General features: G+C 74.9%; 47 protein-coding genes, 1 tRNA gene and 1 pseudogene. 40 read left to right on the top strand and 9 right to left on the bottom strand.

Annotated elements, in window-relative coordinates; translation table 11 throughout:
* Positions 1-71: 71 nt before the first annotated feature.
* On the bottom strand, positions 72-623 hold the full coding sequence (locus tag QOZ88_RS15590) for a histidine phosphatase family protein (RefSeq protein ID WP_306000654.1): 552 nt from the start codon (positions 621-623) through the stop codon (positions 72-74).
* Positions 624-688: 65 nt separating this feature from the next.
* On the opposite strand from QOZ88_RS15590, the gene QOZ88_RS15585 reads away from it, so the two are divergent.
* Positions 689-1,474 (top strand): Fic family protein, encoded by a 786-nt coding sequence (locus QOZ88_RS15585; RefSeq protein ID WP_306000653.1) that lies wholly within the window; start codon positions 689-691, stop codon positions 1,472-1,474.
* 10 nt (positions 1,475-1,484) lie between these two features.
* Positions 1,485-2,453, top strand: a complete 969-nt coding sequence (locus tag QOZ88_RS15580) for an aldo/keto reductase (RefSeq protein WP_306000652.1) — start codon at positions 1,485-1,487, stop codon at positions 2,451-2,453.
* A gap of 3 nt (positions 2,454-2,456) precedes the next feature.
* Here QOZ88_RS15580 and QOZ88_RS15575 read toward each other — a convergent pair whose 3' ends face one another.
* Positions 2,457-3,299 carry an HAD family hydrolase gene (locus tag QOZ88_RS15575; RefSeq protein WP_306000651.1) on the bottom strand — a complete coding sequence of 281 codons (843 nt, stop codon included), beginning with the start codon at positions 3,297-3,299 and terminating at the stop codon, positions 2,457-2,459.
* Between the two features lie 156 nt (positions 3,300-3,455).
* Between QOZ88_RS15575 and ssd the strand changes: the two genes are divergently transcribed.
* From ssd to QOZ88_RS23220, 7 genes and pseudogenes are all read left to right on the top strand, one after another.
* A complete protein-coding gene (gene ssd, locus QOZ88_RS15570; protein ID WP_306000650.1) occupies positions 3,456-4,499 on the top strand; it encodes a septum site-determining protein Ssd in 1,044 nt (347 codons plus the stop codon).
* Positions 4,496-5,635: a TadA family conjugal transfer-associated ATPase gene (locus QOZ88_RS15565; protein ID WP_306000649.1), complete on the top strand. Its 1,140-nt coding sequence runs from the start codon at positions 4,496-4,498 to the stop codon at positions 5,633-5,635. The genes ssd and QOZ88_RS15565 overlap by 4 nt, the downstream gene beginning before the upstream one ends.
* A complete protein-coding gene (locus tag QOZ88_RS15560) occupies positions 5,632-6,420 on the top strand; it encodes a type II secretion system F family protein (RefSeq protein ID WP_306000648.1) in 789 nt (262 codons plus the stop codon). Before QOZ88_RS15565 ends, QOZ88_RS15560 begins: the two co-directional genes overlap by 4 nt.
* Positions 6,417-7,142, top strand: a complete 726-nt coding sequence (locus tag QOZ88_RS15555) for a type II secretion system F family protein (protein WP_306000647.1) — start codon at positions 6,417-6,419, stop codon at positions 7,140-7,142. Before QOZ88_RS15560 ends, QOZ88_RS15555 begins: the two co-directional genes overlap by 4 nt.
* 113 nt (positions 7,143-7,255) lie before the next feature.
* Entirely contained in the window at positions 7,256-7,501 is a 246-nt protein-coding gene (locus tag QOZ88_RS15550) for a DUF4244 domain-containing protein (protein WP_306000646.1), read from the top strand.
* 3 nt (positions 7,502-7,504) lie between these two features.
* Positions 7,505-7,879, top strand: coding sequence for a TadE family type IV pilus minor pilin (locus QOZ88_RS15545; RefSeq protein WP_306000645.1), 375 nt, complete (start codon positions 7,505-7,507; stop codon positions 7,877-7,879).
* A pseudogene (locus tag QOZ88_RS23220) lies at positions 7,876-8,202 on the top strand (Rv3654c family TadE-like protein); the annotation flags it as partial. The gene QOZ88_RS15545 and the pseudogene QOZ88_RS23220, both read left to right, overlap by 4 nt.
* Positions 8,203-8,226: 24 nt before the next feature.
* On the opposite strand, the gene QOZ88_RS15540 reads toward QOZ88_RS23220, so the two are convergent.
* A complete protein-coding gene (locus tag QOZ88_RS15540; RefSeq protein WP_306000644.1) occupies positions 8,227-10,746 on the bottom strand; it encodes a DEAD/DEAH box helicase in 2,520 nt (839 codons plus the stop codon).
* 511 nt (positions 10,747-11,257) lie between these two features.
* Here QOZ88_RS15540 and QOZ88_RS15535 point away from each other — a divergent pair.
* The 3 genes from QOZ88_RS15535 to QOZ88_RS15525 all read left to right on the top strand — a co-directional run bounded on the left by QOZ88_RS15535 (position 11,258) and on the right by QOZ88_RS15525 (position 17,411).
* On the top strand, positions 11,258-13,522 hold the full coding sequence (locus QOZ88_RS15535; protein ID WP_306000643.1) for a sodium-translocating pyrophosphatase: 2,265 nt from the start codon (positions 11,258-11,260) through the stop codon (positions 13,520-13,522).
* 261 nt (positions 13,523-13,783) lie between these two features.
* Positions 13,784-16,645, top strand: coding sequence for a type I DNA topoisomerase (gene topA, locus QOZ88_RS15530; RefSeq protein WP_306000642.1), 2,862 nt, complete (start codon positions 13,784-13,786; stop codon positions 16,643-16,645).
* Between the two features lie 4 nt (positions 16,646-16,649).
* A complete protein-coding gene (locus tag QOZ88_RS15525) occupies positions 16,650-17,411 on the top strand; it encodes a class I SAM-dependent methyltransferase (protein WP_306000641.1) in 762 nt (253 codons plus the stop codon).
* A 76-nt stretch (positions 17,412-17,487) separates the two neighbouring features.
* Here QOZ88_RS15525 and QOZ88_RS15520 read toward each other — a convergent pair whose 3' ends face one another.
* Positions 17,488-17,739 carry a hypothetical protein gene (locus QOZ88_RS15520; RefSeq protein WP_306000640.1) on the bottom strand — a complete coding sequence of 84 codons (252 nt, stop codon included), beginning with the start codon at positions 17,737-17,739 and terminating at the stop codon, positions 17,488-17,490.
* Between the two features lie 252 nt (positions 17,740-17,991).
* Between QOZ88_RS15520 and tmk the strand changes: the two genes are divergently transcribed.
* The 6 genes from tmk (at position 17,992) to QOZ88_RS15490 (ending at position 27,675) form a co-directional block, all read left to right on the top strand.
* Positions 17,992-20,220: a dTMP kinase gene (gene tmk / locus QOZ88_RS15515; RefSeq protein WP_306000639.1), complete on the top strand. Its 2,229-nt coding sequence runs from the start codon at positions 17,992-17,994 to the stop codon at positions 20,218-20,220.
* Positions 20,217-21,401, top strand: coding sequence for a DNA polymerase III subunit delta' (locus tag QOZ88_RS15510; RefSeq protein WP_306000638.1), 1,185 nt, complete (start codon positions 20,217-20,219; stop codon positions 21,399-21,401). The genes tmk and QOZ88_RS15510 overlap by 4 nt, the downstream gene beginning before the upstream one ends.
* A 93-nt stretch (positions 21,402-21,494) precedes the next feature.
* Positions 21,495-21,567 (top strand) — tRNA-Thr (locus tag QOZ88_RS15505).
* Between the two features lie 133 nt (positions 21,568-21,700).
* Entirely contained in the window at positions 21,701-25,012 is a 3,312-nt protein-coding gene (locus tag QOZ88_RS15500) for a CHAT domain-containing protein (RefSeq protein WP_306000637.1), read from the top strand.
* 33 nt (positions 25,013-25,045) lie between these two features.
* Positions 25,046-26,794 carry a caspase family protein gene (locus tag QOZ88_RS15495; protein WP_306000636.1) on the top strand — a complete coding sequence of 583 codons (1,749 nt, stop codon included), beginning with the start codon at positions 25,046-25,048 and terminating at the stop codon, positions 26,792-26,794.
* Entirely contained in the window at positions 26,791-27,675 is an 885-nt protein-coding gene (locus QOZ88_RS15490; RefSeq protein WP_306000635.1) for a hypothetical protein, read from the top strand. The genes QOZ88_RS15495 and QOZ88_RS15490 overlap by 4 nt, the downstream gene beginning before the upstream one ends.
* Before the next feature lie 416 nt (positions 27,676-28,091).
* Here QOZ88_RS15490 and QOZ88_RS15485 read toward each other — a convergent pair whose 3' ends face one another.
* On the bottom strand, positions 28,092-28,586 hold the full coding sequence (locus QOZ88_RS15485) for an inorganic diphosphatase (protein WP_091929329.1): 495 nt from the start codon (positions 28,584-28,586) through the stop codon (positions 28,092-28,094).
* 56 nt (positions 28,587-28,642) lie between these two features.
* Between QOZ88_RS15485 and dacB the strand changes: the two genes are divergently transcribed.
* From dacB to QOZ88_RS15425, 12 genes are all read left to right on the top strand, one after another.
* On the top strand, positions 28,643-30,067 hold the full coding sequence (dacB, locus tag QOZ88_RS15480; protein ID WP_306000634.1) for a D-alanyl-D-alanine carboxypeptidase/D-alanyl-D-alanine endopeptidase: 1,425 nt from the start codon (positions 28,643-28,645) through the stop codon (positions 30,065-30,067).
* Between the two features lie 291 nt (positions 30,068-30,358).
* On the top strand, positions 30,359-31,444 hold the full coding sequence (locus tag QOZ88_RS15475) for a zinc-dependent metalloprotease (RefSeq protein WP_306000633.1): 1,086 nt from the start codon (positions 30,359-30,361) through the stop codon (positions 31,442-31,444).
* A gap of 5 nt (positions 31,445-31,449) precedes the next feature.
* Positions 31,450-32,478, top strand: coding sequence for a tRNA lysidine(34) synthetase TilS (tilS, locus tag QOZ88_RS15470; protein ID WP_306000632.1), 1,029 nt, complete (start codon positions 31,450-31,452; stop codon positions 32,476-32,478).
* Positions 32,475-33,059 carry a hypoxanthine phosphoribosyltransferase gene (gene hpt / locus QOZ88_RS15465; protein ID WP_319946895.1) on the top strand — a complete coding sequence of 195 codons (585 nt, stop codon included), beginning with the start codon at positions 32,475-32,477 and terminating at the stop codon, positions 33,057-33,059. Before tilS ends, hpt begins: the two co-directional genes overlap by 4 nt.
* Positions 33,060-33,457: 398 nt before the next feature.
* Positions 33,458-35,428, top strand: coding sequence for an ATP-dependent zinc metalloprotease FtsH (ftsH, locus tag QOZ88_RS15460; protein WP_306000631.1), 1,971 nt, complete (start codon positions 33,458-33,460; stop codon positions 35,426-35,428).
* 13 nt (positions 35,429-35,441) lie between these two features.
* Positions 35,442-36,059, top strand: a complete 618-nt coding sequence (gene folE, locus QOZ88_RS15455) for a GTP cyclohydrolase I FolE (protein WP_306000630.1) — start codon at positions 35,442-35,444, stop codon at positions 36,057-36,059.
* Positions 36,060-36,072: 13 nt separating this feature from the next.
* Entirely contained in the window at positions 36,073-36,933 is an 861-nt protein-coding gene (gene folP, locus QOZ88_RS15450; protein ID WP_306000629.1) for a dihydropteroate synthase, read from the top strand.
* Positions 36,920-37,288 carry a dihydroneopterin aldolase gene (gene folB / locus QOZ88_RS15445; RefSeq protein WP_306000628.1) on the top strand — a complete coding sequence of 123 codons (369 nt, stop codon included), beginning with the start codon at positions 36,920-36,922 and terminating at the stop codon, positions 37,286-37,288. Before folP ends, folB begins: the two co-directional genes overlap by 14 nt.
* On the top strand, positions 37,285-37,791 hold the full coding sequence (gene folK, locus QOZ88_RS15440; protein ID WP_306000627.1) for a 2-amino-4-hydroxy-6-hydroxymethyldihydropteridine diphosphokinase: 507 nt from the start codon (positions 37,285-37,287) through the stop codon (positions 37,789-37,791). Before folB ends, folK begins: the two co-directional genes overlap by 4 nt.
* A gap of 7 nt (positions 37,792-37,798) precedes the next feature.
* Positions 37,799-38,314, top strand: a complete 516-nt coding sequence (locus QOZ88_RS15435; RefSeq protein WP_306000626.1) for a DUF3180 domain-containing protein — start codon at positions 37,799-37,801, stop codon at positions 38,312-38,314.
* Positions 38,315-38,378: 64 nt separating this feature from the next.
* Entirely contained in the window at positions 38,379-39,305 is a 927-nt protein-coding gene (locus tag QOZ88_RS15430; RefSeq protein WP_306000625.1) for a helix-turn-helix domain-containing protein, read from the top strand.
* Entirely contained in the window at positions 39,299-39,841 is a 543-nt protein-coding gene (locus tag QOZ88_RS15425; RefSeq protein WP_306000624.1) for a dihydrofolate reductase family protein, read from the top strand. Before QOZ88_RS15430 ends, QOZ88_RS15425 begins: the two co-directional genes overlap by 7 nt.
* Here the strand turns inward: QOZ88_RS15425 and QOZ88_RS15420 are convergent.
* The gene (locus QOZ88_RS15420; protein ID WP_306000623.1) at positions 39,838-40,977 is read right to left on the bottom strand and encodes an ABC transporter ATP-binding protein; all 1,140 of its coding nucleotides are present in this window, start codon (positions 40,975-40,977) and stop codon (positions 39,838-39,840) included. The two genes, QOZ88_RS15425 and QOZ88_RS15420, sit on opposite strands and share 4 nt — an antisense overlap.
* Before the next feature lie 77 nt (positions 40,978-41,054).
* On the opposite strand from QOZ88_RS15420, the gene QOZ88_RS15415 reads away from it, so the two are divergent.
* The 3 genes from QOZ88_RS15415 (at position 41,055) to QOZ88_RS15405 (ending at position 43,629) form a co-directional block, all read left to right on the top strand.
* Complete coding sequence (locus QOZ88_RS15415) at positions 41,055-41,756, top strand: ABC transporter permease (protein ID WP_306000622.1); 702 nt, start codon at positions 41,055-41,057, stop codon at positions 41,754-41,756.
* A complete protein-coding gene (locus tag QOZ88_RS15410) occupies positions 41,753-42,487 on the top strand; it encodes an ABC transporter permease (RefSeq protein WP_306000621.1) in 735 nt (244 codons plus the stop codon). The genes QOZ88_RS15415 and QOZ88_RS15410 overlap by 4 nt, the downstream gene beginning before the upstream one ends.
* A gap of 143 nt (positions 42,488-42,630) precedes the next feature.
* Positions 42,631-43,629, top strand: a complete 999-nt coding sequence (locus QOZ88_RS15405; RefSeq protein WP_091929342.1) for a glycine betaine ABC transporter substrate-binding protein — start codon at positions 42,631-42,633, stop codon at positions 43,627-43,629.
* Between the two features lie 90 nt (positions 43,630-43,719).
* Here QOZ88_RS15405 and QOZ88_RS15400 read toward each other — a convergent pair whose 3' ends face one another.
* Positions 43,720-44,325 carry a DUF1684 domain-containing protein gene (locus QOZ88_RS15400; RefSeq protein WP_306000620.1) on the bottom strand — a complete coding sequence of 202 codons (606 nt, stop codon included), beginning with the start codon at positions 44,323-44,325 and terminating at the stop codon, positions 43,720-43,722.
* Positions 44,326-44,408: 83 nt separating this feature from the next.
* On the opposite strand from QOZ88_RS15400, the gene QOZ88_RS15395 reads away from it, so the two are divergent.
* Positions 44,409-45,776, top strand: coding sequence for a DUF6779 domain-containing protein (locus QOZ88_RS15395; protein WP_306000619.1), 1,368 nt, complete (start codon positions 44,409-44,411; stop codon positions 45,774-45,776).
* Positions 45,777-45,779: 3 nt separating this feature from the next.
* Here QOZ88_RS15395 and QOZ88_RS15390 read toward each other — a convergent pair whose 3' ends face one another.
* Positions 45,780-46,532, bottom strand: coding sequence for an SDR family oxidoreductase (locus QOZ88_RS15390; protein WP_306000618.1), 753 nt, complete (start codon positions 46,530-46,532; stop codon positions 45,780-45,782).
* Between the two features lie 275 nt (positions 46,533-46,807).
* On the opposite strand from QOZ88_RS15390, the gene QOZ88_RS15385 reads away from it, so the two are divergent.
* The 6 genes from QOZ88_RS15385 to QOZ88_RS15360 all read left to right on the top strand — a co-directional run bounded on the left by QOZ88_RS15385 (position 46,808) and on the right by QOZ88_RS15360 (position 51,884).
* Positions 46,808-47,773 carry a Rossmann-like and DUF2520 domain-containing protein gene (locus tag QOZ88_RS15385; RefSeq protein WP_306000617.1) on the top strand — a complete coding sequence of 322 codons (966 nt, stop codon included), beginning with the start codon at positions 46,808-46,810 and terminating at the stop codon, positions 47,771-47,773.
* Positions 47,774-47,775: 2 nt separating this feature from the next.
* Positions 47,776-48,624 carry a pantoate--beta-alanine ligase gene (panC, locus tag QOZ88_RS15380; RefSeq protein ID WP_306000616.1) on the top strand — a complete coding sequence of 283 codons (849 nt, stop codon included), beginning with the start codon at positions 47,776-47,778 and terminating at the stop codon, positions 48,622-48,624.
* The gene (gene panD, locus QOZ88_RS15375) at positions 48,621-49,046 is read left to right on the top strand and encodes an aspartate 1-decarboxylase (protein ID WP_091929347.1); all 426 of its coding nucleotides are present in this window, start codon (positions 48,621-48,623) and stop codon (positions 49,044-49,046) included. Before panC ends, panD begins: the two co-directional genes overlap by 4 nt.
* A gap of 4 nt (positions 49,047-49,050) precedes the next feature.
* A complete protein-coding gene (locus QOZ88_RS15370) occupies positions 49,051-49,857 on the top strand; it encodes a type III pantothenate kinase (protein ID WP_306000615.1) in 807 nt (268 codons plus the stop codon).
* Between the two features lie 11 nt (positions 49,858-49,868).
* Entirely contained in the window at positions 49,869-51,389 is a 1,521-nt protein-coding gene (gene lysS, locus QOZ88_RS15365; RefSeq protein ID WP_406568230.1) for a lysine--tRNA ligase, read from the top strand.
* A gap of 144 nt (positions 51,390-51,533) precedes the next feature.
* Positions 51,534-51,884, top strand: coding sequence for a histone-like nucleoid-structuring protein Lsr2 (locus QOZ88_RS15360; RefSeq protein ID WP_091929349.1), 351 nt, complete (start codon positions 51,534-51,536; stop codon positions 51,882-51,884).
* A 213-nt stretch (positions 51,885-52,097) separates the two neighbouring features.
* On the opposite strand, the gene QOZ88_RS15355 is transcribed toward QOZ88_RS15360, so the two are convergent.
* Positions 52,098-53,384, bottom strand: a complete 1,287-nt coding sequence (locus QOZ88_RS15355) for an ISL3 family transposase (RefSeq protein WP_305997790.1) — start codon at positions 53,382-53,384, stop codon at positions 52,098-52,100.
* Between the last annotated feature and the right edge of the window lie 132 nt (positions 53,385-53,516).

The raw sequence follows: 53,516 nt of genomic DNA, 5'->3' as shown, positions 1-53,516 counted from the left end.
GGCCGCGGGGTGCTGGGCTTGTGGCGCCGGCGGTGTGGGGGGGGGGGCCCGGCCGCCCGGCCGGGCCCCCCTCACTCGCAGATCTCCAGCCGGGTCACCGTGCCGTTGTGCGGGGTGATCGCAGGCATCGCGTCGGCCCCCAGCCCCGCCGCCACGGCCTGCGCGGCGCGGATGGTGTCGCCGTGGGTCACCAGCGCCACCACGTCGGCCGGGGGCTCGGCGCAGAGCTGGGTGAGGTAGGCCGCCACCCGCGCGTGCAGCTCGGCCAGGCTCTCGCCGCCCTCGGCGGACCAGTGCGCGTCGGACCAGTCGACGACGTCCCACAGCTCCCGCGACGGCCGCCCCTCCAGCACCCCGTAGCCCTGCTCGCGCAGCGCCGGGGTGGTCGTGAAGGGCAGGCCCGTGGCGCGGGCGCAGTGCTCGGCGGTCTGCACCGCGCGCAGCAGGTCGCTGGAGAGCAGCACCCCCGGCCGCAGCCGCGCCAGCTCCGCGGCGGCCGCCTCGGCCTGCGTGTGGCCCAGCGGCGTGAGCGGCACGTGCGCCACCTGGCCCTGCATGCGACCTGCGGCATTCCACTCGCTCTGCCCGTGGCGCACGAGCAGCAGGGTCAGCGGTCGGGCCATGGCAAGGAGGCAGCGTAGGGCAGGGGTCCGCGAACCTCCGCGGCCCGCCTCGTACCGTCGTGGTCGTGAGCATCCCCGTCCGTCCCGGCGCGGCACGTCCCGCCGCGCCCGGCACCCCGGACCCGCTGGTCCCCCTGCTCGACCTGCCGGGCGTCCGGGACGCCGCCGACGCGGCCCGGGCGGGCGTCGACCGGCTGCTGGGCCACCGCGTGCTGCGCCGGGAGTCCGCCGGGGTGAGCACCGAGTCGGCGCTGCGCGGCGCACGCGCCTCCGCCGCGCTGGCCGGCGTCGACGTGCCGCTCGCCGAGCTGCGGGCCGGGTCGGTCGACGACCCGGTCGTGCAGGGCGCGCTGCGCGTCTCGGCGGGGCTGGGCTCGATGGTGGAGACGTGGCCGCGGGCGCCCGGGCAGGTGATCGCCCGCCTGCACGTGCTGGCCGCCGCCGACCTCGCCGACCGCGCCGACCTCGGCCGGCCGGCCGCACACGCCGGCCCCCGGCTGGCCGGGCTGTTCTCCCTGGCCACCGGCACCACCACCGTCCCCGCCGTCCTCGTCGCGGCGCTGGTGCACGGCGAGCTGGCGGCCCTGGCCCCGTTCGGTACCGCCGACGGCGTCGTCGCCCGGGGCGCGGCCCGGCTGACCGGGATCGCCCGCGGGCTGGACCCCAAGGCGGTCTCGGTGCCCGAGGTGGGCTTCGCCGAGCTGGGCCGGGACGCCTACGGCGAGGCGCTGGCCGGCTACGCGACCGGCACCCCCGAGGGCGTGGCCGCGTGGCTGGTGCACTGCTGCCGGGCCACCGAGCACGGGGCGCTGGAGGGCCTGGCCATCTGCGAGAGCCTGCTCCGCGGCTGAGACTGGGGGCATGCGCACCCTCGACGTCCCGGGGCTCGGCCCCGTCAGCCGCATCGGCCTGGGCACCTGGCAGTTCGGGTCCCGCGAGTGGGGGTACGGCGAGAGCTACGCCGACCGGGCCGCCCGCGACATCGTGCGCCGGGCCCGCGAGCTCGGCATCACGCTCTTCGACACCGCCGAGGTCTACGGCTTCGGGCGCAGCGAGCGGATCCTCGGCGAGGCGCTGGGGGAGGAGCGCGACCACGTCGTCGTCGCCAGCAAGATCTTCCCGGTCGCGCCCTTCCCGAAGGTGGTGCGGCAGCGCTGGGCCGGGAGCGCCCGCCGGCTGGGCGTGGACCGGATCCCGCTCAACCAGGTGCACCAGCCCAACCCGGTGGTGCCCGACTCCGTGACGATGCCCGGGCTGCGGGAGCTGCTCGACGAGGGGGCGATAGGCGGGGTCGGCGTCTCCAACTACTCCCTGGACCGCTGGCGGGCCGCCGACGCCGCGCTCGGTGCGCCGGTCATCGCGAACCAGGTGCAGTTCTCCCTGGCGCACGCCGGCCCGCTGGAGGACCTGGTGCCCTTCGCCGAGCGCGAGGGCCGGCTGGTCATCGCCTACAGCCCGCTCGCGCAGGGGCTGCTCGGCGGGAAGTACTCGGCCGACCACCGGCCCGGGGGCGTTCGCGCGGTCAACCCGCTGTTCGGCACGGAGAACCTGCGCCGGGTCGAGCCGCTGCTCGACGTCCTGCGCCAGGTGTCCGACGCGCACGACGCGACGCCGGCGCAGGTCGCGCTGGCCTGGCTCATCGCGCAGCCCCGGGTCGTGGTGATCCCCGGCGCCTCGAGCGTGGAGCAGCTCGAGTCCAACGCCGCGGCCGACGAGCTCGCGCTGGCCGACGACGAGGTGGCGGCGCTGACCGCGGTCGCGCGGGCGTTCTCCCCGGTGTCCGGCGTGCGGACCCTGGTCGACGGGCTGCGGGAGCGGTTCGGGCGCTGAGCGTCAGGCGCCGCGACGGCGGCGCCGGCCCGGCGCCGGGTCGTCGGTGGGCAGCAGCCCGGCGCGCACGGCCCGGTGCCGGGCGTACCAGGCCAGCCCGACGACGGCGGCGCCCACGCCCATCGCGGCACCGGTGACCACCGGCGCGGGGGGCACGGAGAAGCGGGAGCGCATGCTCACCGGCCGCTCGAAGCGCAGCACCGGCCAGCCGTGCTGCAGCGCGGCCTTGCGCAGCCCGCGGTCGGGGTTGACCGCGGTCGGGTGGCCGACGACGGAGAGCATCGGCAGGTCGGTGATCGAGTCGCTGTAGGCGTAGCAGTCGGCCAGGTCGTAGCCGCCCTCGGCGGCGAGCCGGCGGATCGCCTCGGCCTTGTGCTCGCCGTAGGCGTAGAACTCGATCTCGCCGGTGTAGCGGCCCTCCTCGGTGACCATCCGGGTGGCGACGACGCGGTCGACGCCGAGCATCTCGCCGATCGGATCCACCATCTCCGCACCGCTGCTGGAGACGATGACGATCTCCCGACCGGCGGCGCGGTGCTCCTCGATGAGGTCGGCGGCCTCGGCGTAGACCAGCGGGTCGACGATCTCGTGCAGCGTCTCGCGGACGATCTCGTGGACGGTGGCGGCGTCCCAGCCGGTCACCATCGCGGTGAGCTGGGCGCGCAGCCGCTCCATCTGCTGGGCGTCGGCGCCGGCGAGGGAGAAGACGAACTGGGCGTACGCCGTCTTCAGGACGGCGCGACGGTTGATCAGCCCGCCGTTGAAGAACGGGCGACCGAAGGCCAGCGTGCTGGACTTCGCGATGACCGTCTTGTCGAGGTCGAAGAACGCCGCGGAGCGGGACACGTCAGCCACGGTAGCTGGATCGGCAGGTAGCGGACCGGAGTGGACGATGTCCACACCCGTTGGGGTCATCCACAGTTCCGCTCCCGTTCTGGTCCCGTCCGCCCGGTGTCCGGTGGGCTCGCTCCCGTGCCCCTTCCGCCCCCCTCCCGTCCCCTCGTGGTCAGCACCGACGAGGACCTGCTCGACGAGCTGCTCCGGCTGGTCGCGGCCGCCGGCGCCGAGGCGGAGCTCGCCACCGGTGGCCCGGCGCTGCGGCGCGCCCACCGCGAGGCGGCGCTGGTGCTGGTCGGCGCGGAGGCGCTGGCCGCCGGGGTGCTGCGCGCGCTGCCCCGCCGCCCGGGAGTGGTCGTCGTCGCCACCGCCGAGCTGCCCGCGGAGGGGTGGGCGGCGGCGGTCGAGGTCGGTGCGGAGCGGGTCGCGGTGCTCCCCGCCGACGAGGGGTGGTTGCTCTCCCGCTGCGCCGCCGCCGTCCGGGCGCCGGCCGAGCGCGGCCGGCTCGTCGCCGTGGGCGGTGCCTGCGGCGGGGCGGGGGCGAGCACGGTGGCCGCCGCGGTCGCCCTCGCCGCACCCGGCGGGGCCGTGCTGGTGGACGCCGACGCCTGGGGCGGCGGGCTGGACCTGCTGCTCGGGGCCGAGCTCGCCGAGGGGCTGAGGTGGCCGGAGCTCGCCGGGCTGCGCGGGGAGGTGGCCGGCGATGCGCTGCTGGCCGCGCTGCCCGGGATCGGCGGCGTCCACCTGGTCTCCGCCGGCCGCGCGGGCGCGACGCCGATCCCCGACGCGGCGCTGACCGCGGTGGTGGGCGCGAGCCGCGGCACCGGGCTGCCGGTGGTCGTCGACCTGCCCCGCCCGGGGTGCGGGGGCCCGGGCCGCGGGGTGCAGGAGGTGCTGGCCGACGCCGACCTGGCCGTGCTCGTGGTGCCCGCCCGGCTGCGCGCCGCCACGGCCGCCCGGCAGCTGGTCGAGGCCGAGGGCTCGCCGTGGTCGGCGGCGCGCCTGGTGGTGCGCACGCTGCCCGGCGGGCTGCTGCCCGGTGACGTGGCCGAGGTGGTGGGCCGGCCGGTGGTGGCGGAGCTGCCGCACGACCGGGGAGCGGTCGCCCGGGCCGAGCGCGGGCAGCCGCCGGGTGCGCAGTCCCGGTCGCCGCTGGCCGCCGTCGCCCGGCGGTTGCTGGCGGAGCTGGCCGAGGGCGCCGGCCGGTGAGCGAGCCGTCGCTGCTGGACCGCGTGCGCGCGCGGCTCGCCGTCGCCGACGAGGTGCCCTCCCGGGCGGGGGTGGCGGCGCTGGTGCGTGCCGAGGCGGGCGGGCTGCTCGGCGACCGCGACGTCCTGCTCGCCGCGCGCGACGCCGTCGACGAGCTGGCCGGGGCCGGCCCGCTGGAGCCGCTGCTGCGGCTGCCCGGGGTCACCGACGTCCTGGTGAACGGGCCCGGCGAGGTGTGGCTGGACCGCGGGGCCGGGCTGGAGCGGGCAGCCGGTGTCCGCTTTCCCGACGACGACGCGGTGCGCCGGCTGGCGGTGCGGCTGGCCGCGTCGGCCGGCCGCCGCCTCGACGACGCCGCCCCGTGGGTCGACGTCGGCCTCCCCGGCGGCACCCGGCTGCACGCGGTGCTCCCGCCGGTCTCCGCCGGTGGCACCTGCCTCTCCCTGCGGGTGCTGCGCCGGTGCGCGCAGGCGCTGGCCGACCTGGAGGTGCTCGGGGCGCTGCCCGGCGAGAGCGGGGAGCTGGTGCGCGCGGTGGTGGCGCGACGGGTGGCGTTCCTCGTCACCGGCGGCACCGGCTCGGGCAAGACCACCCTGCTGTCGGCCCTGCTGGGCGAGGTCGCCCCGGCCGAGCGGCTGGTGCTCTGCGAGGACGCCGCGGAGCTGACCCCGCCGCACCCGCACGTGGTGCGGCTGCTCACGCGGCCGCCCAACGTCGAGGGCGCCGGTGCGGTCGGCCTGCGCGACCTGGTGCGGCAGGCGCTGCGGATGCGGCCCGACCGGCTGGTGGTGGGGGAGGTCCGCGGGCCGGAGGTGGTCGACCTGCTGGCCGCGCTGAACACCGGCCACGACGGCGGCTGCGGCACCCTGCACGCCAACCGGGCCACCGAGGTGCCGGCGCGGCTGGAGGCGCTCGGCGTCGCCGCCGGGCTCGGCCGCGCCGCGGTGCACAGCCAGACCGCGGCCGCGCTGGACGTGGTGCTGCACCTGCGGCGGACGCCCGCTGGCCGGCGGGTGGCCGAGATCGGGCTGCTTCGCCGGCAGGGGGAGCTCGTGGTGGTGGAACCCGGCTGGCGGGCCGACGGCGGGCCGTGCCCGGCCGGCGACGCGCTCCGGCGGCTGCTGACCGGGCCGTGACCGCGGTGCTGCTGGCCGCGGCCGGAGCGCTGCTGCTCTGGCCCGACGGGCGCGCGGTCGCCCGGCGCCGGCTGCTCCGCGCAGGTCCGGCCGGGGCCCGTGCTCCCGGGCGGGTGCCGCTGCCGCTCGTCGCCGCGGTGGTCGCGGGCGGCGCGGGTGCGCTGCTGGCCACACCCTTGGTTGCGGTGCTCGCCGCCGGCTGCGCCGCGCTCGCGGCGCGCGCCCGGGCGGCCGGCCGCCGGGCGGCCGACGACGTCACCCGGCAGGCGGTGCTGGCCGAGGCGCTGGGCGCCGTCGCGGCGGAGTTGCGCGCGGGCCGGACGCTGTCCGAGGCGGTGCGCACGGCCGCGGCCGACTGGCCCGACCCGGTGTGCGCCGCGGCGCTGGTGCGGGCCGCCCGCGCCCCGGTGACGGACGCGACCGGCGGGGGCGCCGACGACGACGGGACGCCGGCTGCGCTCGCCCGGCTGTCGGCCGCCGTCGCGCTCGGCACCCGCACCGGCTGCTCGCTGGCCGCGGTGGTCGCCGCGGTCGAGGACGACCTGCGGGCCCGGCTGCGGCGGCGCCGCGAGCTGCTGGTGGCCACCGCCGGGCCCCGGGCCAGCGCCCGGCTGCTGGCCGGCCTCCCGCTGCTGGGGCTGGCGATGGGCAGCGGCGTCGGCGCCGACCCGTGGCACGTGCTGACCCGCACCGGTGCCGGGCAGGGGCTGCTGGTCGCCGGGGTGCTCCTCGAGGTGGCCGGCATCGCCTGGACCGGCCGCCTGGTGCGCCGGATCGCGCGGTGACCGCCGCGTTGCTGCTGCTCGCCGTCGCCGTGGCGCTGTGGGTGCCCGGCTCGGCCGTGGCCGGCGAACGGGTGCGCCGGGTGACCGCGCCGGGCCCTCCGGCCACCGGTGCCGGGGAGGCCCCGGCCGCGGGTACCCGGCGTCGGTGGCTGCTGGCCGGGACGGCGGGCCTCGCGACGGGCCTGCTGCTCGGGGGTGGGGTGGGTGCGTGCGCCGCCGTCGTGGTCACCGGGGTGGGGGAGCGGCTGCTGCGCACCGCGACCCCCGACCGGGACGCCGAGGAGCGGGCGGTCCTCCTGCGGGAGCTGCCGGTGGCCTGCGAGCTGCTCGCGGCGTGCCTGGGCGCGGGGCTGCCCCTCGCGGGCGCACTCGCCGCCGTCGCCGGGGTGGTGCCCGGACCGCTGGGCCGGCGGCTGCACGGCGTCGCCGCGCTGCACCGCATGGGTGCCGCGCCGCGTCGGGCCTGGGCCGACCAGCCGGCCGAGCTCGGCGGGCTGGCCCGCGTGCTGGTGCGGTCGGGGGAGTCCGGCGCCGCCGCGGTGCCGGCGCTGCACGCGCTGGCGGGGGAGACCCGGTCGGCGGCGCGCACGCAGGCGCAGGCGGCGGTGCAGCGGGCCGGGGTGTGGGTGCTGGCCCCGCTCGGGCTGTGCTTCCTGCCCGCGTTCGTCTGCCTGGGCGTGGTCCCGCTGGTCCTCGGCATCGCCGGCGACGTCTTCGGCTGATGCGTCCACAGCCACCGGCCTCCTCCACAGATTGTCCGCACTTCCCGGACCGGCCCGCCCCGGCGGCCAGGCTCGGAGCACCGCCCCACCGGGGCCCGACCGAGAGGACCGCCATGACCGCCGACGCCACCACCGACACCGCCCCCGCTGACCCCGCCGCCTCCGGCACTGGACGTCACCCGGGCCGCCTGGCCCGACTGCGGAGCCGGGCGGAGGCCGGGATGAGCACCGCCGAGTACGCCGTCGGCACCGTGGCCGCCTGCGCCTTCGCCGCCGTGCTCTACCGGGTGGTCTCCGGCGACTCCGTCGTCACCGGCCTCACCGAGCTGGTCGAGGCCGCGCTGGCCACCCTCTCCTGACCGGTGGACCGTCGAGCGGACCGGCGGGGCGAGGTGGGGATGGTCACGGCCGAGACGGCGGTGGTGCTGCCGGTGCTGCTGCTCGTGCTCGTCGGCGCCGTCGCCGCCGTGACCGTGGTGGGCGCCCAGCTGCGCTGCGTGGACGCCGCCTGGGAGGGCGCGCGGGCGGCGGCGCGCGGGGAGGACGCCGCGGTCGTCGCGGAGTGGGCCGGCCGGGCGGCGCCGGCTGGTGCGCGCACCGGCCTCACCGGCAGCGGCGACGAGGTCCGGGTGACGGTGGCGGCCGAGGTGCAGCCGCTGGGGCCGCTGCCCTGGCGGGTCACGGTGGTCGCGGAGGCGGTCGCCTGGCGCGAGCCCGCCGCGGGGCTCCCGGGATGAGCGGGGAGCGCGGCTCGGCCACCGTGTGGGTGCTCGTGCTCTCCGCCGTCCTCGTCGCGGTCACCGCCGGTGCGGTGCTCGTCGGGCTGGCGACGGCCGCCCGCCACCGCGCGGGGTCGGCCGCCGACCTCGCCGCACTCGCCGCCGCCGGCCAGGCGGTGCTCGGGGACCCGGACCCGTGCACCGCGGCCGCCGAGGTCGCCGCCGCCAACGGCGCCGAGCTGGTCGGCTGCCGGGTCGGGCCGGGGGCGGTCGTGGCGGTCGAGGTCCGCGTCGCCCTCCGGCTGGGCCGGCTGGGAGTGCACGACACCCTCGGCCGGGCGCGGGCCGGCCCGGTGCCGGCCGGGTCAGAAGACGAGGTCCTCCTCGGCCGGTCCGGGCGGGACGTCGGCGGCCGGCGGTCCGACGGGGGCCGGCGCCGCCGCGCGGACCTCCTCCACGTCGGCGTCGTCGTCGGCAGCGGGGTCGGCCGCTCCGCGCTCGTCGGCTGCGGCCAGCTCGTCGAGCACGACGTCGAGCACCCGCACCGCGCCGGCCTTGTCCAGCGGGTCGTTGCCGTTGCCGCACTTGGGCGACTGCACGCACGACGGGCAGCCGGCCTCGCACTCGCAGCTGGCCACGGTCGCCCGTGTCGCCTGCAGCCACCGGCGCAGCGCCGCGTACCCGCGCTCGGCGAAGCCCGCACCGCCCGGGTGCCCGTCGTAGACGAAGACCGCCGCGGTGCCGGTGTCGGGGTGCACCGCCGTCGACAGCCCGCCGAGGTCCCACCGGTCGCAGGTCGCCAGCAGCGGCAGGATGCCGATCGCCGCGTGCTCGGCGGCGTGCAGCGAGCCGGGCAGCGCCGCGTCGTCGACGTCGGCCCGCTCCACGGCCCGGTGGTCCAGCGTGAGCCACACCGCCTTGGTGCGCAGCTGGCGGGGCGGCAGGTCCAGCGGGAACTCCGCCAGCACCTCGCCGGTGCCCAGCCGGCGCCGCTGGTAGGCCACCACCTGGTTGGTCACGTCGACCACGCCGGTGTGCGCGGTGACCGTGCCCAGCGGCCGCGTCCGCTCGATCGAGACGATCGACAGGTCGGTCACGTCGCGGGCCACGGTGGTCCAGTCGGGGCTCTCCGGGTGGACGACCGCGCAGGCGTCGTCCAGGTCGAACTCGTCGACGACGAAGGTGTCGCCCCGGTGCACGTAGAGCGCGCCCTCGTGCACCGTCGAGTGCGCCGCCCCGCCGTCGACGGTGCCCAGCAGCCGCCCGGTGCCCGCCTCGATGATCGCCACCGGCTCGTCGCCGCTGCCGCGGATGTCGACGTCGGGGCGGCCGCGCCCGGCCCAGTACCAGCCGGTGGGGCGCCGGCGCAGCTGCCCGGCGGCCACCAGCTCCTCGAGCTGGGCCTCGGCGACCGGGCCGCCGAAATCGGCGAGGTCGGCGGGCGCCAACGGCAGCTCGGCCGCGGCGCAGCACAGCTGCGGGCCGAGCACGTAGGGGTTGGCCGGGTCGGTGACGGTGGCCTCGACCGGCCGGCCGAACACCGCCCGCGGGTGGTGGGCCAGGTAGTGGTCCAGCGGGTCGTCGCGGGCGACGAAGACCACCAGCGACTCCCGCTGCGCCCGCCCGGCCCGGCCGGCCTGCTGCCAGAGGGACGCGAGCGTGCCCGGGTAGCCGGCCAGGACGACGGCATCCAGCCCGGCGATGTCGATGCCGAGCTCCAGGGCGTTGGTCGTCGCGACGCCGAGCAGGTCGCCGGCCGACAGTGCCCGCTCCAGCTCCCGGCGCTCCTCGGGCAGGTAGCCGCCGCGGTAGGAGTCCACCCGGGCCACCAGGTCGGGGCGGCCGCGGTCGTGCAGCAGCCGCCGGGCCTGCTCGGCCACCGACTCGGCGCTCCGGCGGGAACGGACGAACGCCAGCGTGCGGGCGCCGCGTTCGACCAGGTCGGCGAGCAGCCCGGCGGCGTCGGCGGCGGCCGAGCGGCGCAGGGGCGCCCCGTGCTCGCCGGTCCGCTCGGTCAGCGGCGGTTCCCACAGCGCGAAGGTGGCGCCGGGGCGCGGCGAGCCGTCGTCGGTGACGGCGAGCACCTCCGCGCCGACCAGCCGGGTGGCCGCGGCGGCCGGATCGGCGACGGTGGCCGAGGCCAGCACGAACACCGGCTCTGCGCCGTAGCGCCGGCAGATGCGCCGCAGCCGCCGCAGCACGTGGCCCACGTGGGAGCCGAAGACGCCGCGGTAGGCGTGGCACTCGTCGATGACCACGTAGGCGACCCGGCGCAGCGTGCTCGACCAGCGCTGGTGGGCCGGCAGGATCCCGCGGTGCAGCATGTCGGGGTTGGTGACGATCCAGCGGGAGTGCCGGCGGATCCAGTCCCGTTCCTCGGCCGGGGTGTCGCCGTCGTAGGCGGCCGGCCGCACCGAGGGATCGGCCAGCTCGGCCACCGAGGCCAGCTGGTCGCGGGCCAGCGCCTTGGTGGGTGCGAGGTAGAGCACGCAGGCGCGGGGGTCCTCGGCCAGCCGGGTGAGGGCGGGCAGCTGGTAGGCCAGCGACTTGCCCGACGCCGTGCCGGTGGCCACCACCACGTGCCGGCCGTCGCGGGCGGCCTGCGCCGCCGCCACCTGGTGCTGCCACGGGGCGCTGACCCCCCGGGCGACCAGGCGGTCGCGCAGCCCGGGCTCCACCCACCCCGGCCAGCCGGCGGTTCGGCTCTCGCGCACCGGCAGGTGGTGGACGTGGGTGACCGGCTGCTCGTCCTCCGCCGTGCCGGCGAGGAGGGCCGTCAGCAGCTCTCCGCCGTGCGGTACCTGCCCGGTCGGCGCCGCGCCGCCCCCGGACCGGTCGTCCGTGCCGGGAGGGGGAGCCGACCGGACCGGGTGGAGCGTGGTCACGGGCTCCACTGTCACACCCGCGCGCAACCCGCCGCGTTCCCGGAGGGCACCTGCGCGACAACACGTGGGCATTGATGTGGGACTTCCGCACCGGGCCGACGCTCGAACCAGCCTTCTGACCTGTGCGCCCCCTCGTGAGACGGGTGAGATCGGAACGGGCCGCCCGGCACGATCGAGCATCCGATGGTGTGCGCTTACCCCCCACTTCCAAGGGGGTCAGAAGCGGGCGCACTTCGTCGGCCGGTGACGGGCTCGCGCGACCCACCACACCCACGTTGTGAGGGAGGCCCGCGCGTCAGGGCCTCGACCCCAGTGGTGATGTCCCACAGGACCGCCCACGTGTTGCCGTTCCCGAAGAGCACGAGGAGCGAAGGGGGTCGCACAAAGTGTGATCTGCCTTACACTTCGCCGCGTTCGTGTCCCGGCGGGTCCGTCGGGGCGCGGACGCCGATCTCCGCCCGGGCCGGGGAGCACGGCGCCACCCGGGCGGCCGCCGACGCCTGGAGGACTCATGCCCGAGGGTTCGCTGTCCGGCGGGGAGACCGCGCTCGTCGCCGTCGTCCTCGTCATCTCCCTGGCCGCCCTGGTCTTCGCCGCCTACCTGGTCCGCGCGGTCCTCGCCGCCGATCAGGGCACGGTGAAGATGCAGGAGATCGCGCGGGCGGTGCAGGAGGGAGCGGCGGCGTACCTGCGCCGGCAGTTCCGCACGCTCGCGGTCTTCGCCGTCATCGTCTTCGCGGTGCTGCTGGTCCTCCCGGTGGCCGAGGGCGGTCTGGGCACGCGGCTGGGCCGGGCGGTGTTCTTCCTCGTCGGCGCGCTGTTCTCGGCGCTGGTGGGCTTCATCGGGATGACGCTGGCCACCCGCGGCAACGTCCGGATGGCCGCGGCGGCGCAGGGCGGCGGCTACCGCCCCGCCTTCCGCATCGCGTACCGCACCGGCGGCGTCTGCGGGATGATCACCATCGGGCTGGGCCTCTTCGGTGCCGCCCTGGTGCTGCTGCTCTTCGACGACACGGCGCCGGTGGTCCTCGAGGGCTTCGGCTTCGGCGGCGCCCTGCTGGCGATGTTCATGCGCGTCGGCGGCGGCATCTTCACCAAGGCCGCCGACGTCGGCGCCGACCTCGTCGGCAAGGTCGAGGCCGGCATCCCCGAGGACGACCCGCGCAACGCCGCCACCATCGCCGACAACGTGGGGGACAACGTCGGCGACTGCGCCGGCATGGCCGCCGACCTCTTCGAGTCCTACGCCGTCACCCTGGTCGCCGCGCTCATCCTCGGGCAGGTCTTCTTCGGCTCGATCGGCATGGTGTTCCCCCTGGTGGTCGCCGCCATCGGCGTCATCGCCTCGGTCGTGGGCGTCCTGGCCACCAACCCGGGGAAGAACGACCGCAACGGCCTGGCCCCCATCAACCGCGGCTTCTTCGTCTCCGCCGCGGTGTCGCTGCTGCTGGTCGCCGTCGCCTCGTTCACCCTCCTCCCCGGCACCGGCGGCGGCGCCGACCTGCCGGTCAGCCCGCAGGTGCTCGGCTTCGTCGCCGTGCTCGTCGGGGTCGTCCTGGCCGCCGCGATCCAGCAGCTCACCGGCTACTTCACCGAGACCAGCCGCAAGCCGGTCGGCGACGTCGGCCGCAGCTCCCTGACCGGGCCGGCCACCGTCATCCTGTCGGGCATCTCGCTCGGGCTGGAGTCGGCGGTCTACGCCGCGCTGCTCATCGGTGGCGCCGTCTACGGGGCGTTCCTCATCGGTGGCGGTGCCGCCCTCTACGCCGTCGCGCTCGCCGGCACCGGTTTGCTGACGACCGCCGGCGTAATCGTCTCGATGGACACCTTCGGGCCGGTCAGCGACAACGCCCAGGGCATCGCCGAGATGTCCGGCGACATCGACGACGAGGGCGCGCGCGTGCTCACCGACCTCGACGCCATCGGGAACACCACCAAGGCCATCACCAAGGGCATCGCCATCGCCACCGCCGTCCTCGCGGCCACGGCGCTCTTCGGCTCCTACAACGCCCAGGTCGCCGTCGCCCTGGACGAGGCCGGCACCACGCTCGGCGACGCGTTCAGCCTGGTGAACCCCAACAACGTGGTCGGCGCGGTGCTGGGGGCCGCGGTGGTCTTCCTCTTCTCCGGGCTGGCGATCAGCGCCGTGTCGCGCGCGGCCGGGCGGGTCGTGTTCGAGGTACGCGAGCAGTTCCGCACCCACCCCGGGATCATGACCTTCACCGAGCGCCCCGACTACGGCGCCGTCGTCGACATCTGCACCAAGGACTCGCTGCGTGAGCTGGCCACGCCCGGCTTGCTCGCCGTCCTCGCCCCGGTCGCCGTGGGCTTCGGGCTGGGCATCGGGCCGCTCGCCGCCTACCTGGTCGGCGCCATCGCGGCCGGCACCCTCATGGCGGTGTTCCTGGCCAACTCGGGCGGCGCGTGGGACAACGCCAAGAAGATGGTGGAGGACGGCGCCTACGGCGGAAAGGGCAGCGAGGCCCATGCGGCCACCGTCATCGGCGACACGGTGGGCGACCCGTTCAAGGACACCGCCGGCCCGGCGATCAACCCGCTGATCAAGGTGATGAACCTGGTCGCGCTGCTGATCGCGCCCGCCGTCGTCGGGCTGTCGGTGGGCGAGGACGCCAACACCGGCCTGCGGGTGGGGCTGGCGCTGGCCGCGGTCGCCGTCATCGTGGCGGCCGTGGTGGTGTCCAAGCGTCGCTCGGTGGTGGTCGGCGAGGTGACCAGCACGCCCACCGACGCGTCGCTCACCACCAGCGCCCCCTGAGCCTGACCCCTTGGCGGTACGCCGCCTTCCACCTGCGGGAACAGGGCCGCACCATCCACGTTGGTCGGGGTGGCGGCACGCCCACGAGAAGGTCGCGCCCGGCGCACCGTCGCCGGCGTGGCTTACCGTGGCCCGCCGAGGGGCGTTCCGCGGTGACGCCCGCCCGGTCCCGGCCCCGGGGCCGGTGCACCCGGGCCGCCCGGCCCGGCCCGGCAAGGCACGCCGCACCCGCACCACCTCAGCACCACCGACAGGAGTCCCGTGCCCACGAAGACCACGCAGCCCGGCACCGAGAACGAGCCCACGACGGACGACGCCGCGAAGACGCCGACCCGCCGTGGCTCGGCCGCGCCCGGCGGCCGGCCGCTGGTCATCGTCGAGTCGCCGACGAAGGCCAACAAGATCGCCGGCTACCTCGGCAACGGCTACGTCGTCGAGGCGAGCGTCGGGCACATCCGCGACCTGCCGCGCAACGCCGCCGACGTGCCGGCCGAGCACAAGGGCGCGGCCTGGGCCCGGCTCGGTGTCGACGTCGACAACTCCTTCGAGCCGCTCTACGTGGTCAGCCCCGACCGCAAGCAGCAGGTGACCCGGCTCAAGCAGCTGGTCAAGAATGCCAGCGAGATCTACCTCGCCACAGATGAGGACCGCGAGGGCGAGGCCATCGCCTGGCATCTGATCGACACCCTCAAGCCGCGGGTCCCGGTGCGCCGGATGGTCTTCCACGAGATCACCCCGGAGGCGATCGCGCGGGCCGTGGCCAACCCCCGCGAGCTGGACACCCACCTGGTCGACGCCCAGGAGACCCGCCGCATCCTCGACCGGCTCTACGGCTACGAGGTCTCCCCGGTGCTGTGGAAGAAGGTGCTCCCCAAGCTCTCGGCCGGCCGCGTCCAGTCGGTCGCGACCCGCATCGTGGTCGAGCGCGAGCGGGAGCGCATGGCGTTCACCGCGGCCGACTACTGGTCGCTGGAGGGCACCTTCGCCGTCGCCGGCCAGCGCGCCGGGGCCGACGCCGGCGAGCCCACCACCGTCCGCGCCAAGCTGGTCAGCGTCGACGACAGCCGGGTCGCCACCGGCCGGGACTTCGACGCCGCCACCGGCCGCGTCACCGGCGACGTCGTGCACCTCGACGAGGCCGGCGCCCGCGGCCTGGCCGCCCGGCTCGAGGGCCGCCAGGTCAGCGTCGGCCGGGTCGACGAGAAGCCCTACCGCCGTCGTCCGTACGCGCCGTTCACCACCTCGACGCTGCAGATGGAGGCCGGCCGCAAGCTCGGCTGGTCGTCGGCGCAGGTCATGCGGGTGGCCCAGCGGCTGTACGAGAACGGCCACATCACCTACATGCGGACCGACTCGACGAACCTCTCCAACGAGGCGATCAACGCCGCCCGCACCCAGGCCCGGGAGCTGTACGGCGACGCCTACGTCCCGGCCGAGGCGCGGCGCTACGCGAAGAAGGCCAAGGGTGCCCAGGAGGCGCACGAGGCGATCCGCCCCGCCGGGGACAACTTCCGCACGCCCGGGCAGCTGGCCGCCGGGCTCGCCCGGGACGAGTTCCGGCTCTACGAGCTGATCTGGCAGCGCACCATCGCCTCCCAGATGGCCGACGCCGTCGGCCAGACCGTCAGCATCCGGCTGGCCGGCCGCAGCGCCACCGACGAGGCGGTCGAGTTCACCGCCAGCGGCCGCACGATCACCTTCTCCGGCTTCCTCCGGGCCTACGTCGAGTCCCGCGACGAGGGCGCGCAGGGCTCCGGCGATGACGACCACGGCAGCGACGACGCCGAGCGCCGGCTGCCCCGGCTGGAGCGCGGCCAGCAGCTCGACACCCAGGCGCTGGACGCCAAGGGGCACAGCACCCAGCCGCCGTCCCGCTACACCGAGCCGAGCCTGACCGCCCGGCTCGAGGAGCTCGGCATCGGCCGGCCGTCGACCTACGTGTCGATCCTCCAGACGATCCAGGACCGCGGGTACGTCTGGAAGAAGGGCTCCGCGCTGGTGCCGTCCTTCGTGGCGTTCGCGGTGGTCAACCTGCTGGAGCAGCACTTCGCCCAGCTCGTCGACTACCAGTTCACCGCCTCCCTCGAGGAGGAGCTCGACGAGATCGCCGGCGGAACGCTGCAGCGCGTGACCTGGCTGACCGAGTTCTACTTCGGCGGCGAGGGGCGGCACGCCGGCGCGATCGCGCAGTCCGGCGGCCTCAAGCACGTGATCGGCCAGCGGCTGGAGGAGATCGACGCCCGCGGCGTCAACTCCATCCCGCTGCGCGCCACTGACGCCGACGGTCGTGCGGTCGTCGTGCGGGTCGGCCGCTACGGCCCCTACCTGCAGGCCGGCGGCGAGGACGGGGCCCGGGTCAGCATCCCCGAGGACATCGCGCCCGACGAGCTGACCACGGAGAAGGTCCGGGAGCTGCTGGAGGCGCCGTCGGGCGACCGCGAGCTGGGCACCGACCCCGAGTCCGGGCAGCCGGTCGTGGTGAAGGCCGGCCGCTACGGCCCCTACGTCACCACCGTCGTCCCCGAGGGCAGCAAGGAGTCGCCCCGCACGGCGAGCCTGTTCTCCTCGATGTCCCCGGAGACGGTGACGATCGACGACGCGCTCAAGCTGCTCACCCTGCCGCGCACCGTGGGCACCGCGCCCGACGGCGAGGAGATCCAGGCGCTCAACGGCCGCTACGGCCCGTACCTGAAGAAGGGCACCGACTCCCGCTCGCTGGAGGGGGAGGAGAAGCTCTTCACCACCACGCTGGAGGAGGCGCTGGCGATCTTCGCCCAGCCGAAGCAGCGCGGCCGGGCGGCGGCCAAGGCCCCGCTCAAGGAGCTCGGGCCCGACCCGGTCACCCAGGGCGTGGTCACCGTGCGCGAGGGCCGCTTCGGCCCGTACGTGACCGACGGCGAGACGAACGCCAGCCTGCGCAAGGGCGACGACGTCGAGTCGATCACCATCGAGCGCGCCGCCGAGCTCCTGGCCGACCGCCGCGCCCGCGGCCCGGCGACCAAGAAGAAGGCGGCCAAGAAGACCACCGCGAAGAAGACGGCGGCCAAGAAGACCACCGCCAAGAAGGCGACGGCGAAGAAGACGACGGGGAAGCAGGCCGTGGACCCGGTCTCGGCCGGCTGAACCCGTGACCACCCCCGAACCGGCCGCCCTGCAGGCCCGGGCGCGCTCGTTCGGGGGAGTCGCGGGGAGCTACGCGGCGCTGCGCCCGACCTACCCGGCGGACGCGGTGGAGTTCCTGCTCGGCCGTGGACGAGCACTGGACGTGCTCGACCTCGGCGCGGGCACCGGGCTGCTCACCGAGGTGGTCCTCGGTCTCGGCCACCGCGTCCGTGCGGTGGACCCGTCGCCGGAGATGCTGGCCGAGCTCGCCGCCCGCCTGCCCGCCGTCGCGACGGCGGTGGGCACCGCCGAGCAGATCCCCACGGAGGACGCCGCGGTCGACGCCGTCGTGGCGGGCCAGGCAGCGCACTGGTTCGACCCGGGAGCGGCGGCCCGCGAGCTCCGCCGGGTGCTCCGCCCGGGCGGGTTGCTCGGGCTGGTCTGGAACACCCGCGACGAACGGGTGCCCTGGGTCGGCGCGCTCGGGGAGGTCATCTCCGACGAGGCGCGCGGGCACGAAGCGGACCAGGCCGTCGTCGACCGGTTCGCCGCCGAGCTCGGGGCCGACGTCGAGGTCGTCGAGTCGGCGGTCGTGCAGCACGTGACCCCCGAGCACGTCGTCGCCGGGATCGCCACCCGCAGCTACGTCGCGGTCATGGACGACGCCCGGCGCGCAGAGTTCCTCTCCGGCATCCGGGAGCTGCTGGGCGAGCACCCCGGCACCCGGGGGCGGACGGAGCTCGAGCTGCCCTACCGGACGCACGCCTACCGGCTCACCCCACGCTGAGCGCGGGTCCGCCCCTCGACGGTGTGCGCGGATGCGTACTTCCGCCGCGCAGGACCTGCGCATCAGCGCCCATCGTCTACTCCCCCGACGGGCGGGTACCGACGGTGAAGACCCGCCGGAAGGACAGCAGCGTGGTGCCGTCGGGGCGCGGCGGGTGGGCGGCCCGCAGCGGGGCGGCGCAGGCGGCGGTGAACGCGGCCGCGACGTCGTCGTCCAGCCGGGCGAGCAGCTCGACGAAGGGCCGCGCGCGTTCCCCGGCGAAGCGGAGGTAGGCGCCGGGGTGCCATGCACCGGCCGGTCTGCCCGCTGGAACTCCGGCACCCGTCACCGCTCGCCACCCTGGTGCGCAGGGTGGACGGCGGTGGAACCGCAGGGATCCGATCAACCCTGCGGAGCGGCGAGGGGCCGGAAAGGTCATGGGCGACCGGTACCGTTGCCCCGCTGGGGCCCGCTCCGCCCCGGTGCCCTCCGACTTTGGGAGCCCGCGATTCCGGCCGAGCCGACGCCCCCGGTACCCCCGTCCGACGGGGCTGCCGGTGCTGCCCCGGGGGGCGACGGTCTGCCGCCCGCCGGTACACCGGTGCCGCCGTCCGCGGGCCCACCGCTGACCGAGGTGGCGGAGGACGGCGCGCCCTCGGGCACGTCCGCCCCGGGCGCGGCCGACTCGGACACGGACGGCTCCGGCGCGGTGGGCACCGCGGCCAAGATCCGCGCGGTGCTGCGGGTGCGCGACTTCCGCAAGCTGTGGTTGTCGACGTTGCTGTCCAGCTTCGGCGACTGGCTGGGGCTGCTCGCCATCACCGTGACCGCGACGCTGACCTTCGAGGACTACGCCGCGCAGAACTTCGCGCTCGCGGGCGTCCTGCTGTTCCGGCTGCTCCCGGCCATCGTGCTCGGCCCGGTGGCGGGGGCCTTCGCCGACCGGTTCGACCGGCGGAAGACGATGGTCGTCACCGACGTCTTCCGGTTCGGGCTGTTCGCCTCGATCCCGATCGTCGACAACCTCATCTGGCTGTTCATCGCCCAGTTCGTCATCGAGGCCTTCAGCCTGTTCTGGATCCCGGCCAAGGACGCCGCCGTTCCCAACATGCTGCGCAAGGACCAGCTCGAGGCGGCCAACCAGCTCTCCCTGATCACCACCTACGGGGTGACGCCGGTGATCGCGGCGATCGTGTTCGCGGTGCTCACCAGCGTGGGCAGCAGCGTCAGCGACGTGCTGCCCGGGGCGAACGAGGTGGACCTCGCCCTCTACCTGAACGCCCTCACGTTCCTGGTCGCCGCCGTGGTCATCTGGAACCTGCCCTCGATCAGCGGTCGCCGTGCCGCGGGGGCGGTCGTCGGCCAGCAGGAGAGCTTCCTGGGCTCGCTGGTCAAGGGCTTCTCCTTCGCCGGCCACACCCGGCTGGTCCGGGGCCTGGTCGTGGGCATCACGGGGGCCTTCGTCGCGGCGGGCGCGATCATCGCCACCGGCCAGGCCTACGTCGAAGTGCTCGGCGGCGGGGAGGCGGCCTACGGGCTGCTGTTCGGGGCGGTCTTCATCGGCCTGGGGCTCGGCATCGGGATCGGCCCGAGCGTCGCCCGCGACCTGGCCCGCGAGCGGATCTTCGGGGTGGCGATCGTCGGCGCCGGCATCGTGGTGCTGCTGCTGTCCTGGTCCTTCGCGCTGTGGATCTCGCTGCTGCTCGTGGTCTTCATGGGGTTCTTCGCCGGCATGGCCTTCCTGGCCGGCATCACCCTGATCGGCACCGAGGTGGAGGACGAGATCCGGGGCCGCACGTTCGCCATCGTGCAGTCCCTGGTCCGGGCGTCGCTGATCATCTCCCTCGCGCTCGTGCCGATCGGGGTGGGCCTGATCGGGCGGCAGGAGCTCGACCTCGGCGCCTTCGCGCTGCCGCTCTCCGGCGAGCGGATCATGCTGTTCGCGGCCGGGCTGCTGGCCGTGGGCGTCGGGCTGGCCGCCTACCGGCAGATGGACGACGGCCGGCCGGTGCCGCTGCTGGCCGACGTCGTCACCGCGCTGCGCCGCGACACCACGGCCCGGCGCCGGCTCGCCGGGGGCGGGGTGCTCATCGCCTTCGAGGGGGGCGAGGGTGCCGGCAAGTCCACCCAGGTGCGCCGGCTGCAGGAGTGGCTCGCCGACGAGGGGCTGACCGCCCGGGCGTCCTTCGAGCCCGGGGCCACCCCGCCGGGGGCGGGCATCCGCTCGATCGTGCTCGACCGGGCCCAGGTGGGCATCGCGCCCCGCGCCGAGGCGCTGCTCTACGCCGCCGACCGCGCCCAGCACGTGCACGAGGTGCTGCGGCCCGCGCTCGACGCGGGCGAGGTCGTGATCACCGACCGCTTCATCGACAGCTCGTTGGCCTACCAGGGCGCCGGGCGCACCATCCCGCTCGACGACGTGCGCATGCTCTCCCGCTGGGCCGCGCAGGGGCTGCGTCCCGACCTGACCGTCCTGCTCGACCTGCCGCCCGAGGTGGGGCTCGCCCGCGCCCGCGGCCGGGCCGCCGCCGACCGGCTGGAGTCGGAGTCGCTGGAGTTCCACCAGCGCGTGCGGCGGACCTTCCAGGAGCTCGCCGAGGCCGATCCCGACCGCTACCTGGTGCTCGACGCGCGGCGGTCCCCGGACGAGCTCGCGGCCGCCATCCGGGTGCGGGTGGCCGAACTGCTCTCCGGGCTGCCGCTGCAGACCCCCGCCCCGCCGGTCGCCCAGCCGCAGGTCGCGCCCGAGCACCGCCACGGCGGTCACGACGCTCCCGTGGCGCACCACCCGCACGCCCAGACCGGCGCCACGCCGCAGCTGCACCCGTGACCGCCCCGGTGGTGGCGCCCGACGAGGGCGTCTGGACGCAGGTGATCGGGCAGCCGGCCGTGGTGGCCGAGCTCAGGGCGGCGATCGCCGACCCGACCGCCATGACCCACGCCTGGCTGTTCACCGGGCCGCCCGGCTCGGGACGGTCGGTCGCCGCCCGGGCCTTCGCCGCCGCGCTGCAGTGCCCCGACGGCGGGGACGGCACCTGCCACGCCTGCCGGACCGTGCTCGCCGGGACGCACGCCGACGTGCAGCGGATCGTCCCGGAAGGGTTGTCCATCGGCGTCGCCGAGGTGCGCGAGCTGGTGCGGATCGCCGGCCGGGCGCCCTCGCAGGGGCGGTGGCAGGTGGTGGTGGTCGAGGACGCCGACCGGATGACCGAGCAGGCGTCCAACACCGTGCTCAAGATGCTCGAGGAGCCGCCGCCGCGCACGGTCTTCCTGCTGTGCGCGCCCAGCCTGCACCCCGACGACGTGCCGGTCACCATCCGCTCACGCTGCCGTGTCGTCGGGCTGCGCACCCCACCGGTGGAGGCCGTCGCCGAGGTGCTGGTGCGCCGCGACGGGATCGATCCCGCGCTGGCGTCCTGGTCGGCCGCCGCCTCCGGTGGGCACGTGGGCCGGGCCCGGCGGATGGCGCGGGACGAGACCGCCCGGCTGGCCCGCAAGGCGGTGCTCGACGTGCCGCTCCGGCTGGTCTCGCTCGCCGCCTGCCTGGACGCCGCCGACGACCTCGTGGGCGCGGCCAAGGAGGAGGCCGACGAGGCCTCCGCCGCCCTGGACGGCGCCGAGACCGAGGCGGTCAAGGCCAGCCTCGGCGTGGGCGCGCGGGGGCCGGGCGTCGCCGCGGCCAGCCGCGGCGCCGGCCAGCTCAAGGAGCTGGAGAAGCGGCAGAAGTCGCGGGCCACCCGGCTCGGGCGCGACTCCCTGGACCGTGCGCTTGTCGACCTCGCGGGGCTCTACCGCGACGCGCTCGTGCTCGATGCCGCGCCCGGGGCCGAGCTGCAGCTGAACCACCCCGACCGCCGCGCCGACGCCCAGGAGCTGGCCCGCCGGATCGGGGCCGACGGGGCGCTGCGCCGCATCGACGCCGTCCTCGCCTGCCGTCGCGCGCTGGAGCAGAACGTGAAGCCGCAGGTCGCCCTGGAGGCGCTCACCGTCGCGCTCCGCCTGCCGTCCTGAGGAAGGGCCTCCGACGCTCGCGCCGGGCCCCTGCAGGAGGGCCACCCCTGCGCCGATCCGGCGGCGCGGTGTCGTAGGCTGTGCGGGCAGTTCGCCGCCTTAGCTCAGTCGGTAGAGCATCTCACTCGTAATGAGAAGGTCGTCGGTTCGATTCCGACAGGCGGCTCTCCTTGTGTGGACGGTCCACTCGGGACTCCCCAGCACCGACCCGATGGCCGGGGCCGGTCTGAGTCCCTGGACGGGTGGTCGCCAGCGCTCTACCCTCGCCAACCTGGGCCCTGCTGGGGTTGGGGGAACGGATGACTCGCTGGCCAACCACCAGGTCGGGTGATGCATGCACGGGTTGCTCCGGCGCGGCCCCCGTCGAGGACGTCCTCCGGCTGTTCGATGAGACCGGTGAGCCGGCCCTGCTCTTCACCGATGAGGCGGAGCGCGCTCTCGTCGATGCGTGGCATGTGGCGGGCGATGAGGCTGTATGCGACGAGGCCCTGGCCGTCATCGGGCGGACGCACTGGTGGCGAGCTGTGCACGGGAGCGGTGACCGGGCGCCGATGGACGCGCACTCAGCGACCGGGGCGCTGGTCCCGGCTTACGCCGCTGACCCCACCTCCGTGCCGGAACCCGTCGCCAGGTACCTGGAGCAGTCGGGGGCGCCGGACCCGGCCTTCGCCTTGAGCAACCAAGCGGTCAGACTCTTGCAAACGCTAGCCATCCAGCAGGACGAACTCTTGCTCGGAGTGGTCGTCGGCCTGCTGCGTCAGGCAGTAGCTCGCGCTCCGGGGGAGCACTCTCGCGCCGGGTTGCTGTCCAACCTGGGGGCTGGGCTGCAAGCGCGGTACGCCGTCCAGGGGGACGATGCGGACCTCGACCGGATGGTCGCCGTTGCCGACGAGGCCGCGGGCGCTACCGCGCCGGAGGACCCGGAGTGGCCGGGGAGGCACTCCAACCTGGCCATGGCGCTCCGTGCCCGTTTCAACCGCCGTGGAGACGCCGAGGACCTCGGCCGACTCGTCCAGGTGGCCGATGAGGTGGTGCAGGCGACCTCCCCGGACGACCCCGAGCTCCCCGGCTACCTCACGAATTTAGGGCTCGCACTACTGGATCGCCACGAGCACGACGGCGGGCTCGCCGACCTCGAACGTGCCGTCGACGTGCTGGACCAGGCGGTGGCGCAGGCACCAGCCACCCACCCCGAGCGTCCCATGTACCTGTCCAATCTCGGTCTCACGTTGCGCCGCCGGTTCGAGGTCTCCGGCCGGTCCGCCGACATCGACCGCTCCGTCGACGTGCTGGACCAGTCGACGAGGATGACCGCCCTCCACGACCCCTACCGGCCGGGCCGCTACAGCAACCTGGGGGCCGCCCTGCGGGGGCGGTACGAACATGCCGGGAGCCGGACCGACATCGATGATGCAGTGGCTGCCTCTCGCACTGCGGTCGGGCTGGTGGAACCCGGTCATCCCGAGTCGGCCATGTACCAATCCAACCTCGGCCTCGCGTTGTTGCGGCGGGCAGAGGTGTCAGACCTCCTTGCCGATCTCGACCAGGCGGTCGACATGTGCCAGCGGGCGGTCGACGGAACCCCGGCCGACGACCCGAGACGGCGCGGCCGGTGGAACAACCTGTGCCTGGCTGCAGGTGTGCGGGCGCGACGAACCGGAGACGCCTCGGATGCCGAACGGATGATCGGCGCCGCGCGACAAGCGGCTGCGACGGCACCGGACGGGGATCTCCCGACCGGCACCTACCTCGACACTCTCGGTGGTGCGCTGCGTACCCGCTATGACCTCTTTGGCGCTCCGGAAGACCTCGACGAGTCGATCACGGTCCACCGGGATGCGGTCACCGTCACGCCGACCGACCACGCGCTGTTCACGACCTTCGTCGGCAACCTCGCGGCTGCTCTCTGGACCCGAGGAGCTGCCCGGAACGCTCAAGAAGATCTGGCCAAGGCGACGGACCTGTTCCAGTCCGCAGCCCAGGTCCACAGCGCGCCTCCGCACCTCAGGCTGGAAGTGGCGCGGCGCTGGGCCTCGGCGGCGGAGGACGAAGAGGACTGGGGACGAGCAGCGCACGCTTGGCGGACCGCCGTCGACCTGCTGACGCTGGTGGTTCCGCGCAGCCTGGCCCGTGCCGACCAGGAGCGGCAGCTGCGGCAGTTCTCGGGGATCGCCACCAGCGCGGCAGCCGCCATGCTCCAGGCCGGGCAGCCGGAAGCCGCGCTCGCCTCGTGGGAGCAGGCCCGTGGGGTGCTCCTTGGGCAGGTCCTCGACACGCGAAACGACCTGGGTGCCCTACAGGAAACCCACCCGGTGCTCGCGGAGAGATTCGAGTCGGCCCGCGACGCACTGGATGCCCCCCGTGCTTCGGCCGCGGAGGATGGCGGTCGGGCACCCGGGTTGCGGGCGGTGGACACCACGCGACGACGCGAGTTGGCGCGCACGTTCGACGCGGTGGTGTCCGAGATCCGCCGCGAGGGTGGCTTCGAAGATTTCCTGCTGCCCCCCGGTGTCCACCGGCTCGCGGCGGTCGCCGCCGAGGGCCCAGTTGTGTGTCTCAATGCCGGCCGCCAGCGCTCCGACGCCATGATTCTCACCCGGGACGGCGTCGCGGTCGTCCCCCTTCCCGACCTCACGCCCACCGCGATCGAAAAGCACGTCAGCCAGCACCTGTGGTCGCTGGATGCGCTCCGCGAGCCAAGCGCCCGCCCTGCGGCCGAGAAACGGCTGACGGTGACGTTGGCATGGGTGTGGGAGGCGATCGCCCGGCCGGTTCTCGAGTCCCCGGCGATGGCCGGCCACCTCGAGTCCTCGGCCGGGCGTCCGCGGGTGTGGTGGTGCCCGTCGGGCGCGTTGACGTTCTTCCCCCTGCACGCGGCGGGGGCTGCGCCCGTCGCTGGGGAGCGATCCGGAGAGTCCGTTCTCGATCGCGTGGTGTCCTCGTACGCGCCCACCGTGCGCACCCTCGTCCACGGCCGAGACCAGTACGGCCGAGCTGCCTGGTCCGGAAACGATCGGAACCGGTCCGCATTGCTGGTCGCGATGGAGGAAACACCAGGGGCCAGCCGACTACCCGGGGTCTCCGCGGAAGTGGAGGCGGTCGCGGGCATCCTCGGCCCCGACGTGCGCACCCTCCGCGGCCGCGAGGCCACGAGGCGGGCGGTCATCGATGCCATGCGGCAGTGCACGGTCGTCCATCTCGCCTGCCACGCGGTGAGCAACCCGGCCAGCCCGTCGGGCAGCCGACTGCTCCTGACGGACCATCTCCAGAACCCGCTCACCGTCCTGGATGTGGTGCGGACGCGCGTGCCCGTGGGCGGCTTCGCCTACCTGTCGGCGTGTTCCACTGCGGCGCCCACCGACCTGCCGGACGAAGTCATCCATCTCGTCTCGGCGTTCCACGTAGCCGGCTATCGAGACGTCGTTGGCACGCTGTGGCCCGTCGATGACGAGATGGCAGCAGGTGTGGCCGAGGGCGTCTATCGCCGGCTGGCTGAACCGGCCAGGTCCGACGGCGTCGCCGGCGCGCTGCACGAGACGCAGCTGGAGCTGCGCGACAGCCATCCGCAGACGCCGTCGGCGTGGGCGTCGCACATCCACGTCGGGGTCTGACGTGACCAGGCGACGGCTGTCGGGAACCTGGTCGTGAAGCGGGCCGCCGTGCTCATCGGCGTGCGGCAGGCCGGGAGGCTGCCGCGGCTGCAGGCCGTCGGCGCTGCCCTGGAGCTGATGGCCGTCTGGGCGCGCTCGCAGGGGATGGACCCTGTTACGACGTTGTCTGACGAAAAGGGCCACCCGGTCGACACCCGATCGGTCTATGCGGCGATTGACGCGGTGGTGTCCCGGGAGACGGTCGACCAGCTCGTCGTGTACTTCGCCGGCCACGGGATCAACAACGGGCACAGCGAGTACTGGCTGCTCTCGGAGTCCCCGGAGAACCCGAACGAGGCGGTCAACGTAGCTGGCAGCGCGGTGCTGGCCGAACGCTGCGGTGTGCCGCACGTCGTCCTCGTCTCCGACGCCTGCCGGACGGCGCCCGACAGCATCCACGCGCTCGCGGTGACCGGGGGGCAGGTATTCCGCAACCGGATGCCTTCCAGCGACGGGGGCGGTTGCGTCGACCAGTTCTACGCGTGCCGCCTCGGTGACCCGGCATTCGAGTTCCGGGACCCGGAAGCCGCGTCCCGAACGTACCGGTCGTTGTACACCGAGGTGCTGGCTGAGGCACTCACCGGCCGCCACCCCGGGTTGGTGGCCGCAGATCCAGGCGGCGACGGTACCGGAATTGTCCGTCCCTGGCAGCTCAAGCGCGGACTAGGGCCTCTGGTCACGGACCGGCTCACCAGCCACGGCCTGGGGCTCATGTTGAGCCAGAGCCCCGACGCTCGGCTGACGTCGGACCCCGAGACTGCGTGGCTCTCCCGCGTCAAGCTCCAACGGAAGCTCGGGCCACCGTCGCTCCGGGATCCCGGAGACGTAGCGCCGGACCGTCCGGTCGAGAAGGCGGGAGTCGATGACCTCGCCGTTGCAGCCAGCCGCCTCATCGGCCGCCTGACCGTCGGTGAGCTCATCCTGACGGAGGTGACCGATCAGCTTCTGGCCACGGGCGCTCCAGGCGCCGATGTTCTCCGGCACGCCGCACTCGGGCTTGCCCACGATCCTGGTCCCCGGCGCCTGGCGGCGCCAGCAGCCCTGGCGGTGCGCGGCTCGGCGGTCGTAGAAGCGATGAGCCCCCACGGGGCGACCGAGATTCTGGGCGGCGCATTCGTGCGCGTCTTTCCCGCCTCGGAGAGCGTTGCCGCCGTCGAGGTGGCGGTCCAACTGGCCGACGGCAGCTGCACCCTGGTCCCCGCATTCCGGGACCGGATCGGCACCCTCCAGATGCGTGACGGGCAGCTCGCCGACGTGGCCTACGAACCGATGGAGGGCAGCCCAGCACAGCTCGACGCCGGTCAGCGCTCGCGGCTGCGCGCTGTCCGAGCCGTAGTGGCCGCGGCGAGTCGATTCGGGGTCCTGGACCTCGCGGGACCTGAAGGTCCGTTGCTGGCGGAGGTCGTGGCCGAGACCGCAGACGTCTCCCTGGCCGTGTACGTCGCCTACGGCCTGCAGGATGCCGGGCGGGGGCAGCTGGTCGACCGGGTGCGCACTGTCGTCGCCCAGCGCACCGGGACCTCCGTCTTCGATCTGGAGCTGCTGGCGCAGCGTCCACCGCGCGCCACGACCCCGGGCCTGCCCCTTCTATCGCGGGGCTGGCCCCTGAACGTCACGCATTCCCCGGATCCGGTCTTCCAGAAGTACGAGGCGATGAACCGGGTGCCATCGTTGTGGACCCTGTTCGCCCGCGGCGAGTGGGACCGGCTCCGGCGAACGCTCGCCGAGGGAGGGAGCGCGTGACGCGAACACTGGTGCTCGTCCACGGGCGGGCGCAGGAGGGCAAGGACCCGGACCGGCTCAAGCACGAGTGGCTTCAAGCCCTTCGCGGGGGGCTGGCCACCCAGGGGCTGGAGCTGCCCCTCTCCGACGGCGACATCCGCTTCCCCTACTACGGCCAGACCCTCGCCAGCCTTGTCGCCGATCCGCACGCACCGGCTCCGGGCGTCGTCGTGAAGGGACGTGCCGGGGACCGTCAGGAGGAGGAGTTCGTCGGCGATGCGTTGCGGGAGGTCGCCCGCACCGCGGGTGTGACGGAGGAGCAGATCCTCGACTGCGCCGATGACGTGGCCTTGGAGAGAGGCGCGACCGATGCGGCGTGGGTCCAGGCCGTGCTGCGTGCGCTCGACTTGCACGTTCCCGGGGTCAGCGCCGGGAGCATTGCCACGGTGACCCGGGATGTGTATCGCTACCTGCGCCACCCCGGGGTGAGAGATGCGATCGAGGAGGGGGTCCGCCGCGCTCTGGCACCGGATAGGCCCGCGGTGGTCGTCGGTCACTCCTTGGGCTCGGTGGTCGCCTACAACCTCCTGCGCCGGGAGGGCACTTCCCGTGGATGGCAGGTCCCGTTGCTGGTCACCGTCGGATCTCCTCTGGCGGTCAGTGCCGTCAGAAGTTCGTTGGCGCCGCTGCGATACCCGGAGGTGGTCTCCGCATGGTTCAACGCTCGGGATCCCCGTGACCTCGTCGCGTTGCACCCCCTGGACGCCGCTCGTTTCCCCCTGGACCCAGCGGTCGAGGGGTTCGACGGCGTCGTGAACACCACCGCCAACAGGCACGGCATCACCGGGTACCTGAGCGACCCCGTCGTCGCCGTTCGGATCCGCGCTGCGCTGCTCGAGTGACCCTCGGGCCGACGTTCCCTGAATGGGACGCCGAAGCGGGTCGAGCGGACATCGGCGCGCTAGCTTTCGCGACAGCCAGGGGCTGGATGGGGAAGCTCAGGGACTGCCCGGTCTGTCCAGCTCGCCGGTTCGGTGGCCGTGACGTGCGCGCGGGGCCGTGCGACCGGCGCGGCACGTCAGCGCAGCCGAGGGTCGGGACGGCGGGTGCCTGTGGACCCGGTAACGCACATCGAGCCGGTGCCCGCCACCAACGGCTGGCCGACTTCCGGGGCAGTCGGGTGTCCTTGCCATCGTGCCGCCCGGCAGTCATGGGTGCGCAGGCTCGGGCACCGGGGGTCGGCTGACGGCGGCACGTCCCGGAGGGTGTGCCGCCGTCGGTGCGTCCGGCGCCCGGACCCGAGGGTCCCGGCGATCGGTCAGTGGTGCGCGGAACCGTTCTTGGCGCGCTCGATCGAGGCGTTGATCTCGGCCTCGGCGGCCTCGCGGCCCACCCACTCGGCGCCCTCGACCGACTTGCCCGGCTCGAGGTCCTTGTAGGTCTCGAAGAAGTGCTGGATCTCGAGGCGGTCGAACTCCGACACGTCCTCGATCTCCTTGAGGTGCGCCACCCGCGGGTCCGTCGCCGGCACACAGAGGACCTTGTCGTCCCCTCCGGCCTCGTCGGTCATGCGGAACATGCCGATGGCCCGGCACGTGACCAGGCACCCGGGGAACGTGGGCTCCTCGAGGATCACCAGGGCGTCCAGCGGGTCGCCGTCCTGCCCCAGGGTGTTCTCGATGTAGCCGTAGTCCGCCGGGTAGCGGGTGGAGGTGAACAGCATCCGGTCCAAGCGGATGCGTCCGGTCTCATGGTCCAGCTCGTACTTGTTCCGCTGGCCCTTCGGGATTTCTACCGTCACGTCGAACTGCACGGACGTAGTGTGGCCCACGGGGGCCGATCCGGTCGGCGCAGGCCCCCCTGTGGGGGGTGGGCACCATCTCGTCGAGCGGCTCGACGATCGTCACGGCCAACTACGGCCGCTTCCGCCGGCGCATGACCATCGGCATCGTCGTGCTCGTGCTGCTGCTCGTCGGAGGCGGTGTCGGGCTCGGTGTCGTCCTGGGCACCGACGCCGGTACGGGGGATGTCGCCGTCGCCGTCCCCGACGCCGTGCTACCCGACCTCGGCGAGGCCGATCCGGTGCTGGCCGCGCTCTCCGCCGACGCGCCCGTGCCCGACCCCGCCGTCCTCGAGGCCGCGCTCACCCCGCTGGTCACCGGCCCGCCGCTGGGGCCCGGGACGACGGCCCAGGTCGTCGACGTCGCCACCGGTGCGGTCCTCTACGACCGCGACGCCGGGGCCCCGCTGACGCCGGCCTCCACCGCCAAGCTGCTCACCGCCACCGCCGCGCTCACCACCCTCGACCCGGCCGAGACGTTCGAGACCCGCGTGGTGGCCGGCTCGGTGCCCGGTGAGGTGGTGCTCGTGGGCGGTGGGGACCCGACGCTGTCGCGCACCGAGCCCTCGCTGACCTACCCCGGCGCCCCGACGATGGCCGACCTCGCCACCCAGGTGGTCGCCGCGCTCCCCGCCGGCACCCCCGTCACCCGCATCGTGGTCGACAGCTCCCTGTTCAGCGGCCCGCTGACCGCCAGCGGCTGGGGCCCGGGGGACGCGCCCTCCAGCTACGCCGCACCGATCACCGCCACCGCCGTCGACGGGGCACGGGTCAGCCCCGGGGCGCTCGCGCGCAGCGGCCAGCCCGGCCTCGACGCGGGCGCCGCGCTGGCCGACGCCCTGGGTGCCCCCGGTGCCGCGGTGGTCCTCGGCCAGGCCCCCGCCGGCGCGCGGACCCTCGGCACCGTGGAGTCCGCGCCGGTCGCGCGGCTGGTCGAGCAGGCGCTGTCGCAGTCGGATAACGTGCTCGCCGAGGTGCTGGCGAGGCACGTGGCGCTGTCGCGGGGGAAGCCGGCCACGTTCGAGGGCGCGGCGCGGGCCGTCGTCGCCGCGCTGGACGAGGCCGGGCTCGACGTCACCGGCGTCACCCTGGCCGACGGCAGCGGCCTGTCCCGGGAGGACGTCGTGACGGCGGAGCTGCTCACCGCCCTGGTGTGCGGTGCGGCCGACGGCAGCCTCGGCGACGCCGCCGGGCTGCTGCCCGGCCTGCCGGTGGCCGGCTACGACGGCACGCTCGCCGACCGCGGCGACGACGACCCCGCGACCGCGCCGGGCACGGTGCGCGCGAAGACCGGCACGCTGCTGGGCGTCAACGCCCTCGCCGGCACGGTCGTGACCGCGGACGGGCGGCTGCTGGCCTTCGCCGTGGTGGCCGACGAGGCGACCGGCAGCGAGGTGGCCGCGGAGGCCGCCCTGGACCAGTTCGCCGCCACCCTCGCCGCCTGCGGCTGCTAGACGAACCCCCGCTCGCACGAGTACGGCACACGTGCGCGGTCCTGTGGGACATCACCACGGGAGTCGAGACTCTGACGCGCCGGCCCCTCACGGATCTCACCGGCCAGCGTGGGCGCTGACGCCCACTTCTGGCCCCACTCGGAACCGGACATCAGCGCACACGCTGGTCGGTGGTCGACCACCTCGTGCCGCACCGGTGCCCGCAGGCTGCGGTGAGCCTCTGGACGGGGCCGGACGGCAACCGGTCGCACGCTCGCGGCGGGCCCCTGCAGCAGGGCCTACGGTGAAGCGATGAGCAGCGCCTCCTCGATGGTCGACTGGGACCTGGCCGGACGCACGGCCCGCCGGCTGGTCAGCGGCGGCCCGAGAACCACCCGGGAGGAGGCCGCCGCGGTCGTCGCCGAGCTGCACCGCGCCGCGGCCACCGCCGTCGCGCACGTCGAGGGGCTCACCGGACTGCGGCCGGTGCCCGGGGGTCCGGTCCCCGAGGTCGCCGTCGTCGACCGGCCGGGCTGGGCCGACGCCAACGCCCGCGGCATGGCCGCCCTGCTCGACCCGCTGGTCGAGAAGCTGGCCGAGCGCACGGGCAACCGCCCCGGCGCCCTCGCCACCGCGATCGGCTCGCGCGCCACCGGGTTCCAGGCGGGCGGGCTGCTGGCCTTCCTCTCGTCGCGGGTCCTGGGGCAGTACGAGATCTTCGGGACCGGCGGCCGGCTGCTGCTCGTGGCGCCGAACATCGTGGCGACCGAGCGGAAGCTGGGCGTCGACCCCTCGGACTTCAGGCTCTGGGTCTGCCTGCACGAGGTCACCCACCAGCTCCAGTTCACCGGGGTGCCGTGGCTGAGCGGCTACCTCGAGGCGCAGATCGCCGAGTTCGTCGCCGCCACCGACCTGGCACCGGACGTGCTGCGCGAGCGCCTGCACGACCTGCTGCGCAGCCTCGCCGACGCGGTCCGGGGTGGCGGGGACGGCGCCCCGGAGGGCCTGATGGCGCTCGTGCGCGACCCGCGGCAGCGGGCCGTGCTGGACCGGGTGACCGCGGTGATGAGCCTGGTCGAGGGGCACGCCGAGTACGTCATGGACGGCGTCGGCCCCGACGTCGTGCCGTCGGTGCGCACGCTGCGCAAGCGGTTCGCGCAGCGCCGCAAGGGCCGGGGGCCGCTGGACCGGGTGCTGCGCCGGCTGCTGGGCCTGGAGCAGAAGATGAAGCAGTACGCCGACGGCCGGCACTTCGTCGGCGGCGTGGTGGAGCTCGCCGGCATGGAGGGCTTCAACCGGGTCTGGGAGGGGCCGGCGAACCTGCCGCTCGTCGAGGAGCTCACCGCCCCGCACCTGTGGGTCGAGCGGGTGCTCGGGCGCCCCGCCCTGCCCGCCTGAGGCCGGTGGCCGGACCACCCCGCGCGGTCGCGGAGGTGCGGCGCGCGGTCCGCGACGGGCTGCGCGCCGACGACCGGCCGGTGCTCGCCGCCTGCAGCGGCGGAGCGGACTCGGTGGCCCTGGCCGCCGCGCTCGCCTTCGAGGCCCGCCACGCGGGGGCGCGGGTCGGCGGGGTGACCGTCGACCACGGGCTGCAGCCCGGATCGGCCGGGCGCGCGGAGGGCACGGCCGCGGTGCTGCGCCAGCTCGGCCTGGACCCGGTGCTCGTGCTGACCGCCCGGGTGGGGGACGACGGCGGCCCCGAGGGCGCGGCGCGCACCGCCCGCTACGCGGCGCTGGCGACCGCGGCGCGGGAGCACGGCGCCCGCGTCGCGCTCGGGCACACCCTCGACGACCAGGCCGAGACCGTCCTCCTCGGCCTGGGCCGCGGCTCCGGCCCGCGGTCGGTCGCCGGCATGGTGCCCGGGCGCGACGCCGACGGCGTCGGCTGGTGGCGCCCGTTCCTGGGCGTCCGCCGGGTGACCACCCGGCAGGCGTGCGCCGACCAGGGCCTGCCGGTCTGGGACGACCCGTGGAACGCCGACCCCGCCTACACCCGGGTCCGGCTGCGCACGGAGGCCCTGCCGCTGCTGGAGGAGGTGCTCGGCGGCGGGGTGGCCCCCGCGCTGGCCCGCACCGCGGAGCTGCTGCGGGAGGACCTCGACGCCCTCGACGCCCTGGCGGCCGCGGAGCTCGCGCGGCTGGCGGCCGGGTCCGGAGACGGCGGACTCCCGGCCCGGCCGCTCGGGGCGCTGCCGGCCGCGCTCCGCCGGCGGGTGCTGCGCGGCTGGCTGCGCGGCGCCGGCGTCCCCGACCTGCAGGCGGTGCACCTCCGCGCGGTCGAGACGCTGGTCACCCGCTGGCGGGGGCAGGGCGTGGTCGACCTACCCGGCGGCGCAGGTGTCGTCCGGGCGTCTGGCACCCTGGTGCTGCTGCCGCCGGAGCACCGGCGCGGCACCCCCGGACCCGCACCCCACGAGGAGCTCACTCCGTGACGGAGCCTGCCAGCACGCCCGGCGCACTCGGTCCCGACCACGGCTACGGCCCGGACATCGACCACGTCCTGCTCAGCGAGGAGCAGATCCGCGAGAAGATCGCCGAGCTCGCCGCGGCGGTCGCCGCCGACTACGCAGGCCGGGAGGTCCTCCTCGTCGGCGTGCTCAAGGGTGCGGTGCTCTTCATGAGCGACTTCGCCCGCGCGCTGCAGCTGCCCACCCAGATGGAGTTCATGGCGGTCTCGTCCTACGGGTCGTCCACCAGCTCCTCGGGGGTCGTGCGCATCCTCAAGGACCTCGACCGGGACATCACCGGCAAGCACGTGCTGGTGCTCGAGGACATCATCGACTCCGGGCTGACGCTCTCGTGGCTGCTGAAGAACCTGGGCGGCCGCGCACCGGCGTCGCTGGAGGTCTGCGCCCTGCTGCGCAAGCCCGACGCGGTCAAGGTCGAGGTGCCGGTCAGGTACATCGGCTTCGACATCCCGAACGAGTTCGTCGTCGGGTACGGCCTGGACTACGCCGAGCGCTACCGCGACCTGCCCTACATCGCCACCCTGAAGCCCGAGGTCTACGCCTGACATCTGTCCGCCTCCGGCGGACACCGCCACCAGGAGTCGTACCCCTCCTGCGCTGAGCGCGTCCGTCGCACCGGGTGAGGACCCTCCGGGCCCGTCGCCGGACGCGACCCTCGCGGGGCGGCTCGCCTCCGTGCCGCGGCCGCGCGCCGTCCCCGGCCTGGTCCCCGCGCGTCTGCCGCACCCGGCGAGGACCCTGCGGGCCCGTCACCGGGCACGGCGGGCATAGCTCGCCCGGGTGCGTTCCCAGGTCACGCGCAGGGGATTGCCAGGTGCACCGGTGTACCGTCGATCCCGACGACGCTGCACCCGAGCGCCGGGGTCCGTACCCGGGCCGTTCGAGGCGTCCCCGGGACGATCAGGAGGGTCGACGGGCGCCATCCGGCGCCCGGTATCGGTGTATGGAACGCAAGAAGATCTTCCGCTCCGTGTGGTTCTGGGTCGTCCTGGTCATCCTGCTGGCCCTGACCGTCTCCTCGCTGTTCAGCGGTGAGGGCAGCAGGCAGGAGATCACCACCTCGACGGCCCTCGAGCAGATCGAGAGCGGCAACGTCGAGTCCGCGACGCTGAACACCCGGGAGCAGACGCTCGAGCTGGAGCTGGCCGACGAGGTCGAGGGCAGCACCGAGGTCGTGACGTCCTACCCCGTGGCGGTCGAGGGCGACATCGTCGACCTCCTGCGCGCCCAGGACGACGAGGAGTTCGACACCAACGTCACCCAGGACAGCCTCCTGGTGAGCCTGCTGGTCAGCTTCCTGCCGTTCCTGATCCTGCTCCTGCTGCTCTTCTGGCTGTTCAACTCCATGCAGGGCGGCGGCCGCGGCGTCATGGCCTTCGGCAAGTCCAAGGCCAAGCAGATCACCAAGGACATGCCGAAGACGACGTTCGCCGACGTCGCCGGCGCGGACGAGGCGATCGAGGAACTGCACGAGATCAAGGAGTTCCTCGCCAACCCGGTGAAGTTCCAGGCCGTCGGCGCGAAGATCCCCAAGGGCGTGCTGCTGTTCGGCCCGCCCGGCACCGGCAAGACCCTGCTCGCCCGCGCCGTCGCCGGCGAGGCCGGCGTGCCGTTCTTCTCCATCTCCGGTTCGGACTTCGTCGAGATGTTCGTCGGCGTCGGCGCCAGCCGGGTGCGCGACCTGTTCACCCAGGCCAAGGAGAACTCCCCGGCGATCATCTTCGTCGACGAGATCGATGCCGTCGGTCGACAGCGCGGCGCCGGCATGGGCGGCGGCCACGATGAGCGCGAGCAGACGCTGAACCAGATGCTCGTCGAGATGGACGGGTTCGACGTCAAGGGCGGGGTCATCCTGATCGCCGCGACCAACCGGCCCGACGTCCTGGACCCGGCGCTCCTGCGCCCGGGCCGCTTCGACCGGCAGATCGCCGTCGACCGCCCCGACCTCGAGGGCCGCAAGAGGATCCTCGAGGTGCACGCCAAGGGCAAGCCGCTCGCGCCCGACGTCGACCTGGAGACCGTGGCCCGCCGGACGCCGGGCTTCACCGGCGCCGACCTGGCCAACGTGCTCAACGAGGGTGCGCTGCTCACCGCCCGCAACAACGGCTCGCTGATCACCGACGCCACCCTCGAGGAGGCGATCGACCGCGTCATCGCCGGCCCCGAGCGCAAGACGCGGGCGATGAGCGAGAAGGAGAAGAAGGTCACCGCCTACCACGAGGGCGGGCACGCCCTGGTGGCGCACGCACTGCCCAACCTGGACCCGGTGCACAAGGTGACGATCCTGCCGCGCGGCCGCTCGCTGGGGCACACGCTCGTGCTGCCGACCGAGGACAAGTACACCCAGACCCGGTCGGAGATGATCGACACCCTGGCCTACGCCCTCGGCGGGCGGGCGGCCGAGGAGCTGGTCTTCCACGAGCCGACCACCGGTGCCGGCAACGACATCGAGAAGGCCACCGGGATGGCCCGGGCGATGGTGACCCAGTACGGCATGAGCGCCAAGCTCGGCGCGGTGAAGTACGGCAGCAGCGAGGCCGAGCCGTTCCTCGGCCGGGACATGGGCTCCCGCCCCGACTACTCCGAGGCCGTCGCCGCCGACATCGACGCCGAGGTCCGCGCGCTGATCGAGGCCGCGCACGACGAGGCGTGGGAGATCCTGGTCGAGTACCGGCACGTCCTGGACGCCCTGGTGCTGGAGCTGATCGAGAAGGAGACGCTGTCCAAGGACGACATGGCCCGCATCTGCGCGCCGGTCGCCAAGCGCCCCGCCCTCGCGCCGTACAACGGCTTCGGCAAGCGCACCCCGTCGAGCCAGCCGCCGGTGCTCACGCCGGCGGAGCGCGCCGGCCAGAACGGGTCGGGCCACGACACCACCCCCGTCGGGGATGTCGGGGCCCCGGTCCAGCGGTGAACCGGGCCGACCGATGAGCGAGATCCCGGCCGAGCCGGAGGACCAGCTGCTGACCCCGGCCCCCGGGGTCGACCAGGAGCGGGCCGCGGTGGCGATCCGCGAACTGCTGCTCGCGGTCGGCGAGGACCCCGAGCGGCCGGGCCTGCAGGACACCCCGGCGCGCGTCGCCCGGGCCTACGCGGAGACCTTCGCCGGCCTCTGGCAGGACCCGTCCGACATCCTCGCGACGACGTTCGACGAGGACCACGACGAGCTGGTGCTGGTCAAGGACATCCCGATGTACTCGACCTGCGAGCACCACCTGGTGCCCTTCCACGGGGTCGCGCACGTCGCGTACATCCCCGGGGAGGACGGGCGGGTCACCGGGTTGTCCAAGCTCGCCCGGCTGGTCGAGGTCTACGCCCGGCGCCCCCAGGTGCAGGAGCGGATGACCCGGCAGATCGCCGACGCGCTCAACGACGCGCTGAAGCCGCGCGGCGTCCTGGTGGTCGTGCAGGCCGAGCACCTGTGCATGGCCATGCGCGGCATCCGCAAGCCCGGCTCCTCCACGGTCACCTCCGCGGTCCGCGGCATCTTCCGCGAGAACGCGGCGACCCGTAGCGAGGCGATGGGCCTCGTCCTCGGCCGGTGAGCAGGAGAGGGCGATGACCGCGGCGGAGCTGCCGCGGCCGGGCCGCTGCCTGGTGATGGGCGTCCTCAACGTCACGCCGGACTCCTTCTCCGACGGCGGCTGCTTCGCCGACGCGGGCAGCGCGATCGCACACGGCCTGGCGATGCACGCTGCGGGCGCGGACTACGTCGACGTCGGCGGTGAGTCGACCCGTCCCGGCGCCGACCGGGTCGACGCCGAGGAGGAGTCCCGCCGCGTCGTCCCCGTGATCCGGGAGCTCTCCGCGGCTGGCGTGCGCACCAGCGTCGACACCACCCGTGCCGAGGTGGCGGAGGCGGCGCTGCGCGCGGGCGCGGTGCTGGTCAACGACGTCAGCGGCGGGCTGGCGGACAAGAACATGGCCGACCTCGTCGCCGAGGCCGGCGTGCCGTGGGTGCTCATGCACTGGCGCGGGCACAGCCGGGAGATGTACGCGGCCGCGCAGTACGGTGACGTCGTCACGGAGGTCTGCGCCGAGCTGACCGCCCGGGTGGAGGACGTCGTCGCCGCCGGCGTGCGCCCCGGGCAGCTCGTGCTCGACCCGGGCCTGGGCTTCGCCAAGCGCGCCGAGCACAACTGGGCGCTGCTCGCCGGGCTGGACCGGCTGGTGGCCCTGGGGCTGCCCGTGCTGGTCGGCGCGTCCCGCAAGACGTTCCTGGGCCGGCTGCTGGCCGGGCCCGACGCCCAGCCCCGCCCGGCCGAGGAGCGCGACGCCGCGACCCTCGCCACCACGGTGCTCGCCGCGGAGGCCGGGGCGTGGGGCGTACGCGTCCACGACGCCGCTGCCTCGGTGGACGCCGTCCGAACCGTGGCCGCCGTGCGCGCGGCGAGAGGAGCCGGCCGTGGCCACCCCTGACCGCATCACCGTGCGCGGGGTCCGCGCCCACGCCCACCACGGCGTCTACGACTTCGAGCGCGAGCGCGGGCAGGTGTTCCGCGTCGACGCCGTCCTGGAGCTCGACACCTCGTCGGCCGCGGCCGACGACGACCTGTCGCGCACGGTCAACTACGCCGACCTCGCCCAGCGGCTGCACCACGTGCTGTCCGGCGAACCGGTCAACCTGCTGGAGACCCTCGCCCAGCGGCTGGCCGACGTCTGCCTCGCCGAGGAGCTGGTCGACGCCGTCGAGATCACCGTGCACAAGCCGGAGGCGGAGCTCGGGGTGCCCTTCGACGACGTCGCCGTCACCATCCGGCGCACCCGCGCATGAGCCGCGCCGTCCTCTCCCTGGGCGCCAACCTCGGCGACCGCGCGAACGCGTTGCGCACCGCGCTCACCGCGCTCAAGGACGACGGCGTGCTGGTCGCCCGCTCCACCCTCTACGAGACCCCGCCGTGGGGCCCGGTCGAGCAGCCGCCGTACCTGAACGCCATCGCCGTCGTCCGCGGCGACCGGGACGCCGGCGGCTGGCTGGCGCGGGCCCAGGAGCTGGAGGAGGCGGCCGGCCGCACCCGCGAGGTGCGCTGGGGCGCCCGCACCCTCGACGTCGACGTGGTCACCGTGACCCGGGACGACGGCGCACCGGTGATCTCCGACGACCCCGCGCTGACCCTGCCGCACCCGCGGGCGCACGAGCGGGCGTTCGTGCTGGTGCCCTGGGCGACCCTCGACCCGACCGCCGTGCTCCCCGGCCGCGGCCGGGTTCCCGACCTGGTGGCCGCGCTCGACCCCGCCGACGTGGCGGCGGTCGTGCGCTGGGACCACCTCCACTAGGCCGGCCGTGACCCCCGTCCGCCGCCGCGACCTCGTCGTCCTCGCGCTCGGGCTCACGCTCGCCGCGTGGCTGCTGGTGCGCGCCTGGTACGGGGACCTGCCGCCGCTGCGCTGGTGGCTGCCGGCGCCGGTGGCCGTCCTGGCGCTCGCCGAGGCGCTGGGGGCGCGGGTGATCCGCACCCGGCTGCAGGCGCTGCGCGAGGCGCGGGCGGGCCGGGGCCCCACCGGGCGCGACGCCGCGGGCGTCCGCCCGGTGGAGCCGATGCTGGTCGCGCGGCTGGCGGTGCTGGCCCAGGCCAGCGCCTACGTGGGTGCGGTCTTCACCGGCATCTGGCTCGGGGTGCTCGCCTACGCCGGCCCCGCGGTCGGCCGGCTGCAGGCGGCCGGGAGCGACACGGTAACCGCGTCGCTGGGCCTGCTGGCCTCCCTCGCCCTGGTCGCCGCGGCGCTGCGGCTGGAAACGGCCTGCCGGGTCCCGCCCGGCTCGACCGACGACGAGCCGTCCCCCGGGGTGGCCGCCTAGCCGGATCGGGTGCCGCGCAAGAACGGTCAAGCGCCGGCGCCGGTCGAGCCAGCACCCTGGACGCATGACGGGACGTGACCGGCTCCGCGAGTTGCTCGACGCGGTGCTGGACGAGGAGAACCACACCCTCGCCGAGATGGCCGGTGACGCCTACGCCTCGCCGTTCCACTTCAGCCGCACCCTGTCCCGCGACGCCCGCGAGGCGCCGGCGGCGATGCGGCGGCGGGTGATGCTGGAGCGCGCCGCCTGGCAGCTGCAGCAGGGCAGCAGCGTCACCGACGCCGCATGGGCGGCCGGCTACGAGTCGGTGGAGGGGTTCAGCCGGGCCTTCACCCGCGCCTACGGCCGGCCGCCCAGCGCGGTCGACGCCGGGTCCGGGCACTGGCTGCCGGCGCCCAACGGCATCCACTTCCACCCGCCCACCTCCCTGTGGGTGCAGAGCACGGAGCATGCGATGAACCCGCTCACCGAGCAGCTGGTGGCCCACGGCCTCGACGACACCCGGTACCTCATCGACGTGGCGAAGGGGCTCACCGACGAGGCCTTCCGTGCCCAGCGGCTGCCCGGCCTGGTCGTGCTGCCGTGGGACGGCCCGGAGGAATCGGTGCAGACCGTGCTCGAGCACCTGGTGTTCACGGTGGAGGTCTGGCTGGCCTCGATCGAGGGCCGCGACCTGCCCGAGCGGGCCGACGACCCCGACGCCGCCGCGCTGCTGGCGCGGCACGACGCGGTCGCCCCGCGGTGGCTCGCCACGGTGCGGGAGATCGACCGCCGGGGCGGCTGGGACGACCGGCTGGTCGACGCCCTCTGCGACCCGCCGGAGAGCTTCGTGCTCAGCAGCGTCGTCGCGCACGTGCTCACCTACTCGGCCCACCGGCGCCAGCTGGTGCGGCACCTGCTGCGGACGGCCGGCCACGAGGCCGGTACCGGCGATCCCATCCTCTGGCTCCGCGCGCGGCGCGGCGAGACATCGGGAGGAACCCCGTGCTGACCTACTACACCGCCACCACCCTCGACGGCTGGATCGCCGACCCCGACGACTCCCTCGAGTGGCTCTTCCGCCAGGAGCAGGGCGACGCCGGAGAGCTCGGCTTCGACGCCTTCATGGCCCGGGTCGGCGCCCTGGTGATGGGGTCGACGACCTACGAGTGGGTGCTGGAACACGAGAACGGGTCCTGGCCGTTCACGCTGCCGACCTGGGTGATGACCCACCGCGAGCTGCCGGCGGCCGGCGGCGACGTCCGCTTCACCTCCGGCGACGTCCGCACCGTGCACGCCGAGATGATCGCCGCCGCGGGCGACCGGGAGCTCTGGCTCGTCGGCGGCGGTGACCTGGCCGGCCAGTTCGCCGAGGCGGGGCTGCTGGACGAGGTCGTGGTCTCGATCGCACCGGTGACCCTCGGCGCGGGGCGGCCGCTGCTGCCGAGGCGGCTGGACCTCGAGCTGGTGGAGGCCGCGGTGAACGGCTCGTTCGTCAGCGCCCGGTACCGGGTGGCCGGCCCGCTGCTGGAGGACCGCCCGCGTTAGGCGGAGGCGGCGCCGGCGGTCTCGGGGACCCGGCCCTCCACCGAGCGGCGCAGCGCCGAGTGCAGCGACTCGGGGGTGAGGACGCCGAGGAACTGGTCGCCGTCGAGGACGGCGACCCAGCCCGCCTCGTGCTGCAGCATGGTCGCGAACGCCGCCTTCAGCGATGCGTCCCGGGGGACCCAGGCCTCCATGCGGCGGGCCGCGGCGCCGACGGTCCCGCTGCCGGCGGCACGGTCCAACGACAGCCAGCCGTGCAGGTGGTCGGCGTCGTCCAGGACCACGGCCCAGCGTGCACCGGAGCGCTGCAGCGCCGCCCGTGCGTCGGCCAGCCCGTCCTCGGCGTGCAGCACCGGCGGGTGCTCCAGGTCCTCGGCGTCGATCCCGGTGACGGCCAGCCGCTTGAGGCCCCGGTCGGCGCCGACGAAGTCGGCCACGAAGCCGTTCGCCGGGCGGCCCAGCAGCTCGGCGGGGGTGGCGAACTGCTCGACCCGGCCACCCTCGCTCATGACGGCGATGCGGTCGCCGATGCGCACGGCCTCCTCGATGTCGTGGGTGACGAACACGATCGTCTTGCGCACGGTGGCCTGCAGCCGCAGGAACTCCGCCTGCAGCCGCTCGCGCACCACCGGGTCGACGGCGGAGAACGGCTCGTCCATGAGCAGCACCGGGGGGTCGGCGGCGAGCGCGCGGGCCACCCCGGCCCGCTGGCGCTGGCCGCCGGAGAGCTGTCCGGGGTAGCGGTCGCCGTGCACCGCCGGGTCCAGGCCGACGGTGGCGAGCAGCTCGTCCACCCGCGCCCGGGTCTCCTCCTTGCCCCAGCCCAGCAGGCGGGGGACGGTGCCGACGTTCGCGCGGATCGTCTGGTGGGGGAAGAGCCCCACGTTCTGGATCACGTAGCCGATGCGCCGGCGCAGCTCCACCGGGTCGGCCCGGGTGACGTCGTCGTCGCCGATGACGATGCGGCCGGTGGTGGGCTCGATGATCCGGTTGATCATCTTCATCGTGGTCGTCTTGCCGCAGCCGGAGGGGCCGACCAGCACGGTGAGCTCGCCCGCGGCGAAGGTGAGGTCGAGCTCGGCCACCCCCACGGTGCCGTCGTCGTAGACCTTGCTCACGCCGTCCAGCCGGATCCCCACCGCCTCCCCGGACGCGCTCGCGGACGGGGGAGTGTGCGCAGTAGCGTCCACGGGGTGGTCCTCCTGGTGTGCGCCCGGTGCTGAGCGCCGAAGCGGGGACGTCCGCGGTCCTCGCCGTGGACGCGGCGCCGAATCCCTGGTTCGACGCTTCCTACGTGGTCGACAACTGGGACACCATTCTGCGGTACCTGGGCGAGCACGTCAGGCTGACCGTCGCCGCCGTCGTCATCGGGGCCCTGATCGCCCTGCCGCTGGCGCTGGTCGCCCGCCGCGTCCGGTGGCTGGCCGCGCCCGTGCTGGGCTTCTCCTCGATCGTCTACACGATCCCGTCGCTGGCGATGTTCGCCCTGATCTTCCCGTTCACCGGGCTGACCGCGACGACGGTGCTGGTCGGGCTGGTCGTCTACTCGCTGGTGATCCTGGTGCGCAACTTCCTCACCGGGCTGCAGGGCGTGCCCGGTGACGTGCGCGAGGCGGCGCAGGGCATGGGCTACGGCCGGTTCCGGCTGTTCTGGCAGATCGAGCTCCCCCTGGCCCTGCCGGCCTTCATGGCGGGTCTGCGCATCGCCACGGTCTCCACCGTCGCGCTCACCACCGTGGGGGTGCTGGTCGGGCACGGCGGGCTCGGGCAGCTGATCTTCGGCGGCTTCAACTCGAACTTCTACCGGGCGGAGATCGTCACCGGGGCGATCGGCTGCGTGCTGCTGGCGCTCGTCGCCGACCTGTTGCTCGCCGGCGCCGAACGGTTCCTCACCCCGTGGGCGAGGGCGCGGTCGTGACCGGCTTCGGGGACGCGGTCGTCTACCTCAACGACCCGTTCAACTGGACCCGGCCCGGCGGGCTGCTGGACCTGCTCGTCGAGCACCTGGCCGTCTCCGGGGCCGCCGTCCTCGCCGCGCTGGTCCTCGCGCTCCCGCTGGGCATCGCGCTGGGCACCAGCGGGCGCGGCGGTGGAGCGGTGGTCGTCCTGTCGAACGTGAGCCGGGCGGTGCCGACGCTCGCGCTGCTCACCCTCTTCGCGGTCAGCCCGATCGGCTTCGGCAACCGGGCCACCGCGATCGCGCTGGCCGTGTTCGCGTTCCCCCCGATCCTGACCAACACCTACGTCGGGTTCCGCGGCGTGGACGGCGACGTGCGCGAGGCCGCCCGGGCGATGGGCATGACGCGGGGCCAGGTGCTGCGCCGGGTCGACCTGCCGCTGGCGCTGCCGCTGGTCATGACCGGCGTCCGCACCGCCGCCGTGCAGGTGGTGGCCACGGCGGGGCTCGCCGCGCTCGTCGGCGGGGGCGGCCTGGGCCGGGTGGTCAACCTGGGCTTCGGGCAGCAGGACTACGGGCTGATCATCGCCGGCGCGATCCTCATCGCGGCGCTGGCGCTGCTCACCGAGCTGGTGCTCGTGGCGTTCTCCTGGGCGGTGCGACCCGGCCCGCGGCGGTGGCGCTTCGTACCGGGCCGGCAGCGCACCGTGCACGGCGAGCCGGAGCTCACCGGGGTCGGCGTCCCCTCCTGATCACACGTCGGTAACGAACGTCCCGACAGCGGCAACCCGATTGCGTCGTGCACAACGGGACGGTTCCATGGAGCGCGCGGGAATCCTCCCGCCAGACACGCGTGCCGGTCCGGCACGGGACACAGAAGGCGGGGCGTCCAACCATGCGCGCACGCATCAAGACCCTGGCTCCACTCGTCTTCGCGGTCGCGCTGACCGCGGCCTGCGGGGAGTCGGGCTCCTCGGGCACCGGCGGCGGCGGTGACACCGGCGGTGGCCAGGCCTCCGGTGACGCCTGCGCCCCGGTCGCCGGCGACCAGCTCGTCGTCCTCGAGGACGACCAGGGCCTGCAGAACGCCGACAACATCATCCCGGCGGTCAACGCGCAGGCCGCGCAGGCCAACCCGGCGCTGCTGCCCGTGCTGAACCAGGTCTCCGCCGAGATGACGACCGAGGAGCTGATCCAGCTCAACGCCGCGGTGGAGGTGCAGCGGGAGAGCGCCGAGGACGTCGCGGCCGGCTGGGTCGAGGAGAACATCGACGCCGCCGCCCTCGAGCAGGGCAGCGGGGCGATCACCGTCGGCGGGGCCAACTTCCCCGAGTCGTCGATCCTCGCCAACGTCTACGCCGACGTGCTGCAGCTGGCCGGCTTCGACGCCACCGTGCAGGAGGTCGGCAACCGCGAGCTGTACATGCAGGCCCTGATCAACGGTGAGATCCAGGTCTTCCCCGAGTACCTGGCCACCGCCACCGAGTTCCTCGAGGGCGACGACGCCAACCAGGTGGCCAGCGGCGACGTCGAGGAGACCCGGCAGGCGCTCGAGCCGCTGGCGGCGGAGGCCGGCCTGGTGTTCGGCGAGCCGTCGGAGGCCGCCGACCAGAACGCGTTCGCGGTCACCCAGGCCTTCGCCGACGAGCTCGGCGTCAGCACCCTCTCCGAGCTGGCGGAGGCGTGCGGCGACGGCTCGCTGGTCCTCGGCGGTCCGGCCGAGTGCCCGACCCGCCCGTTCTGCCAGCCCGGGCTGGAGGAGACCTACGGCCTGGAGTTCGCCGACTTCCGCGAGCTGGACGCCGGTGGCCCGCTGACCCGCGCCGCCATCGAGCAGGGCGAGGTCTCCATCGGCCTGGTCTTCAGCTCCGCCGGGTTCCTCGCCCAGGGCTGATCGACCGTCCTGGCTCACCACCAGGGGTCCTGGCTCACCGTCGACCGTGAGCCAGGACCCTTGTTGATCAGGTCACCTGATCAACAAGGGTCAGTACCAGCCGCCGGGGGGCAGCTGCTCCCCGGCGGCGACGGGCGTCTCCACCCGGTTGCCCTCGGGTGCCAGCGGGCAGGACCAGCGCGGGTCGTAGGCGCAGGACGGGTGGTAGGCGAAGTTGAGGTCGACCACCAGCCGCTCGCCGTCACCCCCGAGGTCGGCGCCCTTCACGGTGTCCAGCAGGTAACGCCCGCCGCCGTAGGTGGTCCCGCCGGCGCTGCCGTCGCGCAGCGGCAGGAAGACCCCGCCGCCGTAGACGGCGACCCACCAGACGTCGAGGCGGCCGACGCCGGGCAGGTCGACCGCCCCGATCCGGTCCAGCGGGACGACGCCGTCGGCGGCGGTGGGGATCTCCAGCCGCAGCGGCGCCGCCGGCTCGAGGACGGGCTCGAACCGCAGCGCCGGGTCGTACGGCGCCACCGGCAACCCGCGGAACGCCGCCCGCCCCGAGGCGTCCAGCGGCGACTGCGGGTGGCCGGCGAACAGCTCGTCGCGACCCTCCCGCCACCGCAGCCAGCCCTGCTCGGCATCGGGGTGGGCACGGACGTCGGCGTGCAGCGCGGCCACGCGGCGGCGCCAGTCGAGCAGCGAGAGGGTCACCCCAGCACTGTGACACCTGCGACCACTGTGGGCACGGGTGCGCTTCCTCCCGGTGAGCGCCACTCGTCGCTACGCTGGGTGCCATGCCCCGCCGCGAGGACGACGTCGCCCGCGGCCCCGCCCTCGCCGGCACCCGGATGCTCCTGCAGGCCGGCGGGTTCGTGCTCGCCGTCGGCGCCACGCTCGCCGTCTTCCTCACCGACAACGCCCAGCTGCTGCGGGTCGCCGTGGTGGCCGTGGCCTGGGCGTTCGTGCTGGCCACCTTCGCCGCCGGCCGGCGCGGCACCGACCGGGTGCGCGCCGCGGCCCGGGAGGCCGAGCTGCGCCGCGCCTACGAGCTGGAGCTGGAGCGCGAGGTCGCCGCGCGCCGCGAGTACGAGCTGGAGCTGGAGAACGAGCTCCGCCGCGAGGCCGAGGACGCGATGCGCGACGAGCTCGACGCGCTCCGCGGGGAGATCGCCTCGCTCACCGGCCTCCGTGACGAGGTCGCCCGCGTGGCCGGCATGCGCGGTGACGTCGCGGCGCTGGGCGAGCTGCGTGGCGAGGTCGCCCGCGTCGCCGCTCTCCGGGACGACGTCGCCGCGCTGGCCGGCCTCCGGGCCGAGCTCGGCCAGCTGGGCGCGCTGCGGGAGGACATGGGCCGGCTGCGCGTCGAGCTCGCCGAGCAGCTGTCCAGCGAGATGCTGGTCGAGCGGATAGTGATGCGCACCCAGGCCAGCCGGCTGGACGGGTCGGCCCGCACCCTCGAGGGCGCGACGTGGAGCGACGACGCCCCGCCGCGCGAGCTCACCGGCGGGTGGCCGGCGATCCGGCTGGACGAGCCGCGCCCCACCCAGCAGTTCGAGCAGGTGCGCACCAGCACCAGCACCTGGTCCGCGGTCCCGCCGTCCGTCCCCGCCGCCCCCGTTCCGCCGCCGGTGCGCGCGGCCGTGCCGCCCCCGCCGGTGCCGGGCCGCCCGCCGGCGCCGTCGGGCTTCGGCCGCCACGAGCGCGCCGCGGCGCACGAGGACGACCCCTACCTCGGCTCGCCCGCCCCGCGGCGCGACGTGGCCGAGCCGCCGGTCACCGTGCACTCGCCGGTGGTCGCGCCGCCGTCGACGCTGCCCCCGTCGCCGCCGGCCGCTCCGCCGTCGCCGCTGGAGTGGCTGGCCGCCCGGTCGTTCGTCGAGCCGCCCTCGCCGCCCCGCGTCGACGACGCGCCGCGCCGCCGGCGCACCGACGAGGCGGTGGAGCCGGCACCGCTCGCCGAGTTCGCCCCCACCACCGCCCAGCCCGCGGTCACGCCGACCTGGGCGGCGTCGCAGGAGCCGGACCGCCCGGCGACCCCGGTCCGCCTCGCGCAGATCCTGGCCGAGAACGGCGCGACCCCCGCCTCGGGCGGTCGTCGCCGGCGGCGGTACCGGGAGGACGGCGAGAGCGACGACGTCCTGGCCCGGGTCCTCGGCCGCTGACCCCTAGCGCGGTCCGCGGGAGAGCCCGCCCCCGTCGAGGACGAGCGTCTGGCCGGTGACCCAGCCCGCACCGTCGCCCAGCAGGTAGGCCGCGGCCTCGCCGATGTCCTCCGGCGTGCCCAGGCGCGCCATCGGGTAGACCGCCGCGACCTCGGCCTCCCGGCCCTCGAACAGCGCGCCGGCGAAGCGGGTCTTCACCACGGCCGGGGCGACCGCGTTCACCCGCACCTTGGGGGCGAGCTCGACGGCCAGCTGGGTGGTCAGGTTGATCAGCGCCGCCTTGCTCACCCCGTACGCGCCGATCTCCTGGGACGAGCGCAGCCCGGCCACCGAGGCGACGAACAGCACCGCGCCGCCGTGCTCGGCCATCCAGGCGCGCCAGGCCTCCTGCACCAGGCCGAGCGAGGCCACGACGTTGGTGTCGAGGATCTTGCGGCAGGCGTCGAGGTCGAGGTCCATGAGCGGCCCGTACGCGGGGTTGATGCCGACGTTGCCCACGAGCGCGTCGAGGCTGCCGAACGTCTCGACCGCGGTGCGCACCGCGGCGGCCCGGTGCTCCGGGTCGCCGGCGTTGCCGGCCACCGCCACGGCGACCTCCGGTCCGCCCAGCGACTCCACCGCCTCGGCCAGCGCATCGGGCTTCCGGGCGGTGAGCACCACCCGGGCGCCGCGCTCCACCAGGCTCCGGGCGATGCCCAGGCCGATGCCGCGGCTGCCGCCGGTGACCAGTGCGGTCTTTCCCTCGAACGTGTGCACGCTGCCTCCTTCGCCGATGTGCCGGCCGTCACGGTAGGGCGGCGCGCGCGGGGGCACTCGGGCGGGTGCGCCGAGGTGCGTGAGCCACGACACAGCGACCAGGCGTTGCGACGGCCGCGCGGGCGTCACACACTCGCCATCGGCAGGTCGCCCGCGTGACACGGAACGGTTGCAGCGGACGACGAGCCGGAGCTCCGCCCGCACGACCACCGCGATCCCCGGGGATCGATCCCGACGTCCGGTACCCGCCAGGGACTGGAACGAGAGGTGCACCGATGCCTGCTGCCCGCAGGACCGTCCGCTCGCTGCTGGGCCCCGCCCGCACGCACGCCCGCCCGTCCGACGCGCCCGCCCGCCTCCGCGTGGGCGTCATCGGCGCCGGCCGCGTCGGCGCCGTCCTGGGCGCCGCCCTCGCGGCCGCCGGCCACGACGTCGTCGCCGCCTCCGGCCTGTCCGCCGCCTCCGCCGAGCGCGCCGCGCGCCTGCTGCCCGGCGTCCCCCTGCTGCCGGCCGACGCCGTGGTGGCCGCCGCCGACCTCGTCGTCCTCGCCGTCCCCGACGACACCCTGGCCGGGCTCGTCTCGGGGCTGGCCGGGACCGGTGCCTGGCGCGCCGGGCAGCTGGTCCTCCACACGTCCGGGGCGCACGGGCTGGCCGTGCTGGCCCCTGCTGAGCAGGCCGGGGTGCTCGCCCTCGCGCTGCACCCGGCGATGACCTTCACCGGCGCCCCCGAGGACGCCGACCGGCTCGACGGCGCGCCCTTCGGCGTGACCAGCCGGCCCGAGCACCGCCCCGTCGCGGAGACCCTGGTGCTGGAGATGGGCGGTGAGCCGTTCTTCGTCGCCGAGGCCGACCGCCCGCTGTACCACGCGGCGCTGGTCACCGGCGCGAACCATCTGGTCACCCTGGTGGCCGAGGCCGCGGAGCTGCTGCGCACCGCCGGCGTGGCCGAGCCGGGGCGCGTGCTGGCCCCGCTGCTCACCGCCGCGCTCGACAACGGCCTGCGCCGGGGCGACCGCGGGCTCACCGGGCCGGTCAGCCGCGGCGACGCCGGCACCGTCGCCCACCACCTGCGGACCCTCGGCGAGCGCGCCCCCGCGTCGGTGGCCGCTTACGCCGCCATGGTGCAGCGGACCGCCGAGCGGGCCGTGGCGGCCGGCCGGCTGCGCACCCACGACGCGGCGCCGGTGCTCGACGTCCTCTCCGCCGCACGGCACGACGACCCGGCGGGGTCGCGGTGACCGTGGGCACCCGTCCGGCCGTCGCCGGGTCCGCCGCCGAGCTGCGCCGGCTGGTGGCCGCGCTCCCCGGCCCGATCGCGCTGGTGCCCACCATGGGTGCGTTGCACGAGGGGCACCGCGCGCTGGTCCGCGCCGCCCGGGAGCGGGCCGGCGGCGTCGTCGTCTCGGTGTTCGTGAACCCGACGCAGTTCGGCCCCGGTGAGGACTTCGACCGCTATCCGCGCACCTGGGACGCCGACCTCGCCGCGCTGGCCGAGGAGGGCGCGGACGTCGTCTTCCACCCGCCGGTCGAGGAGGTCTACCCGCCCGGCGCGGCCGGCGTCACCGTCGACCCCGGGCCGCTGGGGTCGGTGCTCGAGGGCGCGGTGCGCCCCGGTCACTTCGCCGGCGTGCTGACCGTCGTCACCACGCTGTTCGGCCTGGTGCGGCCCGACCTCGCCCTGTTCGGCGAGAAGGACTACCAGCAGCTCACGCTCATCCGGGCCATGGCCCGGGAGCTCGCGCTCGGCGTCGAGGTGGTCGGCATCCCGACCGTCCGGGAGGACGACGGCCTGGCGCTGTCGAGCCGCAACCGCTACCTCTCCCCGGAACAGCGGGCCCGCGCCGCGACGGTGAACCGGGCACTGCGCGCGGGCGCCGACGCCGGCCCGCAGGGGCCCGACGCCGTCCTGGCCGCCGCCCGCGCCGTCCTGGCCGAGGCCCCCGACCTGGTCCAGGACTACCTCGAACTGACCGATACCGATCTGGGACCGGCGCCGGCCGCCGGCCCCGCCCGCCTGCTCGTCGCGGTCCGCGCGGGCAGCACCCGGCTCCTCGACAACACGGCAGTCCGACTGGGAGGCCCCCGATGATGCGCACGATGCTCAAGTCCAAGATCCACCGCGCCACGGTCACCCAGGCCGACCTGCACTACGTGGGGTCGGTGACCGTCGACGAGGACCTCCTCGACGCCGCCGACCTGCTGCCCGGTGAGCAGGTCGCGATCGTCGACATCACCAACGGCGCCCGCCTGGAGACCTACGTCATCCCCGGCGAGCGGGGCAGCGGCGTCATCGGCATCAACGGTGCCGCCGCGCACCTGGTCCACCCCGGGGACATGGTCATCCTCATCAGCTACGGCCTGATGGACGAGACCGAGGCCAAGAGCTACCTCCCGAAGGTCGTGCACGTCGACGGCGCCAACCGCGTCGTCGAGCTCGGCGGCGACCCGTCCGCCCCCGTGCCCGGCGCCACCGACCACCGGCGCAGCGACCTCGGCGTCCCGATCCGGTGACGCGGTGCTGCTGACCGTCGACGTCGGCAACAGCCAGACCGTCCTCGCCACCTTCGACGGCGACCGGCGGGTCGGCTGCTGGCGGGTGACGACGGCGCCCCGCGCCACCGCCGACGAGCTGCGCATGCTCTGGCGCGGTCTGCTCCGCGACACGGAGGTGACCGGCGTCGCCGCCTGCTCGACGGTGCCCGCGCTGCTGCCGGCGCTGCGCCAGCTGCTGGACTCCCTCGAGGTGCCGGTGGTGCTCATCGGTCCCGGCGTGCGCACCGGCGTCCCGCTGCACGTGGACAACCCCCGGGAGGTCGGCGCCGACCGGGTGGTCACCGCCCTGGCGGCCGCCGAGCTGTTCGGCCGCGCTCCGGACGGCGGCCGGCGTCCGGTGGTCGTCGTCGACTTCGGCACTTCGACCAACGTCGACGCCGTCGGCCCGGACGGGCAGTTCCTCGGCGGCGCGCTCGCCCCGGGGGTCGAGGTCAGCCGCGACGCGCTGGCGGCTCGCGCGGCGCAGCTGCGGTCGGTCGAGCTGAGCTGCCCGCCGCACGCCATCGGCAAGAACACCGTCGCCGCCCTGCAGTCGGGGCTGGTGCTCGGGTTCGCCGGTCTGGTCGACGGCCTGGTCGACCGCATCTCGGCGGAGCTGGTGGCGCAGTTCGGCACCGCGCCGGTCGTCGTCGCCACCGGCGGGCTGGCGCCGCTGCTGGTGGACAGCTGCCGCACGATCGGTGAGCGCGAGCCCGACCTGACCGTGCACGGGCTGCGCCTGGCGTTCCAGCGGCAGCAGGCCGGCGAGCGGCGGCCGGCCGCCCCGTAGGCTCGGCCCCCGTGACGGACGTGGGACCGAACGGTACGGGCGGCGACGACGGCGGCGAGGAGCTGCCGGAGCAGATGCGGGTCCGCCGCGCCAAGCTCGACCGGCTGCGCGACTCGGGGGTCGACCCCTACCCGGTGAGCGTCCCGCGCACGACCACGCTCGCCGCGGTCCGCGCCGGCCACCCCGAGCTGGAGCCGGACACGATGACCGGCGAGCGGGTCGGCGTCACCGGCCGGGTGATCTTCTTCCGCAACACCGGCAAGCTCTGCTTCGCCACGCTGCGCGAAGGGGACGCCGAGCTCCAGGTGATGCTCTCCCGCGACCGCGTGGGCGAGGAGGCGCTGGCCGCCTGGAAGTCCGACGTCGACCTCGGTGACCACGTCTTCGTCGAGGGCGAGGTCGGGACGTCGCGCCGCGGTGAGCTCTCCGTCTTCGCCGACTCCTGGCAGCTGACCGCCAAGGCGCTGCGGCCGCTCCCGGTGGCGCACAAGCCGATGAGCGAGGAGCTGCGGGTCCGCCGCCGCTACGTCGACCTCATCGTGCGCGACGAGGCCCGCCGCACCGTGCGGCAGCGCGCCACCGTCATGTCCGCCCTGCGCGCGGGGCTGGCCCGGCGGGACTTCATCGAGGTCGAGACGCCGATGCTGCAGACCGTGCACGGGGGTGCGGCGGCCCGGCCCTTCCGCACCCACATGAACGCCTTCGACCTCGACCTCTACCTGCGCATCGCACCGGAGCTGTTCCTCAAGCGGTGCATCGTCGGCGGGCTGGACCGGGTCTTCGAGATCAACCGCAACTTCCGCAACGAGGGCGCCGACAGCTCGCACTCGCCGGAATTCGCGATGCTGGAGTTCTACGCGGCCTACCTGGACTACCAGGACATCGCCGTCCTCACCCGTGAGCTGGTCCAGGAGAGCTGCGCGGCGCTGTTCGGCGACCACGTCGCCCGCCACCACGACGGCACCGAGCTCGACCTGTCGGGCGAGTGGCGGCAGGTGCGGCTGTTCGACCTGGTCAGCGAGGCGGTGGGTGAGCCGGTGTCGCCGGAGACCCCGGTCGAGCGGCTGCGTGCGCTGGCCGAACGGCACGAGGTCGGCATCGACCCGGCCTGGATCCACGGCAAGGTGGTCGAGGAGATCTTCGAGGCGCTGGTGCAGCCCGCGCTGCAGGAGCCCACGTTCGTCATGGACTACCCGGTGGACACCTCGCCGCTGACACGGGCGCACCGCACGGACGCCGGCGTCGCCGAGAAGTGGGACCTCTACATCGGCGGGATCGAGCGGGGCACCGGCTACTCCGAGCTGGTCGACCCGGTCGTCCAGCGGGAGCGGTTCACGCAGCAGGCGCTGCTGGCCGCGGCCGGCGACCCCGAGGCGATGGTGCTCGACGAGGACTTCCTCGAGGCGCTCGAATACGGCATGCCGCCCACCGGCGGGGTGGGAATGGGGATGGACCGGTTGATGATGACTCTCACCGGTCTCGGAATCCGCGAGACGATCCTGTTCCCGTTGGTCCGGCCAATCAGTTCCTGATCGGCTCGTATCCCGAGTGCCCCCAATGGGAACTCAATCGCGCAGCCATTTCCTATTGGCGCGTGTGCGTGCTGTAATAGGCCTCGCACCCGTCGGGTGCTATTTCCGTCCGGCCTCCGGGTCGTTGCGAAAAGCGAGGAACGAATGGCGCGCAAGGTCCAGGTCATCCTGAGCGACGACCTCGACGAGAACCTCCCGGCCGACGAGACCGTCAGTTTTGCGCTGGACGGCACGTCGTACGAGATCGACCTGGCGGAGAAGAACGCCCAGGAGATGCGCGACGCCTTCGCCCGTTACATCTCGGCGGCGCGCAAGGTCGGTCGCGGCACCCGTTCCTCCGGTGGTGGCCGTTCCCGCGCTACCGGCGGTGGCGGTCGCATGGACCGCGAGCAGGCCGGCGCGATCCGCGACTGGGCCCGCAAGAACGGCCACGCGGTCAGCGACCGCGGCCGCATCCCGGCCAGCGTCGTCGAGGCCTACGAGGCCGCACACTGACGAAGCACTGAGGACGCCGGCGAAGTCGGCGGTCGGCCCGCGTGGCGGGGGCGCGCAGCGTCCCCACCCGCGGGCCGACGTGTTCCGGCCCCGCGCAGGATGACCCCGGCACCGGTCGCGGTGGAGGCCGACAGGCCGACGGTGTGCACCGTCCGCTCACGGCGTAACAGGCTTTTCCCGGTTCCTGGTGAACGGTGTCGCTGAGAAGGGTGTTCACGCTGCCGTCCGGGCGGCGCTGGCGAGCAGGATACGAGTGCGGTAGTTGGCAGCGTTCCGGTAGCCGCGCCCGGTGCGCTTGATCTGCTTGATGCCGGTGTTCGCAGCCTCGGTGCGGGCGTTGGTGACGCCGGTGACGACGAGCACCTCGATGGCGTCCCACCAGGCGTCGATGGTCGCCCAGAGCCGGTCGGTCTCGGGCATGTTGGCGGCGAGCACGAAGACGCCGAGCCGCATCTTGTGCTCGTGGGCTTCGGCCAGGGAGCCGCTGGTCAGCAGCCGGCGCAGGGCCTCCTTGACGCCCCAGGCAGCGCCGATCTCATCGGTCGGGTCATCGGTGCGCAAGGTCGCCTTCAGCCGGGCCAGCGCCCGCGGGCCGAGCGTGTCGCCGGCGCGCAGCAGCAGCCGTCGGTTGGCCCAGGCCGGGTCGATGCCGCGGCCGCGGCGGCCCTTGCGGTCGCGGACGACCCGCTGCCGCACGGCGGTGACCATGTCGTTGGCCAGCTTGACCAGGTGGAACGGGTCGACGCTGACCGCCGCGTGCGGCAGCTGCTCGCGCAGCGCCTTACGGAACGCCGCTGACGGATCGATCGCCACCACCTCCACGGCATCCCGCCAGGCGCAGCTGCGGGCGGCCAGCCAGGCGCCGACGCCGGCGGAGTCGCGGCCGTCGACCACGCCGAGCACCCGGCCGGTGTCGGCATCGACCAGGGTGGTCATCCACGGCTCGTAGCGCCGCCAGCCACCGTCGGGGTCACGGAAGAAGCGGACCGAGCGGTAGCGGTGCTCATCGACCCCGAGCCGGCGCACCAGCACGTCATCGGGGTCGCCGATCAGGTCGGCGGCCGCGGTGAGCATCGACTGCACCAGCCACCACGACACCCGATGCGCGCGGGCGACCTCGCTGGCCGCCCGGCCGGAGACCACGACCGCGGCGACCAGCGCCTGACACAGTCGGGCGGTCGAGCGGGCGAACGCCGGCACCTGGTCGGTGACCTCGCTGAACGTCCCCCGCGGACATCGGGCCTGGTCGCAGAACCAGCGACGCTTGAGCCACACCACCTCGGTCGGGCCGGCGACCGGCAGGTCCCGCAACGCCTGCCGGCGGCGCGAGTGCACCCGGACCGCGAGCACCCCGCAGACCGGGCAGCCGGGTGGATCGCTGGACTCCACCTCGACCCGGCGCACGCCGTCGCCCACGTCGGCGGCGCTCAGGACGCGGTAGTCGGGCAGGTTGAAGATCGCGCTCGCAGCATCACGCTGCGAGCCCGTAGGCTCGAACACGGCTCGTGGACCTCACTGGTGCGGATGTCTAGGCAACACCCATCCCAGCAGGACCACGGGCCCTCAACGTCTCCGGCCCAGCCTCACGATCTCCGGCTCACGCCTCGCCATCACCAGGAACCGCGAAGAGCC

The organism is Blastococcus carthaginiensis (genome assembly GCF_030731085.1).
GTDB classification, from domain to species: Bacteria; Actinomycetota; Actinomycetes; order Mycobacteriales; family Geodermatophilaceae; genus Blastococcus; species Blastococcus carthaginiensis.
This window is presented reverse-complemented; position numbering and strand designations above follow the sequence as displayed.

Bases quoted from the DNA above. Each gene is read 5' to 3' on its own strand.
- ftsH (WP_306000631.1), top strand. From the start codon at position 33,458: ATGGAACGCAAGAAGATCTTCCGCTCCGTGTGGTTCTGGGTCGTCCTG.
- QOZ88_RS15360 (WP_091929349.1), top strand. From the start codon at position 51,534: ATGGCGCGCAAGGTCCAGGTCATCCTGAGCGACGACCTCGACGAGAAC.
- QOZ88_RS15430 (WP_306000625.1), top strand. From the start codon at position 38,379: ATGACGGGACGTGACCGGCTCCGCGAGTTGCTCGACGCGGTGCTGGAC.
- QOZ88_RS15395 (WP_306000619.1), top strand. From the start codon at position 44,409: ATGCCCCGCCGCGAGGACGACGTCGCCCGCGGCCCCGCCCTCGCCGGC.
- QOZ88_RS15475 (WP_306000633.1), top strand. From the start codon at position 30,359: ATGAGCAGCGCCTCCTCGATGGTCGACTGGGACCTGGCCGGACGCACG.
- QOZ88_RS15580 (WP_306000652.1), top strand. From the start codon at position 1,485: ATGCGCACCCTCGACGTCCCGGGGCTCGGCCCCGTCAGCCGCATCGGC.
- folE (WP_306000630.1), top strand. From the start codon at position 35,442: ATGAGCGAGATCCCGGCCGAGCCGGAGGACCAGCTGCTGACCCCGGCC.
- QOZ88_RS15500 (WP_306000637.1), top strand. From the start codon at position 21,701: ATGACTCGCTGGCCAACCACCAGGTCGGGTGATGCATGCACGGGTTGC.
- folP (WP_306000629.1), top strand. From the start codon at position 36,073: ATGACCGCGGCGGAGCTGCCGCGGCCGGGCCGCTGCCTGGTGATGGGC.
- QOZ88_RS15405 (WP_091929342.1), top strand. From the start codon at position 42,631: ATGCGCGCACGCATCAAGACCCTGGCTCCACTCGTCTTCGCGGTCGCG.
- panD (WP_091929347.1), top strand. From the start codon at position 48,621: ATGATGCGCACGATGCTCAAGTCCAAGATCCACCGCGCCACGGTCACC.
- folK (WP_306000627.1), top strand. From the start codon at position 37,285: ATGAGCCGCGCCGTCCTCTCCCTGGGCGCCAACCTCGGCGACCGCGCG.
- QOZ88_RS15550 (WP_306000646.1), top strand. From the start codon at position 7,256: ATGACCGCCGACGCCACCACCGACACCGCCCCCGCTGACCCCGCCGCC.
- QOZ88_RS15535 (WP_306000643.1), top strand. From the start codon at position 11,258: ATGCCCGAGGGTTCGCTGTCCGGCGGGGAGACCGCGCTCGTCGCCGTC.
- QOZ88_RS15590 (WP_306000654.1), bottom strand. From the start codon at position 623: ATGGCCCGACCGCTGACCCTGCTGCTCGTGCGCCACGGGCAGAGCGAG.
- QOZ88_RS15385 (WP_306000617.1), top strand. From the start codon at position 46,808: ATGCCTGCTGCCCGCAGGACCGTCCGCTCGCTGCTGGGCCCCGCCCGC.